General features: G+C 68.0%; 41 protein-coding genes, 2 tRNA genes, 1 other RNA gene and 3 pseudogenes (2 of these 47 only partly in view). 20 read left to right on the plus strand and 27 right to left on the minus strand.

Annotated elements, in window-relative coordinates; translation table 11 throughout:
* Together ACZ6MZ_RS00275 and ACZ6MZ_RS00280 are read left to right on the plus strand one after the other, a co-directional pair.
* Window positions 1-185, plus strand: partial view of a response regulator gene (locus ACZ6MZ_RS00275; protein WP_469348865.1) — the 3' end only. 502 nt of this gene lie to the left of the window's left edge; the window shows 185 of its 687 coding nt (coding positions 503-687); its start codon lies beyond the left edge, outside the window; its stop codon occupies window positions 183-185.
* 22 nt (window positions 186-207) lie between these two features.
* Window positions 208-280: transfer RNA gene (locus ACZ6MZ_RS00280), tRNA-Gly, on the plus strand.
* Window positions 281-343: 63 nt separating this feature from the next.
* Here ACZ6MZ_RS00280 and ACZ6MZ_RS00285 read toward each other — a convergent pair.
* The 6 genes from ACZ6MZ_RS00285 to ffs all read right to left on the minus strand — a co-directional run bounded on the left by ACZ6MZ_RS00285 (window position 344) and on the right by ffs (window position 9,477).
* A complete protein-coding gene (locus ACZ6MZ_RS00285) occupies window positions 344-1,243 on the minus strand; it encodes a phosphoribosylaminoimidazolesuccinocarboxamide synthase (protein ID WP_389785796.1) in 900 nt (299 codons plus the stop codon).
* A gap of 187 nt (window positions 1,244-1,430) precedes the next feature.
* Window positions 1,431-2,888, minus strand: coding sequence for a N,N-dimethylformamidase beta subunit family domain-containing protein (locus ACZ6MZ_RS00290; protein WP_384334898.1), 1,458 nt, complete (start codon window positions 2,886-2,888; stop codon window positions 1,431-1,433).
* Between the two features lie 650 nt (window positions 2,889-3,538).
* Window positions 3,539-5,317: a M48 family metalloprotease gene (locus tag ACZ6MZ_RS00295; protein WP_469348866.1), complete on the minus strand. Its 1,779-nt coding sequence runs from the start codon at window positions 5,315-5,317 to the stop codon at window positions 3,539-3,541.
* A gap of 437 nt (window positions 5,318-5,754) precedes the next feature.
* A complete protein-coding gene (gene purD / locus ACZ6MZ_RS00300) occupies window positions 5,755-7,005 on the minus strand; it encodes a phosphoribosylamine--glycine ligase (RefSeq protein ID WP_384334892.1) in 1,251 nt (416 codons plus the stop codon).
* Window positions 7,006-7,077: 72 nt separating this feature from the next.
* Window positions 7,078-9,327: a DNA polymerase III subunit gamma and tau gene (locus ACZ6MZ_RS00305; protein WP_469348868.1), complete on the minus strand. Its 2,250-nt coding sequence runs from the start codon at window positions 9,325-9,327 to the stop codon at window positions 7,078-7,080.
* Between the two features lie 51 nt (window positions 9,328-9,378).
* Window positions 9,379-9,477: signal recognition particle sRNA small type (gene ffs / locus ACZ6MZ_RS00310), an RNA gene on the minus strand.
* A gap of 71 nt (window positions 9,478-9,548) precedes the next feature.
* Between ffs and ACZ6MZ_RS00315 the strand changes: the two genes are divergently transcribed.
* Window positions 9,549-9,636, plus strand: a tRNA-Ser gene (locus ACZ6MZ_RS00315).
* A gap of 146 nt (window positions 9,637-9,782) precedes the next feature.
* Here ACZ6MZ_RS00315 and ACZ6MZ_RS00320 read toward each other — a convergent pair.
* The 11 genes from ACZ6MZ_RS00320 to ACZ6MZ_RS00370 form a co-directional block, all read right to left on the minus strand.
* Window positions 9,783-11,069, minus strand: coding sequence for a tyrosine-type recombinase/integrase (locus ACZ6MZ_RS00320; RefSeq protein ID WP_469348869.1), 1,287 nt, complete (start codon window positions 11,067-11,069; stop codon window positions 9,783-9,785).
* A gap of 10 nt (window positions 11,070-11,079) precedes the next feature.
* The gene (locus ACZ6MZ_RS00325; RefSeq protein WP_384334882.1) at window positions 11,080-11,319 is read right to left on the minus strand and encodes an excisionase family DNA-binding protein; all 240 of its coding nucleotides are present in this window, start codon (window positions 11,317-11,319) and stop codon (window positions 11,080-11,082) included.
* 262 nt (window positions 11,320-11,581) lie between these two features.
* Window positions 11,582-13,552, minus strand: coding sequence for a YfjI family protein (locus ACZ6MZ_RS00330; protein WP_469348872.1), 1,971 nt, complete (start codon window positions 13,550-13,552; stop codon window positions 11,582-11,584).
* 184 nt (window positions 13,553-13,736) lie between these two features.
* A complete protein-coding gene (locus ACZ6MZ_RS00335; RefSeq protein ID WP_469348873.1) occupies window positions 13,737-14,057 on the minus strand; it encodes a DUF6303 family protein in 321 nt (106 codons plus the stop codon).
* On the minus strand, window positions 14,057-14,719 hold the full coding sequence (locus tag ACZ6MZ_RS00340; protein ID WP_469348875.1) for a hypothetical protein: 663 nt from the start codon (window positions 14,717-14,719) through the stop codon (window positions 14,057-14,059). The genes ACZ6MZ_RS00335 and ACZ6MZ_RS00340 overlap by 1 nt, the downstream gene beginning before the upstream one ends.
* 102 nt (window positions 14,720-14,821) lie before the next feature.
* Complete coding sequence (locus tag ACZ6MZ_RS00345; RefSeq protein ID WP_469348877.1) at window positions 14,822-15,067, minus strand: hypothetical protein; 246 nt, start codon at window positions 15,065-15,067, stop codon at window positions 14,822-14,824.
* Window positions 15,068-15,105: 38 nt separating this feature from the next.
* Complete coding sequence (locus ACZ6MZ_RS00350; protein ID WP_401912988.1) at window positions 15,106-15,300, minus strand: hypothetical protein; 195 nt, start codon at window positions 15,298-15,300, stop codon at window positions 15,106-15,108.
* Window positions 15,301-15,328: 28 nt separating this feature from the next.
* Entirely contained in the window at window positions 15,329-15,559 is a 231-nt protein-coding gene (locus ACZ6MZ_RS00355) for a hypothetical protein (protein WP_469348879.1), read from the minus strand.
* 162 nt (window positions 15,560-15,721) lie between these two features.
* Window positions 15,722-17,854 carry a cell division protein FtsK gene (locus tag ACZ6MZ_RS00360; protein ID WP_469349611.1) on the minus strand — a complete coding sequence of 711 codons (2,133 nt, stop codon included), beginning with the start codon at window positions 17,852-17,854 and terminating at the stop codon, window positions 15,722-15,724.
* Between the two features lie 170 nt (window positions 17,855-18,024).
* Window positions 18,025-18,990, minus strand: a complete 966-nt coding sequence (locus ACZ6MZ_RS00365) for a DUF2637 domain-containing protein (RefSeq protein ID WP_469348881.1) — start codon at window positions 18,988-18,990, stop codon at window positions 18,025-18,027.
* Complete coding sequence (locus ACZ6MZ_RS00370; protein ID WP_469348883.1) at window positions 18,987-19,274, minus strand: hypothetical protein; 288 nt, start codon at window positions 19,272-19,274, stop codon at window positions 18,987-18,989. Before ACZ6MZ_RS00370 ends, ACZ6MZ_RS00365 begins: the two co-directional genes overlap by 4 nt.
* Before the next feature lie 271 nt (window positions 19,275-19,545).
* Between ACZ6MZ_RS00370 and ACZ6MZ_RS00375 the strand changes: the two genes are divergently transcribed.
* Window positions 19,546-20,334 carry a GntR family transcriptional regulator gene (locus ACZ6MZ_RS00375; RefSeq protein ID WP_469348885.1) on the plus strand — a complete coding sequence of 263 codons (789 nt, stop codon included), beginning with the start codon at window positions 19,546-19,548 and terminating at the stop codon, window positions 20,332-20,334.
* A 5-nt stretch (window positions 20,335-20,339) separates the two neighbouring features.
* Window positions 20,340-21,098, plus strand: coding sequence for a glycosyltransferase family 2 protein (locus tag ACZ6MZ_RS00380; RefSeq protein WP_469348886.1), 759 nt, complete (start codon window positions 20,340-20,342; stop codon window positions 21,096-21,098).
* Window positions 21,099-21,113: 15 nt separating this feature from the next.
* Here the strand turns inward: ACZ6MZ_RS00380 and ACZ6MZ_RS00385 are convergent, their stop codons facing one another.
* Both ACZ6MZ_RS00385 and ACZ6MZ_RS00390 read right to left on the minus strand, forming a co-directional pair.
* Entirely contained in the window at window positions 21,114-21,887 is a 774-nt protein-coding gene (locus ACZ6MZ_RS00385) for a hypothetical protein (RefSeq protein ID WP_469348888.1), read from the minus strand.
* Window positions 21,888-21,984: 97 nt separating this feature from the next.
* The gene (locus ACZ6MZ_RS00390) at window positions 21,985-22,740 is read right to left on the minus strand and encodes a GntR family transcriptional regulator (protein WP_469348890.1); all 756 of its coding nucleotides are present in this window, start codon (window positions 22,738-22,740) and stop codon (window positions 21,985-21,987) included.
* Window positions 22,741-23,627: 887 nt separating this feature from the next.
* On the opposite strand from ACZ6MZ_RS00390, the gene ACZ6MZ_RS00395 reads away from it, so the two are divergent.
* Window positions 23,628-24,365: a GntR family transcriptional regulator gene (locus ACZ6MZ_RS00395; protein WP_469348892.1), complete on the plus strand. Its 738-nt coding sequence runs from the start codon at window positions 23,628-23,630 to the stop codon at window positions 24,363-24,365.
* Window positions 24,362-24,814, plus strand: coding sequence for an ATP-binding protein (locus ACZ6MZ_RS00400; RefSeq protein ID WP_469348894.1), 453 nt, complete (start codon window positions 24,362-24,364; stop codon window positions 24,812-24,814). Before ACZ6MZ_RS00395 ends, ACZ6MZ_RS00400 begins: the two co-directional genes overlap by 4 nt.
* 811 nt (window positions 24,815-25,625) lie before the next feature.
* Here the strand turns inward: ACZ6MZ_RS00400 and ACZ6MZ_RS00405 are convergent.
* Window positions 25,626-26,549, minus strand: coding sequence for an FkbM family methyltransferase (locus ACZ6MZ_RS00405; protein WP_469348897.1), 924 nt, complete (start codon window positions 26,547-26,549; stop codon window positions 25,626-25,628).
* Between the two features lie 172 nt (window positions 26,550-26,721).
* Here ACZ6MZ_RS00405 and ACZ6MZ_RS00410 point away from each other — a divergent pair, with 172 nt between their 5' ends.
* Both ACZ6MZ_RS00410 and ACZ6MZ_RS00415 read left to right on the plus strand, forming a co-directional pair.
* Window positions 26,722-27,027 carry a hypothetical protein gene (locus tag ACZ6MZ_RS00410; RefSeq protein WP_469348898.1) on the plus strand — a complete coding sequence of 102 codons (306 nt, stop codon included), beginning with the start codon at window positions 26,722-26,724 and terminating at the stop codon, window positions 27,025-27,027.
* A 194-nt stretch (window positions 27,028-27,221) separates the two neighbouring features.
* Window positions 27,222-27,770, plus strand: a complete 549-nt coding sequence (locus ACZ6MZ_RS00415; protein ID WP_469348901.1) for a hypothetical protein — start codon at window positions 27,222-27,224, stop codon at window positions 27,768-27,770.
* A 423-nt stretch (window positions 27,771-28,193) separates the two neighbouring features.
* On the opposite strand, the gene ACZ6MZ_RS00420 is transcribed toward ACZ6MZ_RS00415, so the two are convergent.
* Window positions 28,194-29,900 carry a tetratricopeptide repeat protein gene (locus ACZ6MZ_RS00420; RefSeq protein ID WP_469348903.1) on the minus strand — a complete coding sequence of 569 codons (1,707 nt, stop codon included), beginning with the start codon at window positions 29,898-29,900 and terminating at the stop codon, window positions 28,194-28,196.
* A gap of 2,259 nt (window positions 29,901-32,159) precedes the next feature.
* On the opposite strand from ACZ6MZ_RS00420, the gene ACZ6MZ_RS00425 reads away from it, so the two are divergent.
* The 3 genes from ACZ6MZ_RS00425 (at window position 32,160) to ACZ6MZ_RS00435 (ending at window position 37,538) form a co-directional block, all read left to right on the plus strand.
* Window positions 32,160-33,737 (plus strand): type I restriction-modification system subunit M, encoded by a 1,578-nt coding sequence (locus tag ACZ6MZ_RS00425; RefSeq protein ID WP_469348905.1) that lies wholly within the window; start codon window positions 32,160-32,162, stop codon window positions 33,735-33,737.
* Complete coding sequence (locus ACZ6MZ_RS00430; protein WP_469348907.1) at window positions 33,734-34,384, plus strand: restriction endonuclease subunit S; 651 nt, start codon at window positions 33,734-33,736, stop codon at window positions 34,382-34,384. The genes ACZ6MZ_RS00425 and ACZ6MZ_RS00430 overlap by 4 nt, the downstream gene beginning before the upstream one ends.
* A gap of 103 nt (window positions 34,385-34,487) precedes the next feature.
* Complete coding sequence (locus tag ACZ6MZ_RS00435) at window positions 34,488-37,538, plus strand: type I restriction endonuclease subunit R (protein WP_469348909.1); 3,051 nt, start codon at window positions 34,488-34,490, stop codon at window positions 37,536-37,538.
* A 765-nt stretch (window positions 37,539-38,303) separates the two neighbouring features.
* Here ACZ6MZ_RS00435 and ACZ6MZ_RS00440 read toward each other — a convergent pair.
* Together ACZ6MZ_RS00440 and ACZ6MZ_RS00445 are read right to left on the minus strand one after the other, a co-directional pair.
* Window positions 38,304-39,530: pseudogene (locus ACZ6MZ_RS00440) on the minus strand (tyrosine-type recombinase/integrase); the annotation flags it as partial.
* Window positions 39,527-39,745 (minus strand): annotated as a pseudogene (locus ACZ6MZ_RS00445) (helix-turn-helix domain-containing protein); the annotation flags it as partial. The pseudogenes ACZ6MZ_RS00445 and ACZ6MZ_RS00440, both read right to left, overlap by 4 nt.
* Window positions 39,746-39,820: 75 nt before the next feature.
* Between ACZ6MZ_RS00445 and ACZ6MZ_RS00450 the strand changes: the two are divergent.
* Window positions 39,821-40,648 (plus strand): annotated as a pseudogene (locus ACZ6MZ_RS00450) (relaxase/mobilization nuclease domain-containing protein); the annotation flags it as partial.
* A 7-nt stretch (window positions 40,649-40,655) separates the two neighbouring features.
* Here the strand turns inward: ACZ6MZ_RS00450 and ACZ6MZ_RS00455 are convergent.
* Window positions 40,656-41,473, minus strand: a protein-coding gene (locus ACZ6MZ_RS00455) for an IS5 family transposase (RefSeq protein WP_469348911.1) whose coding sequence is annotated in 2 segments (ribosomal slippage) — window positions 40,656-41,131 and window positions 41,131-41,473 — 819 coding nt in all. Because the reading frame shifts where the segments join, the coding sequence is not laid out codon by codon here.
* Between the two features lie 125 nt (window positions 41,474-41,598).
* Here ACZ6MZ_RS00455 and ACZ6MZ_RS00460 point away from each other — a divergent pair.
* Window positions 41,599-43,743 carry an AIPR family protein gene (locus ACZ6MZ_RS00460; protein WP_469348914.1) on the plus strand — a complete coding sequence of 715 codons (2,145 nt, stop codon included), beginning with the start codon at window positions 41,599-41,601 and terminating at the stop codon, window positions 43,741-43,743.
* A 397-nt stretch (window positions 43,744-44,140) separates the two neighbouring features.
* On the opposite strand, the gene ACZ6MZ_RS00465 is transcribed toward ACZ6MZ_RS00460, so the two are convergent.
* On the minus strand, window positions 44,141-45,268 hold the full coding sequence (locus ACZ6MZ_RS00465) for an amidohydrolase family protein (protein ID WP_469348916.1): 1,128 nt from the start codon (window positions 45,266-45,268) through the stop codon (window positions 44,141-44,143).
* 88 nt (window positions 45,269-45,356) lie between these two features.
* Here ACZ6MZ_RS00465 and ACZ6MZ_RS00470 point away from each other — a divergent pair, with 88 nt between their 5' ends.
* Window positions 45,357-45,887 (plus strand): MarR family winged helix-turn-helix transcriptional regulator, encoded by a 531-nt coding sequence (locus ACZ6MZ_RS00470; protein WP_469348918.1) that lies wholly within the window; start codon window positions 45,357-45,359, stop codon window positions 45,885-45,887.
* Window positions 45,888-45,938: 51 nt separating this feature from the next.
* On the opposite strand, the gene ACZ6MZ_RS00475 is transcribed toward ACZ6MZ_RS00470, so the two are convergent.
* A complete protein-coding gene (locus tag ACZ6MZ_RS00475) occupies window positions 45,939-50,594 on the minus strand; it encodes a CHAT domain-containing protein (protein WP_469348919.1) in 4,656 nt (1,551 codons plus the stop codon).
* 68 nt (window positions 50,595-50,662) lie between these two features.
* Between ACZ6MZ_RS00475 and ACZ6MZ_RS00480 the strand changes: the two genes are divergently transcribed.
* The 4 genes from ACZ6MZ_RS00480 to ACZ6MZ_RS00495 all read left to right on the plus strand — a co-directional run bounded on the left by ACZ6MZ_RS00480 (window position 50,663) and on the right by ACZ6MZ_RS00495 (window position 55,315).
* Window positions 50,663-51,052, plus strand: coding sequence for a hypothetical protein (locus ACZ6MZ_RS00480; protein ID WP_469348920.1), 390 nt, complete (start codon window positions 50,663-50,665; stop codon window positions 51,050-51,052).
* Between the two features lie 5 nt (window positions 51,053-51,057).
* Entirely contained in the window at window positions 51,058-51,843 is a 786-nt protein-coding gene (locus ACZ6MZ_RS00485; RefSeq protein WP_469348922.1) for a hypothetical protein, read from the plus strand.
* A gap of 190 nt (window positions 51,844-52,033) precedes the next feature.
* Window positions 52,034-52,567: an EF-hand domain-containing protein gene (locus ACZ6MZ_RS00490; protein ID WP_469348923.1), complete on the plus strand. Its 534-nt coding sequence runs from the start codon at window positions 52,034-52,036 to the stop codon at window positions 52,565-52,567.
* A 690-nt stretch (window positions 52,568-53,257) separates the two neighbouring features.
* A complete protein-coding gene (locus tag ACZ6MZ_RS00495; RefSeq protein ID WP_469349613.1) occupies window positions 53,258-55,315 on the plus strand; it encodes a TerD family protein in 2,058 nt (685 codons plus the stop codon).
* Between the two features lie 37 nt (window positions 55,316-55,352).
* Here the strand turns inward: ACZ6MZ_RS00495 and ACZ6MZ_RS00500 are convergent, their stop codons facing one another.
* Window positions 55,353-56,786, minus strand: coding sequence for an oxygenase MpaB family protein (locus tag ACZ6MZ_RS00500; RefSeq protein ID WP_469348925.1), 1,434 nt, complete (start codon window positions 56,784-56,786; stop codon window positions 55,353-55,355).
* A gap of 250 nt (window positions 56,787-57,036) precedes the next feature.
* Here ACZ6MZ_RS00500 and ACZ6MZ_RS00505 point away from each other — a divergent pair, with 250 nt between their 5' ends.
* A protein-coding gene (locus tag ACZ6MZ_RS00505) for an ABC transporter substrate-binding protein (RefSeq protein WP_469348927.1) crosses the window boundary here: on the plus strand, window positions 57,037-57,671 show its 5' portion. 2,239 nt of this gene lie beyond the right edge of the window; only the first 635 of its 2,874 coding nucleotides appear in the window; its start codon is at window positions 57,037-57,039; its stop codon lies off the right edge, out of view.

The following is a 57,671-nucleotide window of genomic DNA, read 5'->3' on the forward strand; positions in this document are numbered from 1 at the left end:
TGACCGTGCGGGAGGCCGAGGTCCTGGAGCTGGCGGCGGACGGTGCGCCGATCGCGGAGATCGCGGAGCGTGCCTCGCTCTCGCAGGGGACCGTACGGAACTATCTGTCGTCGGCCGCGTCCAAACTGGGGGCGGAGAACCGGCATACGGCAGTGCGTCTCGCACGCGAGCGGGGTTGGGTATAGTGGTGCTCGCGCCACGGCGCATGCGGACGTAGCTCAGTTGGTAGAGCGCAACCTTGCCAAGGTTGAGGTCGCCAGTTCGAACCTGGTCGTCCGCTCAGAAGAAGAAGCCCCCGGTCGAATTGACCGGGGGCTTCTTCGTGTCTGCTTCGCCGCGTGGGCTACTGCCAGCTGGTTCCGGTGAGGAGTTCGTACGCCTCCAGATACTTCGCCCGGGTCGCGTCGACGATCTCCTGCGGCAGCGCGGGCGGCGGCCGCTCGCTCTTGCGGTCCCAGCCGGAGGCCGGGGAGGTCAGCCAGTCGCGTACGTACTGCTTGTCGTACGACGGCTGGGCATGACCCGGCTCCCAGGTGGCGGCCGGCCAGAAACGCGAGGAGTCGGGGGTCAGCACCTCGTCGGCGATCACCAGCCGGTCGCCGTCGAAGCCGAATTCGAACTTGGTGTCGGCGAGGATGATTCCGCGGTCGCGGGCGATGTCGCGGGCCCGCCCGTACACATCGAGCGTGGTCCGGCGCAGCAGGGCGGCTTCCTCCGCGCCGACCTGACGGGCCACTTCCTCGTACGGCACGTTCTCGTCGTGGTCGCCGACGGCCGCCTTGGTGGCGGGGGTGAAGATCGGGGCGGGCAGCTCGGAGCCGTCCACCAGCCCCTCGGGCAGCGCGAGTCCGCAGACGGTGCGGAACTGCTCGTACTCGACGAGGCCCGAGCCGGTGAGATAGCCGCGGGCGACGCACTCCACCGGGACCATCCGGAGCGAGGTGCAGATGAGGGTACGGCCGGCCCAGTCGGCGGGGGCGCCGGCGGGGAGGTCGGTGGAGATCACATGGTTCGGTACGAGGTCCTGGAGCAGGTCGAACCACCAGAGCGAGAGCTGGGTGAGGACCCGGCCCTTGTCGGGGATTTCGGTGGGCAGCACCCAGTCGTACGCGGAGATACGGTCGCTGGCGACCATCACGAGGTCGCCCGCCTCGTTCCGGTACAGATCGCGCACCTTGCCGGTGTGGAGATGTACCAGACCCGGGACCTCGAGAGGTTCGGGCTTTTCGACGAATCCGGACACGGTTCCTCCCCGTGGTTCTGTCCGATCTGAAGATCGCCTTGATTCTCCCGTATGCCGGAAGTACCAGCTCGCAGGGGTGCCGCACGCCCTGGTCAGTCCCGCCCGTTCGGTCCCTCTTTCTCTTCGGTCGTGCTCCCTTTTCAGCCGTGCCCGGTCCGGAGGGTCGTGCTCGGTCCCGGGGTCGTGCTCAGTCCCGCTTGCAGATGCGGTCCAGGAGATTGGCGGTCGCGCGCTGGACGCGGGGGTCGACATGGCCGGGGCGGTCCAGCTTCGGGGACCAGGCGAAGGTCCCCGAGGCGAAGACGAGGGCGCCGGACGGCGCGCGGTAGAGCGAGGTCTCCTGGTGGCGCAGGGCGTTCTCGCTGTCCCGGTACGGGGAGTGCGCAAGCAGCATCCGGTCCTGGTGCTCGGGCAGGGCCGTACGGGGGAAGTAGCGGTCGGCCTCGCCCGCGACCAGTCCTTCGATCTCGTCACCCTCGGCCGCGCCGGTGGATTCCCAGAGCCAGTGCTCCGCGTTCCGTACGACCAGCGGGCGCGGCTCGGGGACACGGCCCGCGTACTGGATGCCGAGCAGCTGCTGCTCGGGCCTGTCCACCTCGCGCCAGAGCGCGGAGCGTCCCGGGCCGCGGCGCTTGCGGCAGGTCAGGAGGCGGTCCGGGACGCCGGACGCGGAAGGCCCCAACTCCACCTGCCAGTACATCGTGTTGGCGGAGAGGAAGACAAGGGACGTGCCCTGCTCGCGCGCCAGCTCGACGGTGCGGCGCATGGGGACGGACCAGTACTCGTCGTGGCCGGGGAAGACCAGGCCCCGGTAGCGGGTGGGGTCGACGCGGCCGGCGTGCAGATCGCGGGTGTCGGCGTAGGCGAGGTCGTAGCCGTAGCGCTCGGCCCAGCGGATGAAGTCGTAGGCGTGACCGACATGGAGGGGCAGGCCCGCGCCCGCGTAGGGGCGGTCGAAGGAGACCGTGGTCGCGGCGTCCTCCTCGCCGAGGAGCCGGCCCTGCTCGTCCCAGGCGTGGTAGAGGCTGGCGCCGCTGTGGCCGTCCTCGGGGTAGAGGTTGTACGCCTGCCAGGTGATGTCGGGCAGCAGCAGGAGCAGATCGGCGGGGTGGCTGTCGCGGACGGTGAAGGGGATGTGGGAGCGGTAGCCGTCGACGGTGGTGAGGACGGCGACATAGGCGCCGATGGTCCAGTACGACGGGACCTGGAGCCGCCAGGAGAGCCACCAGTGATGGCAGGAGAGCGTGCGGTCGGCGGCGAGCGGTGGCTGCTGCACGATGCCCGAGAGCCGTGGGCTGGTGGTTATCTTGAAGGCGCCGTCGCCGCCGTAGTGCCCGATCCGGTAGATGTCGACGAAGAACTGCTGCGGCGGGTCGACGGTGACATGGAAGTCGATCGCCTCGCCGGGTGCGACGGCGCCGGTGGACGCGAAGCCCTTGATCTGACGGCGTACGTCGTCGGCGGTACGGGGGCCGCCGGTGCCGCGGCCCTGGGTCGGGTCGGCGTACCAGGCCACGACGTGGCCGGTGTCGTCGAAGTAGTTCTCACTGCCGCGCAGCCAGGGCAGCGGGCCTTGGCCGAAGGGATCACTCACCGCGTGGGCGAGAGCGCCCGATTCCCATCGCCGGATCTGGTCCGCCCCCATGTGCGCCCCTCCTCCGAGCCCGTGACAACAGTTGGCACGGCGATTGATGCAAGCGTCGACGCAGGCGTTGGAACGAGCGTCGGAACGAGTGCTGGTACGGGTGTGCTTACGGGTGTTCTTTCGGGTGTCCGTGCGGCTGTCGACGCGCCGGTGATACGACCGTTGGTCCGGCCGGGGTGTGGTCGGTGGTGCGGCCGACTGTCAGCGCCGGTCTCCAGCACATCACATAACGCACGCGGCCCGTCACCGTTCGTCGCGAATTGTCTTAACGGAACGTGCCAATTCGGGTGCGGGGTGTGGTGAGGGGGGCGCGTGGGGGCGGGGAGAACGGAGGGGGTGGAGGGGCGGCGAGCGGAGGCGGGGATCGGGGCTGCGGCGCGGGGAGGCGGGGCTCGGGGGTCAGGGCTCTGGCTCGGCGCTCAGGCTCGAGGCTGCGGCGGCGGGGTTCGGGGCTCAGGGCCAGGGGTTCGGGGCTCAGGCTCGGCGCTGCGGCGGGCAGGGTCCGGAGCTCAGGCTCGGGGCTCAGGCCCAGGGCTGCGGCAGCAGGGTCCTGGGCTCAGGCTCAGGCTCGGGGCTGCGGCAGCAGGGTCCGGGGCTCAGGCTCGGGGCTCGGGGCTCGGGGCTCGGGGCTCGGGGCTCGGGCTCGGGGCTCACACGAGCCGTACGGGTTTCTCCGCCCGTACGCCCAGCGAGGCCAGCCAGGAGCGCAGCGGCTCGGCGTCGCCCTCCTCGACCAGGCTGAGGACGTGCCCGCCCAGGTCCACCCGGCGCTCGCCGTCGACCAGGAGGGTCGGGCCGTCGAGCCAGTCCAGGCCGGGGGCGGCCCCGGCCGTATCGACGGCGGAGCAGCAGACCATCGCCGTGACATGGTCCGCAAGCAGCTCACGGCCGGTGCGGGGCGGCTGGAGCGGGAAGAGGGGCAGCGGGTCGGTGCCCCAGAGTGCGAGGGCGTCGCCTGCGGCCTCGGCCGGCGTGGGAGGGTTCGCCGCCTCCTCGCGGGCCAGCTCGGCGCTGATACCGGCGGCCAGGGCGTCGCCGATCCCCCCGGACCCGCCGGTCCCGCCGCCCGGGCCGGTCCCGCCGCCCGGGCCGGTCCCGCCGCCCGGGCCGGTCCCCCCGGTCCCGCCGGGTCCGCCGGTCGGCCCGCTGGTTCCGTCGTCGCGTCGGGAGAGGTGGTCCATCACGCGGGCCAGCGTGGGCCCGGGGGCCAGGGTGGCACCCGAGGGGCCGACGGAGCGCCGTACCCCCATACCGTCCAGGACCCGGTGCAGCCTGGCCGCTTCCGTACGCCACTTACGGTCGACGACCTCTTCGGGATACTGCTGCCAGTCCACCGGGGACCAGTCGGGGCCGGCCTCGGCCGGGCCGCCGTGGAAGAGGCGGGCGGCAAGCAGGGAGGCGGCCTCGTCGACCGCGCCGGGCTCTTCGAGCAGATCGCAGGCGGGACGCTCGCCGAGCCGGGAGGTGAACCCTTCGGCGAGGCGGTCGCGGCGCGAGAGTTCGGTGAGGGCGGACACCACGCCCGCGTCCAGGCGGGAGGGCCAGCGGCCCATGCGCCAGGCGGGCAGCGCGACCCGGGTCAGCAGCCGGTCCCAGCCCGCGTAGGCGAGGCCGACCTGCTCCTGGGCGACGATCCGCAGGCCGTAGTCCACCGCCTGTGCGCGCTCGGAACCGGCGGCCGCGACGCCCCGCTCCATCTGGGCGGCATGCTCGGCGCAGCTCCGCAGCAGCAGCCGGGCGATAGCGCCGATGAAGCCGAACGCCGCTCTGCGTATCGGCCCCCGGTCCGGTCTGGACGTGACGGCGACCGCCGCGTCCAGCCCGCGGACGAACCGGCGCGCGGCGGCTATGTCGGGATGCGCGGAGGGCCCCGTACCGGCGACGACCGGAGCGAGCACCGCGCGCAGCTCGGCGACCCGCATCCACCACAGGAAGGGCGAGCCGATCACGAGGACGGGCGCGGCGGGGATCCGTCTGCGGCGGCCGCCGCCGCCGGCGAGGGTGTGCGCCGGATGCGTACGGTCCTCCAGCCAGCTGTCGCAGTCGGGGGTGAGCGCTATGGCGGAGGGGACGGGCACCTCCAGCCGCTCCGCGAGGTCGCGGACCAGCCGGTAGAGATCGGGCGCCGCCCGCTCCGTGACCGGGACGGTGGGGCTGAGGGCGGGCCTGGCACGGGCGATCACGGCCGCGACGGCGCCGCCGAGCAGCAGCACGACCACCGCCACGGCCGTCACGACCCAGCGGGCGGTGTCCCAACCGGCGCCACCGATACGGCCTGTGGCCCCGCCGACGAGCAGGACGACGGCGACGGCCGCGGGCAGCAGAGCCACCGCCAACGCCCTGCCGCGGATACGCAGCACGGCGAGAGCTCGGACACGGGCGCCCTGAGCGCCCAGCTCGTCACCGATACCGGAACCGGAATCGGACATCGTCGGACCTCACCCCCTCTGCCCCCGCGGCGGTGTAGCTCACTCCCCCACTGTGGCACCCGCCACCGACATCGCAATGCCGGTGGGCCAAGTGCCGGACTGCTTGCGCCGCACCCTAGTTGGACCCGGGAGACGCGTCATCCGGATAGCCCATCCGTCACCCGATGGAATGGCTCTGGTCAAAGCTGCTGACGCGGCTGGGTTCCGGGCTCGGTTTTCCGGTGGGAGGCGAGCGGGTCACGGCTCCAGCCCTTGCGGGCGCTGGCGTATGTCATACGCTTCCGGACCCGCGGAGCGCGGATGGAGCGCGGCTGGAGGGGGCAGGGCCGGGGCAGGGCACGGAACGAGGACGACCGGCCGGAGCAGCCCCGGCCGGTCGTCCACGGTCCACAGTCCTCAGTCCTCAGCCCTCAGCCCTCAGCCCTCAGCCCTCGGGATCAGGCTTCCGCGGCCTCGCGGGCGATGTCCGTACGGTGCTGGGAGCCGGACAGGCTGATGCGGCCCAGCGCCGTGTACGCCCGCTCGCGGGCCTGCGTCAGGTTCTTGCCCGTCGCGGTCACCGACAGCACGCGGCCGCCGGCGCTCACGACCGTGCCGCCGTCCAGCCGGGTTCCGGCGTGCAGGACGTACGCGTCGGGGGCGTCCTGCGCCGCGATCTCGTCCAGTCCCTCGATCGGGTCACCCGTACGCGGGGTGTCCGGGTAATTGTGCGAGGCGACGACGACCGTGACCGCGGCGTCGTCGCGCCAGGTCAGCGGGGGCAGGTCCGCGAGCGTTCCCTCGGCGGCCCCGAGCAGGACGCCGGCCAGCGGGGTCTTCAGCCTGGCCAGGACCACCTGGGTCTCCGGGTCGCCGAAGCGGGCGTTGAACTCGATGACCCGTACCCCGCGGCTGGTGATCGCGAGACCGGCGTACAGCAGCCCGGAGAAGGGCGTACCGCGGCGCCGCAGTTCGTCGACCGTGGGCTGGAGGACGGTCTCCATGACCTCGTCCACCAGCTTGGGGTCGGCCCACGGAAGCGGGGAGTACGCGCCCATGCCGCCCGTGTTGGGGCCTTCGTCGTTGTCGAGGGCGCGCTTGAAGTCCTGCGCGGGCTGCAGCGGAAGGACCGTCACACCGTCGGTGATCGCGAAGAGCGAGACCTCGGGGCCGTCGAGGAACTCCTCGATGACGACACGGCCGCAGGCGAGCGCGTGCTCGCGGGCCGCGGCGATGTCGTCGGTCACGACGACACCCTTGCCGGCGGCGAGACCGTCGTCCTTGACGACGTAGGGCGCGCCGAAGGCGTCCAGCGCGTCGTCGATCTGCTCCGGCGTGGTGCAGACATAGCTACGGGCCGTCGGAACGTTCGCCGCGGCCATCACGTCCTTGGCGAAGGCCTTGGAGCCCTCCAGCTCCGCCGCTTCCCGGGACGGGCCGAAGCAGGGGATGCCCGCGTCGCGTACGGCGTCGGCGACCCCCGCCACGAGCGGCGCCTCGGGCCCGACGATGACGAGACCGGCCTCCAGCTCGGCGGCGAGGCGGGCCACGGCCGCGCCGTCCAGGGCGTCCACCGGGTGCAGCTCGGCGACGTCGGCGATGCCGGCGTTGCCGGGCGCGCAGTGCAGAGCGGTCACGTCGGGGTCGAGGGAGAGAGAGCGGCACAGGGCGTGTTCGCGGGCGCCGCCGCCGATGACAAGGACCTTCACGAGAGGCAGCCTAGCCCGGCCAGGGCGCCCTTCCGTGTGCGGGCCTTGTACGGGCCACCCAGAACCGGCCGCCTAGTCGTTCGTATATTCCTCCACAATCGTCGCGCCCAGCTCGCGCACGATCAGGTCATGGCCGGAGAGCGCGGAGTCGACGAGGTCCGGATCGTCCTCCTCCGGGGTGTCGTCCTCCGGAGCTACTGGTGGAGGCGGCGGGGGCGCGGCGGGCCTGCTGTCCGCCCTGGGCGGTTCGGATCGCGCCGGGGTGTAGGCGGGGGCGGCGGGTGCCTGGGATGCGGGCGCCGACGGCGACGTGCCGGTCGGGGCTTGCGGGGAGGGACGTTGCGACGCGGGGGACGGGGCAGGAGCGGGGGCCGCGGGGCGGCCGCCGTACCCACCGGCGTTCCCTCCACCGTTTCCGCCACCGCCGCCGTACCCGCCGCCACCGGCACCGCCGAATCCGCCTCCGCCGCCTGTCTGGGGCGGTGGCGGGGTGCCACCCGACGGGTCGACGATCGCCTCGATCTTCCACTGCACGTGGAACTGCTCGGACAGCGCCTGCTTGAGCACGTCCTCGCTGCCGCTGCTCGTGAAGTTGTCGCGGGCGCCCGCGTTGATGAAGCCGACCTGGAGCGTCGTCCCGTCGAACCCCGCGACCTGCGCGTTCTGACTGAGCAGGATCCAGGTGAAGCGCCGGCGGTTCTTCACGGCCTCCAGGATGTCCGGCCACATGTTCCGTACCTGACCGGCGCCCTGCGTCAGGCCGGGGCCCGGCGCGGCGGCAGCGGGGGCAGCGGGTTCCGGCGCGGCCGGGGAGGGGGCGGCGGGCGGACGGCCCTGCCCCGGTCCCTGCCCCGGCGTCGATGCGGTGGGCCACCCACCGGGACGGCGACCGGCGTCCGGCGCGGCAGCGCCCGGCCACGCACCGGGCCGCTGCGGCTCCGCGGCGGGCTCGGGCGCGGATACGGGTACGGGTGCGGCGGCGGCGGGCTCGGGTACGGGAGGAGGCGCGGCAGGCGGGCCGCCCTGCGCAGCGGCCGGCACGGGAGCGGGAGCGTGTGCCTCGGGTCCGGGCACGTACCCCATCGTCGGGCCGGGCGCGTACCCCATCGCGGGCCCGGGGCCACCGGCCGAGAAGGCGGCGGCCCCGGCCGAGGACGCGGCCGCCGCACCCCGCTCCAGCCGGTCGAGCCGCGCCTGTACCGAACGCTCGTCGTCGAAGGCCGCAGGCAGCAGCACCCGCGCGCAGATCAGCTCCAGCTGCAGCCGGGGCGACGTGGCCCCGCGCATTTCCGTCAGCCCGGTGTTGACCAGATCGGCCGCCCGGCTCAGCTCGGCCGCACCGAAGACCGACGCCTGGGCCTGCATCCGCTCGACGACATCGGCGGGGGCGTCGATCAGCCCCTTCTCCCCGGCATCCGGCACGGCGGACAGGATGACCAGGTCACGCAGCCGCTCCAGCAGATCGGCGACAAAGCGCCGCGGGTCGTTGCCGCCCTCGATGACCTGCTCCACGATCTCGAACGCCGCGGCGCCGTCGCCCGCCGCGAAGGCGTCCATCACCGAATCGAGCAGCGACCCGTCCGTATATCCGAGCAGGGCCGTCGCCATGGCATACGTCACACCGTCCTCGGCCGCGCCCGCGAGCAGCTGGTCCATGACGGACATCGAGTCACGCACGGACCCCCCACCGGCCCGCACGACCAGCGGCAGCACCCCGTCCGCGACCGGGATCCCCTCCTGCCCGCACACCTCACCGAGATAGTCGCGCAGCGTCCCCGGCGGGACCAGCCGGAACGGATAGTGGTGTGTACGCGACCGGATCGTGCCGATGACCTTCTCGGGCTCGGTGGTCGCGAAGATGAACTTGAGATGCTCCGGCGGCTCCTCGACCACCTTCAGCAGGGCATTGAAGCCCGCCGAGGTGACCATGTGCGCCTCGTCGATGATGTAGATCTTGTACCGGCTGCTCGCGGGCCCGAAGAACGCCTTCTCGCGCAGATCACGGGCGTCGTCCACGCCACCGTGCGACGCGGCGTCGATCTCGATGACATCGATCGACCCCGGCCCGTTCCTGGCCAGGTCCTGACAGGACTGGCACGTCCCGCACGGGGTCGGCGTGGGCCCCTGCTCACAGTTCAGACACCGCGCGAGGATGCGCGCACTGGTCGTCTTCCCACAGCCGCGCGGCCCACTGAACAGGTACGCGTGATTGACCCGGTTGTTCCGCAGGGCCTGCTGCAGCGGGTCAGTGACATGCTCCTGCCCGATGACCTCGGCGAATGACTCGGGGCGGTAGCGGCGGTAGAGCGCAAGGGACGACACACCTACGACGATATAGGCCCCCTACGACAACGCCCCCATACCACCACCCCCAACGCAAGCGCCCCCCACGCACCCGCCAGAGCCAACCTACCCTTGCTGCCTTCCGGCCCTGGGGGAGTTCAGTCAGATAGCGCCACGTGAGGGGCTCCGCACACAGTACCCGATGCCGGAGGCGCGAACGAGTTCGCGAGCACTCCCCCGCGTCTTGTATTGTTTGCCGCGGAGGATTCGCCTAGAGGCCTAGGGCGCACGCTTGGAAAGCGTGTTGGGGGCAACCCCTCACGAGTTCGAATCTCGTATCCTCCGCCATTGCTCTCACCGGGCAATACGAAGAAGGCCCTGACCAGTTTCGGCTGGTCAGGGCCTTCTTCGCGTACAGGTCCGAGACCGGGCGGTGAGACATCACACGCGGCGACGCGGCGGGCCCTTCGTGATCTTCCGTCTCAGTTTCCGTCTCAGTTGCGGTCTGAGGGCCCCTCGTTCGAGCCGTCTCCGCTGTCTTCGCTCGCCTCCGGCGCGGGGCCCCAGAGCACTTCACCGACCTGCTGCGCGACGCTCTTCAGCATGGGTCCGGTGACGTGCATGTACCGGGCCCTCATCCGTGCTGAGCCGCCCGGCTCCCATCCCATGATGGCGTCCACGACCACATCGGGAACGCCGAGCAGGAGCAGCACGGTCCCGGCGGTGTGACGCGCATCGTGCAGGCGCCCGTCCCGTACGCCGGCGTCCTCCAGGAGTTGCTTCCAGCGGTGGTAGTCCGTGTTCGGGATGAGCGGTCCGCCGGTCGGCTGCGCGAAGACGTACCCCTTCTCCTCCCACAGCTCACCGGCTTCCTTCTTCTCTCGTGCCTGTTCCTCCATGTGCATGCTGAGCAACTTGATGAGCGGGCTCGGGAGTCCGATGGTCCGACGGCCGGCACGGGACTTGGTCTTCTTGAACTCCCGGCGGATCTGCCTGCGCTCCGGGCAGTAGCCGGGCTTCCGGCCGCACTTGTCACCACAACCATGCTCGTACCGCGGGCGCAGGCGATTCTTCCGGATGCGGATGTACCCGGCGTCGAGGTACACGTCTTCCCACATCAGCCCGAGCGCTTCGCCCTGGCGCAGGCCGAGTGCCAGGGCGATGACCCAGCGGGCGCTGTTGCGGAGCTTCGACGCCTCCAACAGGAGGCTCTGAATCTCCTCGATGGTGTACGGCTCGATCTCCTCCTCATCGAGGCTCGGGGCCTTGGCGATCTCAGCGACGTTCTTGGTGACGTGCCCGCGACGGACGGCTTCGCCCAGTGCGACCCGGATCGTCCGGTGAGCGTGGTGGGCTGTTCCTGCGGCGCTGCCGCTCTTCTGCATCCGCTCGTAAAAGTCTTCGAGGTGCTCCGGCTCCAGCCGCTCCAGCTTGTGTGCCCCGAGACCGGGCACGAGGTGGACTCTGACATCCACTTCGTAACCGTCGAAGCTGTTCTCGCTCACGTATTTCTTCGCGATGTTCTGTACCCAGTGCTCAAGCCACGTCTTGACGGTCCACTGCTGCCCCGCCTTCCGCACCTTGCCGTCCTTGCGCTGACGCTCCAGCTCACGGACAGCCGCCGTGACCTCAGCGCGGGTCTTCCGCTCGATGTGCCGACGGTCCGGCTTACCGTCGGGCCGCACGCCGACCGTCACGCGGCCGTGCCATTTCCCGTCCTTACCGAGGTAGATGGACGACGCGCCGTTGGGCTGGCGAGTGCGCTTCTTCTTGTCTTCCACAGTCGTCCTTTCAGGCGGCGGTTGCTGCACACTGGTTGGCCTCGCGGCGGCGGTCGACGTAGTTGTGCACGGCTTCCACGGGGACACGGCGCAGTCGGCCAATGGGGATCGACTCCAACTCACCGGAACCGATGAGGTGGTAGCAGAGCGTCCGGCCGATACACAGGCGCCGTGCTGCCTCTTCCACGGTCAGCAGGACCAGCGTGGGGTCATAGGTGCTGAGCACCGCGGGGCTTGAGTCATCGTTCATGGCTCGCTCCTCCGGCTCACAGGAGTACGTCGCGTGGGGTTGCCCGGGATTCGGGGTGGCCTGCGGTGTCACGGGCGTGGTGGGGGGTGTCAGCAGCGTCAGCGGAATGCGCTGACCAGCGGTTTCGGCGTGCTGACGGGTGTCAGCGGGTGTCAGCCGTGTCAGCGGCGGGGTGAGGGCGCGCTGACGGTGCTGACTCCTGCTGACCTTGTGTCGGCCGTGGTTTGTGCAGGTCAGTGGATTGTGCTGACGTTGCTGACGGTCAGCGGGCATCGGCGGTGCCCTCCTGGAGGGAGGGGTGGACGCGGTACGTGGCCGTGGCCGGCTGGCCTGCGCGGCCGGTCCTGGCCGGTGCGTCGGCGCGGAGGTATCCGTGGGATTCGAGCAGCGTGAGCGCCGGTTCGACCTGGGTGACCGTGCGGAAGCGGCGGGAGGCGGCTACGGCGTCGCGGCGCTTGATCGTCGTACGCCATGTCCCGTCCGTCCGCGGGCGCCGTAGCCAGCCGAGGATGGTCTGTGCGGCCTCGGTTGCGGGGTCGGAGCCGATCAGGTCGAAGACGGCCAGGGCGTGCTGGGTGTAGTAGTCGGCGATCTCCGCCGCGCGGTTGATCGTTTGGTCGGGGACTGGTTGGCCCCATCGGTCGTCGGCGATCCGGTCGGCGAGGTGGAGCAGCAGCGCGACTCGGGCCGTGTGGCCGACGAGTTTGCCTGCCCAGTCGAGGAGATGGGCGAGGGGCTGTTCCGGGCGCAGGGCGACTTCGAGCCGGTCTTGGAGTGCTTCTACTGCTCGGTCTGCTTGGGCGGTGAGTGGGACCGTGACCGGTTCTGGGAGGGCGTAGAGCGTGTGGAGGAGGCCGGACAGGCGCGCGTGGTAGCGCTGGACGACGGCCTCGGGTACAGGGGTGGTGCGGGTCTTGCGGTAGCCGAGGTTCGAGGCGGGCAGCGCGTACAGGAAGCGTGCGAGCAGTCCTCGGTCACGGGCACCGGGGGCGCCGGCCAGGTCTTGGAGGACTGCGGGTTGGGGCGTGACGCCGATGGTGAGCGCAGGTTTGTCGACGCTGGGTTGTTCGCGGGTGATGCGGTCCGTCTGGAGCCGTTCGCCCTTGTGGGCCTGGAGGAAGACGCCGAGGTTCGGCTTCGCGCTGTAGCGTCCCGCGATGATGTCGAAGAGGTCGCCTTCGGGGGACAGCGCGGCCAGGCATCGGTGGACCGCGAGTTGCTGCGCGAGGGGCTCGGGCGTGATGTCGCCGGAGACGGTCAGGCGCGGCCTCGGTGGTACGGCGATCTCCTCGGCGAGCAGCTTGGCCGCGGATGCTTCGGCTACCAGGGCGTTGCGGTCCATGCCGTCACCGGGCTTACGTGCTCTGGCCATCAGCCCGTCGGCCTCGGCGAGTGCCGCTTCCTTCGCCGTCTCGGCCTCGATGATCCGGGCGCGGGACTCTTCCTGAAGCTGGCGTTCGACGTCGTAGATCGGCTCCGTCATGGCGGCAAACACGTCGGACTTCCGGGAGGCGGGAGGCATCGCGCAGACGAGGTAGAGATTGGACTGCTCACGCCAGCCGGGCCGAATCTCTACATGCACCCGCCCGCCCGCTGCCGTGGAGACGGCGGCGAGCGCCATGGTGGCGCCGAGGTCCGGCGGGGTCTGGGTGAACTCGGCTACGGCGGCCACATGTTCCGCCATCCATGGCGTCAGAGCGGATACCGGAAAGACGGGCAGAGCCGCGTGCGTGCCGAGCGGGATCGGGGCCGGCCATCGGTCTGTTGCCCGGATCGTGGCCAGTTCCTCGGCGGCCTGGGCGGCGATTTGGTCAGTACCCGCCGCGTCTCGGCGGCCGTGCGCGATCAGCCGGGTGCCGGTCTCGATGAGACGGCGCTGCTTGGCGACGTCGGTGACAATCTGGGCGTAGTACGAGCCGTTCGCCGCGGTGGGCGTGGCCTGGACGAGAGTGTGCAGGTAGCTCGCTCCACCGACGCGCTGAAGATCTCCGGCATCGCGCAGATACGCAGCGACGGTGATCGGGTCGACCGGTAGGCCCGAGGTGTGCATGGCCGTGATCGCCGCGTGGATGGTCGCGTGCGCCGGCCGGTAGTAGTCATCGAGGGCGAGGATCGCTGCGACCTCGATGATCGCGTCGCGAGAGAGAAGCATGGAGCCGAGCGCCGCCTGTTCGGCGTCCAGATCGTTCGGCGGTTCCGTCTGTGTGTCGTCGGAGGGGAAGGGGCTGGTCACCTTGCGGCCTTTCGCATGCAAGAGGTGCCAGCGGTCCGGCGGGGGCCGCGTACGTTCACCAGGGCGACTACGCGGGCGCGGCGGATGTGGGGCATTCTGAGGGCACCTCCTGGTTCCGTGGATGGGATGGGAGGAACCGGGGCAGCGGGCGTCTTTGACCCGTCGACCGCTGCCCCGGGCGCAGTTACAAGGGCAGGGAGAGGTCTTCTGCGGGTTGCTCGGACTTCGCTGGGACAACGGCCAAGGTGGCGATCAGCCGGACCGGGGATTCCGTGTCCCGCGGGTTCTCCGTCTCGATCCAGTCCCAGTACGGGCACGTCCTGAACGGGACATAGCCGAGCCGTTTGAGGGCGGCGGTGCGGTCGTTGACGCTGGGGATGCCCCTGTCGGCGAGGAGCAGCTCCTCCGGCCACGGGCTCTCGCCCGGGAGAACGACATAGACAGCCCAGTGAGAGCCGTACCCGGTACGGCCCATTTGCGCGGTGAGCAGGGGGATCTCCTGCATCATCGGGCTCCCCCGGAAGCCGGGTTGGTCGCTGCGGTGAGAAGCACGAAGTGCAGGGCGCTTTCGGCCGCCTCGCCATAGGCGTACGCACTGTCCGCCAGCCCTGCGGCATGCTCGGAGGCATGGGCGAGATCGGCGCTCTCGTACTCCGCCAGGTCCTCATAGAACGCGAAGTCGGAGACGTATGCGAGGGCGTGCTCCTTCTCCAGCACCCGCTGCCGCAAGCTGGCGAGCCGCTCGCTTCCGGTCCACCGGCTGAGCCCGTCCTGCATATCGGGAAGGGGACCGGCAGGCAGCACGTAACGGCTGTCGCGACGTCCCAGCTCGATGTACGGCGGACGCTCGCCGTTGAGTACGGACTGCACGGCCGCGGCGGTGCCGTACGCGTACGCCTGCGCCGTGTTCTCGTACAACTTCTTCGTCGTGTCGCGCAGGCTGCCGTACAGCTCACCGAGCCGCCATACGGCATCGTCCTGAGGACGCACGAAGTCCCTCTCGGGAACGCTCAGCTTGCCGTTGATGGGGAGCACTCGGGTGGGATCGACGTTCCATGAGGCGGTGCCCGCCGTCTGGTGGGCGGTTCGGTATTCGCGGGCGGCGGCACCGAGGGCATGCACACTCGCGGTCAGGGTGTCGAACCACGTGGGGGTCGGTTTGGGCATGGAGATCCTCCGTGTCGGGCGCGGGCCGGCCGGTCTGTCCGGTCCTCTGCACGGCTCCACCTCCTGCCGGGATGAGGGGAGTTGGAGCCGCACAGGGGACCGTCAGCCGATGAACTGCTGCGCCGTGGTGGTGCCGCCGGCGGACGCCAGCAGAAGTGTCCGGAGGTCGCTGCCCACGACGACGGCGAGACGCTGCTCGATCGTCTGCCAGGAGACGGAGTCGATGGCCATCAGCGAGGCGACGGCGGCGGGGCCGCGGCCCTCGCCGATGGCCTCAAGAGCGTCCCGGAGTTCACCGGCGGCCATCAGCGAGATCTGGGGCAGGGCGGTGGCGTACTGCTCGGACATGGGCGGGATTCCTCTCAGCGGGATGGGTGAGATCTGGGTCAGTTGCCGAGATCGCGCACGGCATCGGCGAGCGCGGTCATGATCTGGTCGATCGACTCGGCGGCTCCGGTGCGGGAGAGGTAGAAGCCGAAGAGCACGGCGACGACGGCGGCCCCGATACCGACGGCCTTGAAGCGCAGGAGCAGCGCCAGCAGGAGCCCGAGCAGCGCGAGAGCGGAGATGGTCAGGAACATGGGCGTGGCCTCCAGAAGCTGTTTGTGATCAGCGGGTGCCGTCGTGGTGGAGGCGAGCGGCGCTGTTGTAGAGGCGTCGGCCGATCCGGAGGCGCCTGCCGTAGCCGTAGCAGCGCCTGCACTGGCGACCGCGCTTGAGCCGTCCGCTGCGCGTCTGATGGATCCTGTGGCCCCAGCCCTTGCACTTGCGGCAGGCGCCGTACGGACTCGCGGCACACATCAGCCCGTAGCAGAGCGTGAAGAATATGAGGATGGGCATAGCGGAGAGCAGAGAAGGCATGGCAACCCCTCCCAGGGCAGGAATCAGGGCCTGAGTCAGGCAGGCTGCTAGGGGCTAGTTGCCAGCTCAGAGTTGGTCTTTGCTGCTAGCGGGGGTGCTAGACCTAGCGGGGCTCCCCGCTAGGTCCAGCGGCGCGAACGGCTAAGCCGCTTCCGCCTTCCCGTCACGTTTCGTGATCGCCGTGAGGATGTCGGCGCGCTTGATGCCACGGCGGTTAGCGCCCTTGCCGTCCTCGGTGGTGCCCCATACCTGCGCGGTGCGGATGCCGTACGGCTTCAGCGCGCTGGTCAGCTGCTCCGGGGTCCACTCGCCGTAGACCTCCGGCCGGAGTTCGGCGAGGCGCGGGACAACGGCCTCGTTCCAGAGCTTCGGCTTGTCGGAGGGAACCGCGGCGCAGAGATCGGCCAGTAGGTCGTACGAAGCGGCGGCATTCGACGCGGGCTGTTCGCCGAGCGCGTGCCCGGCGAGGGTGCCGGCGCGCTCTCGTAGTGCGCGTGCGCGGAGCGCGATCCGGTCGGCCTGTACGGCGTCGATGAACGCCGAGCGGACGATACGGGCGTCCGAGCCTTCGCCGAGGAAGTAGCAGATGCCCTTGTCGCCCCAGGCGAACATGCTCGCGCGCACGCCGCGCTTGTACGCGCCGGTACCGAGGACCATGTCGTTCTCGATCTGGCCCATGACCTTCAGGCACCAGCGGGCCGAGGCGTTGGCGCTGATGGCCGTCGGGATGCTGTCCTTGTCCGGTCGCTGCGTGGCCAGCAGCAGAACGATTCCGGTGGCCGGTCCGCGCTTGACCAGGTCGGTGCAGATGTCCTTGAACTCCCCACCATGCGTGGGGTGTTCGAACCAGACCTGACACTCATCCACCCCGATCACGATCGGGTGGAGGCCGAGGGAGCGCTTGGAGGCCAGTTCGGTGGTCACCTTCGACTCGGGGCAGATGTCCCGGGGCAGTGAGCGGATCACCTTGGCCCGCCTCCGCAGCTCACCCTGAAGTTCTCGCAGGTCCGCGATGGCGTACTCGATGTCCGGGTCTTCTTCACCGGCCCGGTGTCGGTACGCGACACGGTCACCGACCGAGTCCAGGTCGCCGGTGCCCTTCAGGTCGTACGTGTGGAGTTCGGCCCGAGGGTCGAGCGCGGCGATGAGCAGCAGCAGCCGGAGCAGGAACGTCTTGCCCATCCTCGGGATGGCACCGATGACACCGGCGATGAACATGAGCGTGACGCCGACCCACCGTCCGCGCTGGTCAGTTCCCCAGGACACGGGCTTGAAGAGATCCGTGCTGCCGGACTTCGCGAGCGTCCACGGCGCCTGGTCGGCCTGGGACATGTCCTGATCCCCGACCCAGAGCCGGAGTCGGCCGGTGTGTTCGTCCGGGACGGCCTCCGGCCACACGCATCCCAGCGGGCGCCGGAGTCCCGAGGCCAGCTTGTCGCGCCGGTCGGCGACGTCCGTCACGGTGACGCCGTACGGCAGGTCCCCCACGGCCAGCCACCCCGGACCGTCCCGGGTGATGGGCGCGGTGAAGGTGAAGCCCGGATCGCCCTTGGACTGGGCTTGGTTGATGGCAGGGATGCTGATCGATCCCAGTGCGCGCAACACGATGTCGCTCGTCAGCTTGGTGGCCTTGGGGATTTCCACAGCCCTGTTGATGACCGGAGCGTCGGCGGCTTGACCCAGCCAGCCCAGCGCGAGAGTGGCGGCCGTGCAGGTGAGGGCGAGCAGCCAGGCCGGGGCCAGAACGTACAAGGTCAGCGCCGTGGTCGGCCCGACGATCGAGGCGAGGACGGCGACGACCGTACGCCACCGCACCCGACGATCCCGCTGCCGGCAGAGCTTCAGATAGTCGTCGATGTCGTCGTTCGTGGCCGCCGACTGGCGGAGCGGTCCGCCCTCGGCGTCCGCCATCCACCGCAGCGAGCCGCCGACGAACCGGGACATGCCCCGTGGCGCCTGTAGTACGAGACGCAGGGAGTACCACGGTGTACGGATCGCGTGGTACGCGGTGACGTGCCACGCGTACGCGGCCACGCCCTTGCTCGCGCTGGTGAACTCGGTCCGGGACTTGGCCCAGGCCGGGACGACCGCGCGCCGCTTCGCGCCGCGTACCCGATCCATCAGCCTGGGGCCCGACGATCCGCCGGGGCGGTCGACCATGACTGTCGCGTCAGGGTCATCGTGTTCGCCGTGTTCGGTCGTGTGGGAGTCGGCCGACTTGGTCGGGGCCCCGGCCGGGGCTGACTGCTCCGACCCGGGCTTGCCGACGCTCATCTCCTTCTCCAACCGCGCGAAGAGTTCGCGCTCCTGGTCGTCGTGATCCTCGTGCTTCACTGGCACTTCCTTCCGGATAGGGAGGGAGGCTGAGGCCCGGCCCTACCCGCCAAAGCAGCGGCCGGACCTCAGTTCGAATCAGGTACATGTGCGCGTTGGGTCGGTCTGTGTCAGACCACAGCCGCGGCCGGTTCCGGTTCGGCTTCCGCCGCGCGGCGCTCGGACCTGAGTACGTCGCGCAGTTGGCGCGAGCGGTCCTGGCCACAGCCGACGGCCTTGCGGATGGGCTCGGCGTCCAGGCGGTCGTAGGGCCAAGTCGCCGTTTCCTCACGGGCTTTCTTGATCGCCTCGTCCCACGTCATGCGCGGGCGGTACTTCTGTGCCTTCGCCTTCCAACGCGCCCGGACTTTCGGCTCCGAGGCCGACTCACGGTCCACCGCCGCCATCGGGTCGGGCTGGTCTTCGTCGTCGTCGGTCGGGAGGTAGCCCTCCGGTGCCAGTTCGCCCAGCTTGAGCAGCACCAGATCGCGGTACGGAGCCCTGCGTCGCCAGGCCCGACCGTAGCTCTCGCGCAACTCGGCTCGAACGAGAAGCCGTTGCTTCTCCAGAGCCAGAGCCTCGCGATAGTCGGTCGTCTCCCAGAGCGCCATCCGACGCCACAGCATCAGCGTCGTACGGGGCGCGAACAGCCACCGCGAGCGTCGGATGCGTTCCATCCGAGCCCCGGTCGCCACCCCGATGCGGACGGCGTAGACGTGCGCCGCGACCTCGCTGAGCACGACCCACAGCAGCGGCATCGATCCGTGGGCGACCTTCGCCGAGACCGAGGTCCCGGCCGCGACGTTCAGCCAGCAAGTGACCAGCGTGAGCGCCCAGGGCACGAACCGAACCCATGCCAACGGCATGCCGAGCCGGATCAACAGCAGATTGGCCGCAGTGAAGACCGGGATGGCCAGGTCGATACCCACCGGGAGCATCCACGCCTCGCTGAATCCCCAGCGCTCCGCGGCCGAGGAGACGGAGCCGAACGAGGCCACAAGGCCGAGCCCGCCGACCGCTCCGCCGGTCGGGATCACGATGCCGAGCAGTGCCTTGTCCACCGTGCTGAGTGCGAGAGGCACGGGCGGTCGGCTCATGCGGCGGCCCTCGTCCACGCCGCCGGCAGCACCCCAGCCATGTTCCTCAGCGCCGCGACACCGCTGAGCTGAGCCGCGTACAGCGCGTTGAGCAGGGCGATCTCATCGTTCTCGCTCTGCTCAAGCAGCTCGACCAGCACATCGCGGGCCGCCGCCCTCCTGACCTCCCGCTGCTCGGCGGTCTCGCCGCACTCGCCGAGGAACAGGTCGCGGAAGTCCTCGGAATCCGGCGTCTCCAGCTCCTCTAATCCGTGGGCTGCCCGGCCGCGGAGGTATGAACGCATGGGGGCCTCACCTTTCTCTCCTGGTCCTGGATGGGATGGGCGAAGCCAGCCCGGCGGGCATCGTCTGACCCGTCGACCGCCGTCGCCGGCCACGTCAAAGCAACTCATCAAGAGGTCTTCTCCTCAAGACCTCTTTAGGAGTAGCTAGGACTATGAGGCATCTCTCCCCCAGTCGTCAAGACCTCTTTAGGAGTCGTATGCTGGCGCCAAGCCGCCCTGTCGCCCCATATGGCAAGCAGGGCTTGGTTGCACGACAGGACGGTGAGCACCCATGGCCAAGGCATACGAGCGGATCGCGGACGAGCTTCGAGAGTCCATCCGCGCAGGTGAGCTGAAGCCCGGCGACCGCCTGCCCTCGGAGACGAAGCTCGCCGAGGACCACAGGCGGAGCGTCCCGACGATCCGTGACGCGCTCAGGCTCCTTCGGGACGAGGGGCTGATCGAGAAGCTGCACGGCCGCGGGAACTTCGTCCGCAAGGCCCGTACGAGAGTGCTGCGCACGAATGACCGCCACCAGTGGGAGAAAGACCGGGCGCGGGAGCCGGAAGCCAAGCGACTGGAGACGGGCTCTACGGAGCACGACACCGGCCTTGAGGTGGACGACCTCGTGTTCCACGCGGCGTACCGCGAGACCAAAGCGGACAAAGAGATCGCCGAGGCGCTCGGAGTTCCTGAGGGCAGCGCCCTCGTGGAGCGCAACTATCGGACGCGATACGCCGCCGAGACCGCACCGTTCGCCTTGGTCACCTCGTACCTCATCCGTGCGCTGGTCGAGTCGAACCCCGACCTTCTGGACGCGGCCAATGAACCGTGGCCGGGGGGTACGCAGAACCAGCTGCTCTCGGTCGGCATCGAGCTGGACCGCATCGAAGAGCGCGTAACGGCCCGGCCGCCGACTCCCGAAGAGGCGGAGGAGCTTGAGCTCCCGCCCGGGACATCGGTCCTCCTGCTCCGGAAGACCTCGTTCGACCTCAATGGCCGCGTCGTGGAGATGTCCGACGTCACGCTGCCCGGTGACCGTACGGAAATGCTCTTCACCACTCCCCTGGAAAGGTGGTGAGTGCCGTGAGTCGGCGCATCATCGTCATTACCGCCGTGCACGCGCCGTCCGCCCACTTCCTGCCGGACGCGTACAAGTCCCTGTGCGAGCAGGAGCTGCCCGATGGGTGGGAGTGGCACTGGCTGATCCAGGAGGACGGCCGGAGCGATGAGGTCGCACCATACGTACCCGACGATCCGCGCGTGACCTTCAGGCAGGGGCGTCCCGGCGGTCCTGGCACTGCCCGTACGTTGGCGCTCGCGCACGCGGACGGCGAGTACGTGAAGGTCCTGGACGCCGACGATCAGTTGTCGGCGGGGGCACTGGTCCGTGACCTGGCGGCGCTCGAAGCCGACCCCACGCTCGGCTGGGCGACATCGCGGGTGCTGGATCTGCTGCCGGACGGCTCGACCGTCGGCTTCGAGGGGGATCCCGACGCGGGTCCGATCGAGCGTGGCGCGGTGGCCGAGTACTGGTCGGCGAACAACTACCGGGCACAGGTCCACCCGGCGACGCTCTTCGCGCGCCGGGACCTGGTGCTGGCTCTCGGTGGGTGGATGGCCCTGCCGGCCTCGGAGGACACGGGGCTGCTGCTCGCGCTGGACTCGGTCAGCCGCGGCTGGTTCTCACCGGAGGTGGGGCTCCTGTACCGCAAGTGGCCTGGCCAGGCGACGGGCCAGGCCGCACACACCGACCCGGCGGAACGGGATGCCCGCATGGCAGTGGTGGAGGCGCGGGCGCGGGCGCTCTCGTACCTGCGGTGGAACTATCCGGTCACCGGCTGAGCCCCGCTCGGAGGCTCACGAACTTGCCCGTATCGCCTCTTCCACCTTTGCGATCTGGGCGGCGATCAAGGCATCGTCGGGCTTGGGGATGAAGCGGGCCACTTGATTGGGTTTGATGGAATCGCCCAACGTCACGTCGCTTCTGAACCTTGTCACGACATTTCCAGTGCGCACCACAGTGGTCAGGCGGTGGATCTGTCCGTTGTTCACCGTGGCGGTCTTCACCTGCCCGGCTGTCCGGAAGCGGATTGCCTCATCGCCGAGTTCTGGCGCCTCCAACTCGACTGTTTTTTCCGACGACTGCCCGTACTGGTTCTTGGTCTCGAATTCCCCACAGGCGGCCAGCGACTTACGGAGCGACGTCATCCGGGCCCGCGCCGCGTCTGCGGGATAGGTGGCAAGCAACGTCTCGCGGGCGTCGATTGAGTTCGAAGCAGGGTAGAGGATCGAATTGGCGGCAGCCGTCTCTCCGAATCCCTTTTTTTCAGCATTCCAGAGGACCTTGCACGCCGCAGGCTTGACCGTGGTGGGGTCGTCCCACTCACCGCCGGCTCCTTTGACCGTCTCGGTAAGCGTGATGTCGAAGCCCGTCGCCTCTTCCTCCGTCAGCAGCGCGCCCTTCAACTCCGCTGCTGTGAGTGAATGCTCCTCTGCCGGTGCGGTAGCGGACCGCGGACTGTCGGCCGATGTGGGGTCGATGCCCTCGGATCCGGAACAGGCGGCAGACAGGGGCAGAAGCGCCAGTGAGGCCGCAGCGACGTACAGAGATCTCAGACGAACATGGCGCATGGATATATCCCCCCAGGGACAACGAATGTGGGCAGATCGCGAGGCGTGCGTGGTTGGATGCCTCGGCCTCCGAACTTATAGGCCGAGGCGAGCCGGTTCAGCCACGAACGGACACTTCATAAACGATCTCGCAGGTAGCGGCCGGGATGACGATGTCCGCCGTCTCTACCGGGCGTGAATCGTCGCTGTAGTACGTCCGCCGGATGCGCGTGACGAGGGCGCCCCGCTGTACGCCGAGGAGCGTCGCCTCCTCGGCGCTGGCCTGTCCGGGCTCCGGCTGCTCCACGACGTGGCTGACCGTGATGCCGATCTCGGCCATGCGGTCGACTACTCCCGCGCCGCCGTACGGTCCGCCCTCGGGTAGCACGATCAGCGTGCCGGATGTGATCTCGTACGGTTCCCAACTGGTCGACACCTGAGCCGGTTTGCCGTCGACCAGGAACTCGTACGCCGTACGGACGCAGAGATCTCCCTCGGGGATGCCGAGGCGCGCGGCGATGTCCGCCGGGGCCGGGACCTTCGCGTCAGTACGGCTCTCCCACGTACCGCGCTTGCCGAGCGACGCCATGTCGGCGCGGAACGGTGATCCTCCGCGCTGCTCGCGGTACTGCGAGCGGACCATCCGGAGGCGTTCGCGCGGTTCGGCGACGTACGTGCCCGATCCCGTACGGCCTTCCAGGACTCCCAGGGAGATCAGCAGCTCCTGCGCGCGGCGAATGACGTTCTCGCCGACCCCGCATTCCTGTGCGAGTTGAGCACGGGACGGGAGCCGGTCTCCCGGTGTCCACTCCTGGTCAGCGATGCGCTGCCGCAGCACGTCGGCGATCCGGAGGTAGGGCGGTTGCTCACGCATATGGAAAATCTAGTCCACTAGGTCTAATCTAGTTAACTACCTTCACTTAAGGTGATCCTGCGGCGACGGGGGGCTCGTGTCCTTACCCCAAGGACGTGCTGACCAGCTGGCCACACGCCTCTCCGCTGCCGGGTTCACCCCGCGCACGACGAATCACGACGACCACACGCGCATCGAGATGGAGGTCGCGGGCTCGGTTTCGGCTGGGTCCTGGCAGGAGCTCTTAGCGGTGCTGGAAGCAGCCGATTGGTTCGGGCTGGTCGTCAGCAGCGCGGGCGGTCGCCTTGCATGGGCCGCCATCCGCAGAAATGCCCCCGTGACAGATGACGCCGTCCGGGGGCACACCCATCAGCTATAGGGAGCTGATCAGCGTGTTCGACTTTATCCGCCGTGCTGCCGCATGGACCAGACGACGGCTCGTTCCACCTTCACCGCCTCCCCGTTCACCTCGCCGGGCCGGCTCGCACTGCGTGATCGCGGACCGGACCGAACGACGCACTTCACCTGCGGCGTCGGTGCTGCTGCGCCAGCCGCGCGGGCCGAGGCATGCCGCGCCGCTTCGCGCGGAAGACAGCGCTCTCGTACGGCCGTACGTACTGACGGCTGAAGAGCGAGCCCGGCTGTGGCGCCGACCGGGCACCCGGGCGCTCCCGGTCCACCCGTACTTCAACGCTGCGGAGGTCCACTGATGTCGATCCGTCACCAGCAACCGACCAGCGTCGCCATGGCCGTGCCGTACTACTCGATGGCCTGCCGTGTCGGTACGCACGTCAAGTGCGAGGAGGCTGAACTCAAAGCCTCCCCGGCCGCAGTGCCGATCGTCTACGAGAACTGCGTGTGCTCGTGCCACCTGAGTGAGGCCCAGGCCCCTGGCGAAGGCGGGACGCATGGCTAACCGGTACCAGCACGTAGCGGACGACCTCAGGCGCCTGATCACGGCAGGTGCCTTGTCCGTGGGGGAGCGGCTGCCCGCGGAGCAGGAACTCGCCTCGCGTTACAAGGTCAGCACACCGACGCTGCGGAACGCGCTGGAGGTTCTTCAGAGCGAGGGGCTGGTGGAGAAGCGACACGGCAGCGGGAACTTCATCCGACGGCCGGGACAGCGGATCACATACGCCAACGACAGGCATGAGGCCGGACAGAGCCCCGTACCCAACGTCGCCGTCAGCGTCAGCCTCGAAACCGCGCTGGTGGAGGCAGATGCTCAACTGTCGCTGCTCCTGGCCGTGCGGACGGGCAGCCCCCTGGCCGAGTACGCCTTCATCAGCCGCCAAGGGACGTCACCGCGCAGCTTGACCCGCGTCTACGTGCCTCGTGCCGTGGCTCGACTCGGTGTGCCGGACGTGAACGAGTCGCCGTGGGGCGACAGCGTGCGGCAGCTGCTGTCCGGGGCGGGGGTACGGGTGACGGCGACCGCCGAGCGGATCACCGCGCGCTTCCCGACTGCGTGGGAGGCGCACACCCTGCACATCAGCACCAGGACCCCCGTCCTGGCCGTGGAACGTACGTCGACCGACGCTAGTGACCGTGTGGTGGAGGCGGCGCTCCTGGTGCTGCCCGGCGACCGCACCGATGCCCTTTTCACCAAGCGTTCTGTGACCCAGGAACTGGAGGCAGCAGGATGACTACGTCACACGCCATCACCACCTCAGAAGCCTCGTTCGAGGTCCAACTCCCGATGACTGCTCGATCTGTTCCCCTCGCCCGCAATGCGCTCGAAGAGGCCATGGGCAACTGGGACGTGGACTCGGGAACGAGGGAAGACGTGCTGCTCGTGGTCGGTGAGTTGAGCGCGAACTCGGTCACGCACGCACGGAAGTTCCCTGGTCGCCAGTGGCGGTTGGTCGTCGTGCCGAACCCCGAAGTGATTCGTGTCGAGGTGTCCGACGCCGACGCGGATCGCCACCCCGAACTGTCCCCTCCCAGCGATGGAGAACAGGACGACGCGGAGCGCGGACGGGGCTTGGAATTGGTGGACACCCTGACTGGCGGCGCTTGGGGAGTCGCGGAGCGCGTAGTCGGCAAGACGGTATGGGCGCAGATCAAACGGCCGGCCCCTCCGGGGGCACCGTGAGCTTCTGGACTCGGGCGGGGTTCTGGTGCGAGTTCACTGTCACCTCGGCGCAGGCCGATGCACCCGGTACGCAGAGAGCGCGCGAGGTTCGGAGTGCCGGGGGAGCGCTGTCCTGGCTACGTGTGGACTTGCGCCCACTGACCGGGGGCCTCGATGCGGTGGAGGCCCGGAAGGCATTCGAATGGCTTGAGCGTAATCAGTGGACAGCCGCTGACCAGCTGAAGCAAGGCGAACCGGTGGCTCTCTCCCTGCTGCACCATGGCGCGGCGCTGAGATGGACGATCAGCCCGGGGCTCTTCCTGCCGCTTCTGGTTTCTCCATGCACATGCGCGGAGTGGGGGTCGATCTCATGACTCACTTCATCGCTTGGGTTCTTGGCCCTGATCGACCGACGCGAGTCAAGGCGTAACCGTGCCCCTGAGGACCTGAACGAGCGTGTGGAGTGGAACGCTCAGCGGATCCTCAATCCGCCGGAGCCTTCCCTCCTGAGCCGGTTCGGTGGGTGCCTGCTTGCAGCCGAGGAGTGGTGGGAGCGCAAGGTCTCGTTCCGAGATTTCCACCGGCGCATGGCCGCGGTACGGGAGGCGTATGAGCGCACATCCCCGCCCGACTGGAAGACGGAGGAAGGGGCGCGCCGTGCATTGAGACGCCTCGCCCACGCGGGAAGACCAAGCCGACGAGGGTAGAACCTGACGCGAGTCGGCATGAGCAGGCGAGACAGCCCGCGGTCTCGCGGCGCTTTGCCTCGTGGCCACACAGGCCCCCGGTCTCGCCGGACCGGGGGCCTGTCCTGTGTCCGTGACTCAAGGGATCAGGTGAGCGTCTCCGCGTCGATCCGGGAGAAGATCAAGTCACTCTCCTCAACGACCGCCCCGCGCCACCTCACCGGAACAACCGGCTTGCCGCGAAGCGCCGAGGGATAGCTTTCAGGCGCGTAGTCGTTGGCGAGCCGGTAGACGTTGAACCCGTGATCGCGCATCGTCGTCAGCAACTCCTCGGCGGAGTCACCGAGCTGGGCCATCCGGTCGGGTGTCACTTCAACCGTGATTTCGGCGTCCGGCCGCAGCCTGTCGAGTATCGGCACTATCCCTCGCACGACCGGCCCCTCCGCCCCCTCGACGTCAATCTTGATCACGCGCGCGCGGGCGATCTCGTCGGACTCAAGCAGTTCCGGCAGGGGCCGCGCCTCAATCTCAAACGACGACTCCGCCGGCCCGGCATACGGGACGATGCTGTTCGCGCCCATGTTCGCCGAACTGGCCAGCACGAAGGTCAGCGTCCTGTGACTGTCGGAGACGGCGGCGTTGACTGCCCGGACGTTGCCGTACTCGTTGAGCTGCACCTGCTGCAACAGCTTCCGATGGAAGTCCGGCGAGGCTTCGATCGCCACCACCTGGCCCTCGTCCCCAACGAGCCCGGACGCAAGGACGCTGTAGTAGCCGATGTTCGCGCCGACGTCGACGAACGTGTCACCGGGCTGAAGCCGGCTCCGGAGCCACTGGGTCATGTGCGGCTCCCACACCCCGAACAGGTAGATGTATCGCTGAATGAGGTCCTGAGTATCCACGGCGAACCGAGCCCCGAACCACGACCGGACAACCCGCCGCCGTGGACTGTCCCGCAACTGCGGGTTCACGTATTTCGCTGCCAGTGAGGTCTTACCCAGTGCCCCGGGGGCATAGCGAACGTAGGCGCGGCCAAGGATGACCAGGGTCTGTGAGCTAAGACTGATCATCTGCTTGGCCCTTCCGCCGGTTGGAGCGCGAACCGTGTCGCCGCTCGCGGGGCCTCCGGCACGATCTTCGTCCACTGGTTGCCGGTATGGGGCAAGCATAAGTACCTGAGCGTGGAGGGGGTGAGTACGCTCCCCGATGTCCTGGGCGGCCGGCGTTGGTGGGATGGGAACCATGGTCAAGGACGAATCGCAGCTCTATTCCGCTCACGACACGTGGTGGAAGGCTCCCATGGTCGCCACCCTGCCGGGCCTGCCGCTCCTTGTTGGCGAGTACGGCTTGTTTTTCAGAGACGGTTACACCAGCGGCATAGAGCTCCTGATCGTTGGAGCCATGGCCCTGCTTGCGGTCGCCTGGCTCTTGCCGCACCGCCGCTCCATGCGAGTACTGCGCATGCTGGCCGCCGGAACCGCGCTCGGTATTGCGATTCTTCCGCAGGCTTACGTGCTGCTGTTGGTTATGGCCATGGCCTATGGCTGACAGCCCTCAGCTCCCCCTCGCGAGAGGCCCCGGTGGTTGCGAGTCTCCCCGTACTTGCCATGGCTCCCACCTTTGAGTCCAGCTGCACTGTTCCGGCTCTTCCCCTGCCCCCTGGTCGGAGTACTCCTAAGATCCTCTAGAGATCTAGATGACTCGGTTGGTTGGGGGATGGGTTGGGGACCGGCGAGCAACTTGTGACTGTCGCGGCCGTGTTGCTCGGTGCGTTGACGACGCATCTGACCAACTACGTGACGGAACGGAGCCGGCATCGGCGGGAGTTGCTGACGCGTTGGGACGACCGGAAGCTTGACGCCTATGGCGGCTACGTCGATCGCGTGAGAGCTGCGATCTTCCTAGCTGTGCAGCTCTACGAGCATCGTGAAGGGCTTCGACGGAGCGAGCACTCCGAGGCGGAGATGGTAGTGGAGATGGGCGAGGCCGAGCGGTATCGCGGGCGGGCGTTCGAGCAAGTCATGTTGCTCGGCGGCGACGACGTGGTGGAGGCCGCGCACGATCTGGCCGCCGCGGCGCTCGCCGTCGAGTGGCTGGCCACTGGGAAGACGACGGGCACCCTGGAGGAGTGGCGGGAGCTGAACCGGGCCACGTTCCGGGGGATCAATGCCTTCCACGAGGCCGCTCGGGTGGATCTCGGGGTTCAGGGGCAAGTCACCGGCGAGAAGCATCCCGAGCGGGACCTAGTGCTGCCGACCGCTCGCCGGGATGGGGATGGGACGACGGGCTGAGGCCGTCCTTCGACCGCCCGTCGTCCTGGTGCCTCCCTGGGAGCGATCTGGTTGGCCCGCGAGGTGGTGTTCGTACTGGTCAGTGGCGTGCCGTTGCTGACCGCTGGATCCTCGCGGCCCGGCTCCCCGGGCCGCCGCTCCTGGTCTCCGGCCCGCTCCGGCCCGGTCCACCTGGCCCTGCGACACATGCAAAAAGCCCAACTGACCTCAGAGAAGGGGTACGTCGTGGCCGGGGACGGTCGCCTCTACGGCTTTAGCCACCTCCCCGATTCGTTCCCGCATCGAGCAAGACCAAGGGGCCACTCATTCAAATTCCGGGCAGGATCACAGCCTGCCCGAGTTGCCGGCCGGCGTACGGCCCCCTGATGATGCCCGACCCCAAACCGGGCAGGACACCCGCCAAACCCGCTCCGCTGGCGTGGACTATTCGCTCCCGTTTCTATCGGCGATGGCCTTTTGCAGGCGAGCGAGGTTGCCGAGACGGAGTGCGGTGTCGGCGATCACCAGCGCCCGCTCCTTCAGGGGCAGCGCGTCAGCATGGCGGCCCAGCCCGCCAAAGGTGGCAGCGAGGTTGCCGAGACGGACTGCGGTGGTGGGGTGGTCGGGGCCAAGGGCAGCCTCGGCGATCACCAACGCCCGCTCCTCCAGGGACAACGCGTCAGCATGGCGGCCCAGCCCGCCGAACGTGGCAGCGAGGTTGCCGAGACAGTTTGCGGTGTCGGGATGGTCGGGGCCGAGGGCGGCTTCGGTGATCGCCAGCGCCCGCTCAGCGAAAGGCAGGGCTTGCCTGGCCTGTCCCCGTGACACCAAGAAAATGCCCGTAACCGCAAATAGTTGCGCTGGTTCGGCGTCAGGTTGAGGGGCCGAATGCCTCTCTGCGACAGCTTGAACATGCGGCAGGAGCTCCTGCCAATACGGCCAGCTTCCGGCCTCGCTGGGATCCTTATGCTTGGCTGCTCGCAGCAGGACGGTCACAGCGATGTCGTTCGCGTGTGGAAGCGGGCGCGGCTTTGAGCGCCGCCAGAAGGGCATTAAGCGGCGTGGCTTTTCTGCTGGTGGGGCTGCCGGCGTAGTAGTGCGCAAGACGGTTTGCAGGAGGCGGTGGATGGTGACGGTGGTGTCCGTGAGCGTGACCATGCTGTACGCGGCGAGGAGCCCCAGGGCCTGGTCGACGTCCTCGCGGCTGGACAGTGCGGTATCCAGGACGTTGCGCGGCAGCGGAGCGGGGGCGAGGTAGGCCAGGATACGGAGCAGCGGGACCGCGTTGGGGTCGGTGTTCTGCAGGGTAGTGAGGGTCAAGGACCAGAGGCGGGCGATGGTGCGCTGGTGGGGGTCGCCGGGTGGGGTAGTGGCCAGAATGGTGGCGGGGTCTTCTCGGAGCCGGGTGAGGTAGGCCTGGGGACTGGTACGGGTCTGGGCCAGGTATGCGCCGGCCTGTTGCAGTGCGAGAGGGAGGTGGCCGAGTTCGGTGGCCAGGTCGTGGAGGTGTTGGGTGTCGGTGTCCGTGTGACGGTCGGTGAGGCCTCGGAGGACAGCCAGGGATGCCTGAGGATGCAGGGTGTCCAGGGCCAGCACGGTGCCCATGCCGCGATTCCGGAGATCGCGGCGGGTGGTGATGAGTACCTGTCCTGTGGAGAGGCGTCCCAGCAGAGGCTGTAGGTGGGTGGGGTCTTCGACGTTGTCCAGCACCACCAACCACCCGGACCGGCCCTGCAGCCATGCCACTGCCCAGCCTGCGGCTTCGTCCAGCGGCATTGCCACATGGACCGGGTTCAGTGCCACCGCCAGCTCCGCCAGCCCCGCGGCGACTCCCTCGGGTGACTCGGCGGGTATCCACCACACCGGTCCCTGCCCGGCCGCGACATGCCGTCCGGCGTGGTGCTGAACGAGCGTGCTCTTGCCTACTCCGCCCATGCCGCGCACGCTCTGCGCCACGATCCCCGTACCCGTCGAGGGGAGGTCTGCCAGCGCCTTCAGCGCGTCATCCCGGCCCTCGAACACCGTGCTGTCAAAGTTCGGCAGATTATGCAGGCCCGCCAGTGCGTCCTCGGCCAGGGCCGGTTTCAAGGCATCGGGAGGCAGGACGAGCGTGCGTTGCTCGATCCGAGGGCTGTCACCGGTGGCGAGCACGCCGCTATTGCCACCGACCGCAGCCGACCGTCCCCCGCCAGCCGTGGGGCCACCAGGCAGGCTCATCGCTGAACAGTGCCCCCGTCCCCGGTCACGATCACGCCCGAGTTATCGCCAGTGGCCACCGCACGCTCCCCCGACGCGGTCGATTGCTGACCAGCTCCAGGGGACGGAGACGACGCCGAACCGAGCACCGAAGCTGCCCAGGCACCCAACAGGCCAGCAATGACGGCACCCGCACCCGCACCAGTCGCGATGCGCTCCGGCCGGTCCCACGGCAGCAGAAGGTCACCAAGCCAGACGCAGAAACCGAAGAGCACCAAGGCCCCCAGCGTCACCAACAGCCACCGTGCGGTCCGTGTCACGTCACGCCTCCCCGTAGAAAGCCAGCACCACCATCGTCCACCAACCACTCACCACGAGGAAGCGGAAGTCGGAGATCGCCCAAAGCGAACCACTCTCTTTCTCAGCCTCGCTCAGCAAGCGTAGATGTGCTCGCGTACCAAGGGGCCATTCTCCAAAATGAAGCCAGAGACCGGCCAGAACTCGCTTAGTCGAGGGTGTTGGAGGGCCAATTCTCGGTCGAGCCTTGTGCCGAACAGGGGCCGTCGGGGTGGGCGAGCCCAGCAGCGACCAGGGTTGAGGCAGGTTCTGACTGTCACGCCACCGGGCCTATTCGGCATGCGAAGGTCACGTGATCATTCCACTGGTCAGGGTCGGCGTTCCACGTCCCGAAGATGACGTCTATCCAGGCGTCGTGGTCTCGGTCCTGATGGTGGGTAGCAGTTCGCGAAGTAGACCGCGTACGGAGCACCGTCCGCGCAGACGTGGTTCCACACACGCTCGATTGGGGCGTCACAGCATTCGCACTGGAACTCGCGGGTCTGGCGGTCAGGGCCGAAGGTGAGCAGCATGTCGAACATCATGGCCCAGCCAAGCGCAGGCCTCCCTACTGGAGCGGTACTCGCGTAGCCGTACAGCAGCGAACTACAGAAACCGCAGCAACCGCCCATGGCCGGCAGTGTCTCCCGGAGGTTTCGACGCGACCGCTATGACCGTCGCTGACCGATCCAGATAGAGCTACGGATTAGAAGGCGAATAGCTCGCAGCCCCCCGTGACATACGCTCAACGTCATGGGGTTGCTCTCATGGGAGACGTGACTCTCGACTCTCGCCGGACGGCCCTACTACGTCGTGCGCGTCACGGACGTGGCTACCGGCTGCTGGAGCGTGGAGTTCGAAGGGATGGGCTCGGAAGGCCTATTCATCGCTGTGTCGAGGCCCTTCGGTGCGCCAGACAGCCATCTGGAGGTGACCTCCACCGGCCACCTGACCGATGAACTACGAGCAGCGGCCATCGAGCATGCACGGCACTGGCTGTACGACGAAGACTGAGCCGGGACCGTCTCAGTTTCCGTCTCATTCATCTACGTCCGCGGTCGTTCAGGCGGGTCTCAGAGGAACTAGCGTCACGATGGCCGGCTCGGCCATGAACGCAGGTGAACGGCCCCGAACGACACCCAGCAAGCCCCCAACAGACTTGGAAAGCGTGTTGGGGGCAACCCCTCACGAGTTCGAATCTCGTATCCTCCGCCATTGCTCTCACCGGGCAATACGTCGTAGGGCCCCACCGCTTGCGGTGGGGCCCTACGACGTTGGTGGTCTCAGTTTTGGTCTCAGTTGCGACTATCGCCCGTAGCCCCGCATCAGCTGGCCGCAGCCAGCGCACAGCCCGAGCCTCCACGGCGGGCATCCCAGTACTACGGAGGCAGCAGCGTGCTCTACAGCCGTGATTCGCATCGGGTCGAAGGAGCACCAGACCGGCCTGCGGAGCAGGGTGAAGCCGGTCAGCTGACTGAGATCAGGAAGGGACCGGCCGTCACTACCGCCCAGCCATCTCCTCCCGCCCGGCAGGCGTAGTTGATCTTCTGCTCAGCGAAGGAGATCACGTTCGTCCTCGCCTTCGTCCGGAGCTACAAGGAGACGGGCTGTACTCCACGGCGTTGACCTAGCTCCGGTGCACGCTGCCGGCGCTGAGGTGGTGGTACTGGATCTCCCGGCCAACGGTGATGCCACCGGGCCCGGTGGAGGCAGTGCCCGAGACGCTCCGCCGATTGGCCACGGGAACCGCAACCTCGGCATCCAGGCAGTACCGCGTAGCGGTCTCGACAATCCCTTCCTTAGTGGAGTCGTGCTGCACAGCTCCACCAACGTCGCTTTCCCGAGCAAAGTGTCAGTGCCACCTGGAAGGATGTGCACGTGACGCGCGACAACAAGGAAGCCCAGCGGGCTGAACTGCACCGGACCATCTGGCGGATTGCCAACGACCTGCGCGGCAGCGTCGACGGCTGGGACTTCAAGACCTACGTCCTGGGGATCCTGTTCTACCGATACGTCTCCGAGAACCTGACGGCCTACATCAACGAGCAGGAACGCCAGGCCACCGGAGATCCTGGCTTCGACTACGCCGACCTGGATGACTTCGAGGCCGAGTTCGGCCGTGACGGGACGGTCGAGGAGAAGGGCTTCTACATCCTGCCCTCGGACCTGTTCGCCAACGTGCGCGCGCGTGCCGCCAAGGACGAGAACCTCAACAAAACCCTGTACGAGGTCTTCAAGGACATCGAGGGTTCGGCCCAGGGCACCGCCAGCGAAGACGACCTCAAGGGCTTGTTCGCCGACCTGGACGTAAACAGTCCCAAGCTTGGCCCGACCGTGGCGAAGCGCAACGAGCAGCTCCGCAAGCTCCTGAACGCCATTGGCGATCTGAATCTCGGCTCGTTCGCCGACAACACCATCGACGCGTTCGGCGACGCCTATGAGTACCTCATGATGATGTACGCCTCCAACGCGGGTAAGTCCGGCGGTGAGTTCTTCACTCCGCAGGAGGTCTCCGAGTTGATGGCACGCATCACTGTGGTCGGCAAGAGTGAGGTCAACAAGGTCTACGACCCTGCCTGCGGATCCGGGTCGCTGCTGCTGAAGTTTGCCAAGGTTCTCGGCAAGGACAACGTCCGCCAGGGGTTCTACGGCCAGGAAATCAATCTGGCGACCTACAACTTGTGCCGGATCAACATGTTCCTGCACGACATTAACTACGAGAAGTTCGATATCGCCCACGGCGACACCCTCATCGACCCCGCCCACATGGACGACGAGCCCTTCGAAGCTATCGTGTCCAACCCGCCCTACTCCACCAAGTGGGCGGGCGATTCCAACCCACTGCTAATCAATGACGAGCGATACAAACCAGCTGGCGTGCTGGCCCCCAAGTCGAAGGCTGACCTAGCCTTCACGATGCATATCCTGTCGTGGCTGGCCGAGAACGGCACCGCAGCGATCGTCGAGTTCCCCGGAGTTCTCTACCGCGGCGGCGCAGAGAAGAAGATCCGCAAGTACCTCATCGACAACAACTTCGTCGAAACGATCATTCAGATGCCACCAGATCTCTTCTTCGGCACCACCATCAGCACCTGCATCATCGTGCTCAAGAAGGCCAAGACCGACAACAAGACGCTGTTCATCGACGCCTCCGCCGAGTTCGTGCGCCAGGGCAACAAGAACAAACTGTCCGAGGCCAACGGCAACAAGATCCTGAAGGCTTACGTCACCCGTCAGAACGTCGAGCACTTCGCCCGACTGGTCGACAATTCCAAGATTGCCGACCAGCACGACTACAACATCTCAGTGTCCTCATACGTCGAGGAGAAAGACACCCGCGAGGCCGTCGACGTCACAGCACTGAACGCCGAGATCCAGCAGATCGCGACCCGCCAGTCCGCCCTGCGCTCACAGATCGACACCATCGTCGCCGACCTCGAGGAAACAGCCAAGTGAGCCGCATCGACGAGCTGTTCAAGCAGCACTGCCCCAGCGGAGTTGAGTACAGGCCGCTGGGTGAGGCCGGCGAGTTCATTCGTGGACGCCGGTTCACCAAGAACGACTACGTCGAGTCGGGACTTGGGTGCATCCACTACGGGCAAATCTACACCGACTACGACACTGCAGCGGATTCGACAGTAGCGTTCCTCAATCCCAATCTTCGAGGTTCGCTCCGACTCGCCCGCAAGAATGACCTTGTAATTGCAGCAACTGGCGAGAATATCGAAGACGTCTGCAAGGCTGTGGCATGGCTCGGCGAGGAAGAGGTCGCGGTTCATGATGACTGCTACATCTACCGTCATTCTTTCGACCCGATGTTCGCCTCCTACCTGTTCCAGTCCTCCACTTTCCAGGAACAGAAAGCGCGGTATGTAAGCGAATCCAAGGTGGTTCGAGTTTCTGGCGTCAACATGTCGAAGATCAGGGTTCCTGTTCCACCACTGGAAGTTCAGCAGGAAATCGTTAAGGTTCTCACCCTGATGGCGTCACTGAAGGCCGAACTGGAGGCTGAACTGAGGGCTGAACTGGAAGCCCGACAGCGCCAATATGTGCACTACCGCGACGCCTTGTTGACCTTCCCCAAGACGGAGCGGGTCAAGTAGGCGACCTGGATGAACTCGGCGAGGTTCTTCCAGCCGATATCGCCGCGCGTCGCCAGCACCTCCTTCCGTGACCACCTCCTGACCTAGAGGAGAAGACCACAGCATGGCCACTCGCCCTGGTACCGATTGCAATATTGACCCGATCGCAATAAGCGATGAATCAACCGTCGTCGCCGAGCATGAGTCTGACCCCGAAACCTCAGAGCGGTACCAGAGCGAGGCTCAGCTTGAGAGAAAATTAATCGCGCAGCTGCGCGGGCAGGGGTATGAGTTTCTGACCATCACCAGCGAGGCCGGCCTCGTGGCCAACCTACGAGCTCAGCTGGAGGCGCTGAACGGGATCACGTTCACCGACGCGGAGTGGAAGACATTCTTCTCCGAGCAAATTACCAGCGCCAACGACAGCATCGTCGAGAAGACAGCGCGCATCCAGGAGAATCACGTCCGGATCCTTAGTCGGGAGGATGGGTCCTTCGAGAACGTTGCACTGATCAACAAAGCTAATATCCACAACAACCGGCTGCAGGTCATCAACCAATACGAGTCCGAAGGCACCCGGGCTACCCGATACGACGTGACGATCCTGGTCAACGGCCTACCCATGGTCCACGTCGAACTCAAGCGGCGTGGCGTGGACATCCGCGAGGCGTTCAACCAGATCAACCGGTACCAACGAGATTCGTTCTGGGCCAGCTCGGGCCTATTCGAGTACGTACAGTTGTTTGTCGTCAGCAACGGCACCTTGACGAAGTACTACTCGAACACCACTCGTGACCGGCACGTGGGCAAGGCAGCAGGTAAGCGCCACCGTAAGCAGACATCGAACTCGTTCGAGTTCACCAGCTGGTGGGCCGACGCCAACAACAATCGGATCGCAGATCTACGTGGGTTCACCCGAACGTTTCTGTCCAAGCGCACCCTGCTGAACATCCTGACCCGGTACTGCGTGCTCGACGTCGACCGCAACCTGCTGGTCATGCGGCCCTACCAGATCGTGGCTACCGAGCGGATTCTGCAGCGGATCGAAACGTCCACGAACTACCGGCGCACCGGCACCATCGACGCCGGCGGGTACGTGTGGCACACCACCGGGTCGGGCAAGACCCTGACCAGCTTCAAGACCGCACAGCTGGCGACCCGCATGGACGGTGTCGACAAGGTCCTGTTCGTCGTGGACCGCAAGGACCTCGACTACCAGACCATGCGCGAGTACGAGCGCTTCGAGAAGGGCGCGGCCAACTCAAACGCATCCACCGCCGTGCTAAAGAAGCAGCTGGAGGACCCCGACTCCCGGATCATCATCACCACGATCCAGAAGCTGTCGATCTTCGTGAAGCGCAACGGACAGCACCCGGTCTTCGGCAAGCACGTGGTGATCGTGTTCGACGAGTGCCACCGTTCTCAGTTCGGCGACATGCACACCACGATCACCAAAGCGTTCAAGCACTACCACTTGTTCGGGTTCACCGGGACGCCGATCTTCGCCGACAACGCCGGCACCAGCGGCAACCCGAAGCGTCGCACCACCAGCCAAACCTTCGGGGACAAGCTGCACACGTACACGATCGTGGACGCCATCGGCGACAAGAACGTCCTGCCGTTCCGCATCGACTACGTCAACACCATCAAGGTCGCCCCACAGGCTCCCGACAAGCAAGTGACCGCGATCGACACCGAGTCCGCACTGCTACACCCCGACCGGGTACGCATAGTGGCCGGGTACATCATGGAACATTTCGACCAGAAGACCCGACGTGGCAAGGGGTATGTCCTCAAGGACAAGCGCGTGCGCGGGTTCAATTCGATGTTCGCCACGGCTTCCATCGACGCTGCCAAGCGGTACTACAACGTCATCGAGAAGCTGCAGCGTGAGCGGGAGCAGGCCGCCCAGGCCGCGAGCAAGCGGTACGAGCGCCTCAAGGTCGCGCTGATCTACTCCTTCGCCCCAAACGAGGACGCGCCCGACGGTCTGCTGGGCGAGGAAGACTTCGAGCCCGACGGCCTGGACAAGGACTCGCGCGACTTCCTGGAGGACGCGATCCAGGACTACAACGACATGTTCGGCACCTCGTACGACACCTCGTCAGTGAAGTTCGAGAACTACTACAAGGACCTGTCCGGTCGGCTCAGGAACCGCGAGGTCGACCTCGTCATTGTGGTCAACATGTTCCTGACGGGCTTCGACGCCACCACCCTCAACACCCTGTGGGTGGACAAGAGCCTCAAGCACCACGGCCTGATCCAGGCGTTCTCCCGCACCAACCGCATCCTCAACTCGGTCAAGAGCTACGGCAACATCGTCTGCTTCCGCGACCTTGAGGATGAGGTCGACGACGCCCTGGCGCTGTTTGGGAACAAGGACGCGGCGAGCATCGTCAAGATCGCCCCCTACGGGGAACACCACACCAAGTACCAACAGAAGATCGCCGACCTGCTCGACCGGTTCCCTCTGGGCAAGGAGATCGTTGGAGATCAGGCACAGAAGGGCTTCATTACGCTGTTCGGCGCAATCTTGAGCCTGCGTAACATCCTGGTCGTCTTTGACGAGTTCACCGGCCACGAGATCCTCACCCCACGGCAGCTGCAGGACTACCAGTCGGTCTATCTGGACCTGTACGAAGACTTCCGCCGAACTGCTGAGGGGGACAAGGAGTCCATAAGTGAGGACGTTGTCTTCGAGATCGAGCTGGTCAAGCAGGTCGAGGTTGGCGTTGACTACATCCTGATGCTGGTACGCGAGTACCAGCGGCAGAAGGGCAACGGCGTTGACAAGGCGCTCGAGGCCCGCGAGAACATCGCTCGCGCCCTCGACGCAAGCGCGTCGCTGCGCAACAAGAAGGACTTGGTCATGGAGTTCGTCGACTCCATCTCCGCCGGCACCGACACCGACGACGCCTGGCAGGCCTACATCGCCCAGAAGAAGCACGACGAGCTCGAACAGATCATCACCGAGGAGAACCTGAAGCCTGAGCCCGCCCGCGCCTTCGTCGAGGGCGCCTTCCGCAACGGCGAGATCCCCACCAGCGGCACCGCGATCACCAAGATCCTGCCCCCGGTCTCCCGGTTCGCCCGCGCCAACAACCACGGTGCCAAGAAGGCCGTCGTACTTGAGAAACTCAAGGCCTTCTTCGACCGGTTCTCCAGCCTGTCCTGACTCTGCATTCCAGACCCATCCTGACGAGGACAGCCGAAGACCACGCCCTCAGCTGTTGGAGAATGCTTCAGGACAGTCCCCCACGGAGCCAGCCTCGCAGTGATGTAGGTGGCAGACCCGCGAAGCAGGTCCAACTGGGGTCCGTGCAGGCGTTGGCATGGGACGTCGTCCTATACCAACGCCTGCACCCCTGCCCTCAGGGGAAGGGCGTCCGTGGCGCTACCACTCGTCGACGTCGCCGTACTTCCCCAGGTTCTGCGCGCGGTCCACAGCTTGTGCACGTGCCTCGGTGAAGGCGGCCTCCACCGCCGCCTTGTCCTTACCACGCGCGTTGGCCTCGACCTCCTGGCCCGCACCGGGGAGCCGGACCGTGCGCCAGACCGATAGGCGGCTGGTGTAGGCATCGGTCTCGAACTCCCAGGCCGGCACCGACCACTGTTCGGGGAGCGCTGTCGACTCGCGCTCTCCGCTGGGGAGGAACAGCGCTCGGGCATGGAAGACCACGGTCCGCTCGGGCATCCGATCGCGGACCGCGCGCACGCTATCGGGGCCGTTACGCTCCCAGCTCCCGCGGTCCCACTCCTCCACCTCAGCCGTGCGGTCCGGCCAGTCCTCGCTCCACTGGGCAACGACCTCGGCAGCATGCTCCCGGTGGAGGAAGGGCACGCGCCGCCCGCCGAGACGAGCGACGTGGACCACCAGCTCGGCGGGGACAGGGCTCCGGTCGGCGCCAGGCACGACGCCTCCGGATGCTTGGGCCGGGTCGCTGCCCCAGAGGAGGCCACCGATCTTGTCCGCGGTGTCCTTGAGGACGCGGCTGGTCAGGTGCTGGTAGCGGCGACGCATCCGCGCGGACTTGCCGGGTTCCCAGCCCATGATTCCGTCCACGACCGCGTCGGAGACGCCGAGGATCAGCAGAACGGTCGCCGCGGTGTGGCGGGCGTCGTGGAGGCGGCCGTCGCGGACTTCCGCTGCCTTCAACAGGTCCTTCCACTTGTGGAAGTCCGTGTTCGGGTTCAGGGGCTCGCCGATGGGCGAGGTGAAGACGTACCCCTTCTCCGTCCAAAGATCGCGGGCAAGGGCACGCTCTCGGGCCTGCTCCTCCTTGTGCCGACGGCGTAGATCCATCAGCTCGTCCGGGCCGCCAATGGGCCGCTGCCCGGCTCGCGACTTCACGTTCTTGGTCTCGCGCCGGATGTTGATCTTCTGCGGGCAGAAGCCGGGCTTGCGCCCGCAGCGGTCGCCGCAGCCGTGCTCGTAGCGGGGCCGCAAACGGCCTCGGCGGACACGGATCGCGCCGAGCTCGAAGTCGACGTCGGTCCATTGCATGCCGAGAACCTCGCCTTGCCGGAGACCGAGCGCCAGGGCGATCACCCAGCGGGCCGCATTGCGGTGCTTGCCCGCTTCTGCCAGGAGGCGCTGGACTTCCTCTACCGAGTACGGCTCGACCTCATCCTCTTCGAGGCGCGGGGCCTTTGCGATCGTGGCCGGGTTACGAGTGAGGTGGCCACGGCGCACCGCCTCGTTGAGGGCGGTGCGAATGGTGCGGTGGGTCTGGTGCGCGGTGCCAGCAGCGCTACCGGTCTCCTGCATCCTCTTGTAGAAGCGCTCCAGGTGCTCCGGCTCCAGCTTCTCCAGGCGGTGGGCACCGAGGCCGGGGATGAGGTGGTGGTTCACCGCGACGCGGTAGCCGTCGATGGTGTTCTCGGAGACGTTCGGCGCTGCGATGTCCTCGACCCAGTGGGTAAGCCAGGTCTCGAGCGTCCAGCTCTGGCCGGCCTTGCGCACCGCGTCCTTGTCCCGCTGCCGCTCCACCTCCCTGACGGTTTTGGTGACCTCCGCGCGGGTCTTGCGGCTGACGTGGCGCCGGTCCGGCATGCCGTCATCCTTGACACCGACGGTGACTCGGCCGTGCCAGCGGCCGTCCTTACCGAGGTAGATGGACGAGGCGCCGTTGGGCTGACGGCTTTTCGCCGTCCCGCCCCGGGTCATGCTGCGGCCCCGAAGTCGTCAACCGTGAGGCGCCGCGCCAGGAAGTCGTTCACCGCCTCTGCTGGGATACGGCGCAAGCTGCCGATCTTCACAGAGGCGATCTCGCCGGAGGTGACGTACTCGTAGAGCTTCGTGCGGCCGATGCCGATGCGTCGCGCGGCTTCGGCGACGGTGAGGGCGACGAGGGTGGTATCGCCTTCGGGCCGAAACCTCGCCGAGCTGCATCACCTGCTGGAGCTCATAGCCGAGGCTCTGTGCGAGCCCGCCGACCTGCGGGAGGTCTGACCACCGTGATCGCTGCCATCAAACCGTCCGGGTCAAACACCCGTGGCCTGCTCGCCTACCTCTACGGCCCTGGCCGCCACGACGAACACCTCGACCCGCACATCGTCGCCGGATTCGCGATGCTCGGCATGCCCGACCCCGGCCGCGACGAGAACGCGACCCTGACCGCACTCGGCCGCCACCTCGACGCGCCGGTCCGCCTGCGCAACAGCGAGTTCGGCAAACCGGTCACCGACCACGTCTGGCACTGCCCGGTTCGCGCCGCCCCCGAAGACCGCCACCTCTCCGACACCGAGTGGGGCGAGATCGCCCAGCGCATCGTGGAAGCCGCCGGAATCGCCCCCGCCGGGGACGATCTGGGATGCCGCTGGATCGCCGTACGCCACGCCGACGACCACATCCACATCCTCGCCACCACTGTTGGTGAGGACGGCCGCCGTCCCAAGCTGCACGACAGCGGTCTCCGCGTCGGCAACGCCTGCCGGCAGATCGAGAAGGACTACGGCCTTCGGCAACTGAAGAATGGCGACCGCACCGGCACCCGCCGCCCCACCCAGGCCGAGATGCACAAGGCCGAACGCCTCGGCTGGGAACAGACCAGCAGGCAATGGCTCCAGGACCGCATCCGCGCCGCCATCCCCCACGCCACCACAGCCGAGGAACTCCTCGCCTACCTCGAAGCCGACGACATCCCGGTCAAGCCACGGCGCGGCCCGTCCGGAGACCTCCTCGGCTACGCGGCCGGACGCCCCGGCGACCTCGACAAAAACGGCGAACAGATCTTCCACCCCGGCGGGAAGATCGCCCCCGACCTGTCCCTGCCCCAACTAAGACCGTGTCCTATGTGGTGAGGCGGATGAGTCGTTGGTAGCAGCAGAGGGTGGCGGCGAGGCCGAGGAAGGCCAGGTAGTTGCGGGGTTGGCGTTCGTAGCGGTGGTTGAGTCTGCGGTAGCCGGTCAGCCACGACATGGTGCGCTCGATAACCCACCTGTGGCGCCCTAATCGCTCGCTGGATTCGATTCCTTTGCGGGCGATGCGGACGCCGATGCGTTTGCCGCGGAGCCATTTCCGCAGGTCAGGCACGTCGTATGCTTTGTCTGCGTGGAGTTTGCGGGGCTTGTAGTTCCAGCCGTTCTGAGGGTCGTGTCTCGATTGGAGGCCGGCCACCATGGGCTTCAGCCCGAGGCTGTCGTGGGTGTTGGCCGCGGAGACACCGACGACCAGGGGCAGTCCGGCCGCGTCCGACAGGACGTGCATCTTCGAACCCGGCTTGCCCCGGTCCACGGGACTCGGGCCTGTGAGTTCGCCCCCTTTTTGGCCCGCACATGAGCGGAGTCGAGGACCACGCGGGAAAGGTCGAGAAGCCCGCACTCGTCGATACGGCCGATGACGGCCTCGTGCAGGCGCCCCCAGACACCCGCCCTGGACCAGATCACGAAACGCCGGTGAGCGGTGGACTTCGAGATCCCGAAGCACGGCGGCAGAGCCCGCCAGGCACACCCGCTCACCAGCACATAAATGATCGCGGCGAACAGCGTCTCATCAGGCGTGTCCTGCGTCCCGCCGCCTTGCGGCCGCACCTTCGACGGTGGGATCAACGGTTTCGCGATCTCCCACAGCCCATCCGGAACAATCCAACTCCACGTACCCCGCCCCATGCACAGCCCAACGAGCCACCCCCACATAGGACACGGACTAAGCGCCACAAGCTTCACCACCACGCTCTGCATTACCTGGGTACGCTGGGTGGTCAGAGCGAGACCAGGGGAGTGGTGGGGCGGGGATGAGGAAGAGCACGCAGGGGATGCCGCTGGAGGTTCGGCAGGTTCGTGAGGCCCTGCTGAGGGAGTTCACTGACCGGATTTCAATGGACGACTTCGAGAAGAAGGATCCTATGGAGCGGGAGACCGCTCTCTTATCCCGGGCTGTGTCGGCGAGGGCAGCTCGCATTCTGACCGACTGCACCTCAGACGAGGCGGCCGCTGGGGTGATCGATGGCAGAGCCGACTTCGGCATCGACTCCGTGGCATTCTCCGCTTCCGGGACGGAACTCTGGCTGATCCAGGCTAAATGGAAGAACTCGGGGACAGCAGGCTTCGACACTGAGGCGGCACTCAAGCTCATCCACGGCCTCAAGAAGCTCGATAACCGGGATTTCGACCACTTCAATGAACGCCTTCGGCTGCTCGGGGACCGGGTGCACGGCGTTCTCAAACTGCCCACCTGCAAAGTGCACCTAGTCGTCGCCCTGATGGGGGACGGCCGGCTTTCACCCGAGACACGCAACATTCTGGATGAGGCAGCCCGTGAATTCGGGGGACTCGGCCGCACCGTCGAATACCGAGTGGTGGACCAGGCTGACTTCCACCGGGCCATTCGGGAAGAGCTGGAGCCAGAGCCCATCAGTGTGACCGCGAAGATGACCGAGGGCTGGCACGACCGCGAGACCCCTTACAAGGCCATCGTTGGTGAGGTGAGCGCCGCAGAGCTTGCCCGGTGGTACGCAGACAACGGCGAGCGCCTCTACGACCGTAACGTCCGCAAGTCGCTCGGGCTCACGGGAGTCAACAAGACTTTGGTCGACAGCATGTTGGAGGACCCTGACGGCTTCCTCTACCGCCACAACGGCATCACGGTGCAGTGCGACACCATCGAGCGGGAATTCTTCGCGAAGCGGGCGACCGGAGCGCCTATCTCCCTGACTCTCCGCAACGCGAGCGTCGTGAACGGGGCACAAACCGTCACCTCAGCCAACCGGGCCTTCGAGAAGGACCCTGACGCGGTGGCCGAAGCCTACGTCTCTGTGCGGATCGTCTCTGTAGAGGGGACGCCTGAGGGGTTCGCACAAAGCGTCACCAAAGCCACCAACACCCAGAACCACATGGAGCGCCGGGACTTCATCGCTATTGACCCGGTTCAGAGCGAGATCCAGAAGGACTTCAAGCTCTCACTGGACAAGGAGTACGTCTTCCGGCGCGGAGAAATGGACCCGGCTCCCGAGTCTGGCTGCTCGGTCACCGAGGCGGCCACCGCTCTGGCCTGTGCGTATCGGGATCCAACCTTCGCGGTCCGGGTCAAGGGATCGACCGAGGCCCTGTGGAAGGAAGGCGCTGACGGCGCCTATACCCGCTTATTCGGGCAGCAGGCAAGCGCCTACCAGATCTGGCGTTCGGTGCAGGTTCTGCGAGAAATCCGGGACGAGCTCACAAAGCTCCGGTCTACGCTATCGGGGAGGGCGGCGTCCATCGCGGACACTGGGGCGCTACTGGCCGCGCATGTGGTGTTCCAGCAAATCGGCAGCGAGGTAATTGAAGAACCCGACAGCGATTGGGACACGATTCTGCAGGGCGTGCCTGACCAGGTGCAGCGTATCCTGGCCGGCCTGATCGGCATGGTCGACAAACTCTTCACCAACAAGAGCTACATCACGAGTACTTTCGCCAGCGAGGAGAAGTCCAGACAGCTTGTGCAGGCGGTCTTGCTGACGCTCGACGCAGGGAGCGATACCCCTGACTTCTCGGCGTTCGTGGCGGCAGCCAGCAAGAAGCGTGCGAAGCGGCCCCCGACGATTCACCTCCTCGTGGACCACGACCTCATCCCCGACGGCACGCCGCTGACCTACGCGCCCAGTGACACCGAAGAGCGGGCCATCGGCGCCTGGCTCGATCAGGACCCGCGCCGACGCCGGGGCACCTGGCTCAACGACCGCAAAGCGCCGATCCTCTGGGAGGCTGATGGCCGACGCTACTCGCCGAGTGGGCTAGTGAATCGCATCTGGCAGCAGGCCGAATGGCGGGAACAGTGGAGCGCTGTCCAAGGACCCAAGCAGTGGCGGGTACCCGGGGAGGGGACGCTGGTCGAGATTGCGGAACGGTTGTGGCGGCGGCTGGACACGGAGCAGGAGCCGATAGAAGACGACCAGCCCTAAGTTCAAGCACCCCCGGGTCGAGACCGTGTGGGCCGAGAGCGCTCGGCCCAGACGGTCTTGCCCGTGGGGTGGCATGCACTTCAGCGGCGTGGCCCGCGGCCTCCAACACACTCGTGTCCCGGTCTCAGTTCTGGTCTCATTCACCGCCGTCCACCAGGGTTCACACCCCAGCGCAGGTCTGGCTATGCCGCAGGTCAGGACGTTCCCACCCACCCCCGAACACCCAAGCGAACATTTGGAAAGCGTGTTGGGGGCAACCCCTCACGAGTTCGAATCTCGTATCCTCCGCCATTGCTCTCACCGGGCAATACGTCGAAGGCCCCCGCTGCTCGCAGCGGGGGCCTTCGACGTATTCCGTCCTAGTTGGTCTGCAGGGCAGGAGGTGCTGGCGGCCTCGTCAGGGGGACTGGCTGATGCCGCGCCGCCAGACGTTGGTGATGGCGCGGGTGGCGGTGATGTCCCGGGTGGGGTCGCCGTCGACCAGTAGCAGGTCGGCGCGCAGGCCGGGGGCGATGCGGCCACGGTCGGCCAGACCGAAATGGCGGGCGGGGACGCTGGTGCCGGCGGCCAGTGCCTCCCGTGGGGAGAGGCCGGCCTGCGTCAGCAGTTCCAACTCTCGGTGCAGGCCGTCGCCGTGGAGAGGGGCGAACGGGTTGGCGTCGGTTCCGGCCAGCAGCGGCACCCCTGCCCGGCGCAGCGCTCCGGCCACGTGCCTCGCGTTGGCGACCTGGTCCGGGCTGCCGCCGCCGCTCACCTCGTAGTTGACGATCGCGCTGACCACGAACACGCCCTGGGCCGCGGCCCGTTCGGCCAGCTCGTCGGCGGCTGGATCGCCCGGAGCGGTGTCGGCCCAGATATGGGCCAGGCCGTCCACTCCCGCATCCAGCGCGATTGCGGTCTCCTTGGCGGTCACCGCGTGCGCGATGGTGCGCAACCCGGCGGCTCGCGCCGCATCGGCCAGGGCTTTGACGGTGTCAGGGCCGAGGGTGGGAACCGGGGCCCGGCCCGTCGCGCCCTCGTCGATCACGACCTTCAGGTAGTCACTGCCCTCGGCGAGCCGGGCCGCGACAAACGCCATGGCGCCTTCGGGGTGCGTGATCGTCTCGAACGGCCCGTCGGCATCCTCGGGACGCTCCAGCATGGGCGCAATCGCCGCTATGACTGCCGACGGGTGGCCGCCCGGTGCGGTGGCGAGGACTCCCGCGCTGCGCAGATCGGCGATGTCGTCGCGAGCGGCGGCCAGCGCGCGTTGCCGCGCCAGGTTCGGCGGCAGGCAGAACATGTCCAGTTCGGTGGTCACCCCGAACATCAGCGCCTGCGCGAGGCTGCCGTCGAAGGTGTGGGTGTGCGCGTCGATCAGCCCGGGGAGCAGCGTTCTGCCCGTGCCGTCGACCTCGATATCCGCCGGACGGCCATCCGGCTCGGCTATGTGGTCGCCGACGACGAGAACGTCAGCGCATGCGACTGCCTGTGCGCCGTCGAAGACGCGGACGTCACGTATGAGAGTTCGCAGGGCGGTTCGCATGGGGGCCTCCAGGATCACTTCGCCAGAGTATAGTTCGCTAGAATACGGTACTCCAGCTAACTATATTCGAGCAAATAGAATGCCCGCCATGACCGACCACGGCGCGAACCTGACGGACCGAATCACCGAGGACTGGCTACGTGAACGGCCGGACCTGGACCTGTCCGCGCTGGCGATCGTCGGCCGGCTGTCGTTCGTCGCCGAGAACGTCATCAGTCCGGTCGGCGAACGAGCTGTCGAACGCCACGGCATCGGGAAGGGCGACTTCGACGTACTCGCGACGCTGCGCCGCACCGGAGCCCCGTACACCCTGAGCCCGTCGGCGCTGTCCGCCGCGCTGATGATGTCGCGAGCAGGCATGACGAAGCGGCTCGACCGCCTCGACAAGGCCGGGCTGGTGGAGCGCACACTCGACGCGGCCGACCGCCGCAGCTTCCGGATCACCCTGACCGGCGAGGGCCGCCGGGTCGTCGACGCCGCACTCACCGACCTCGCAGCCACCCTCACGCGCCTGACCGCCGGCCTCACCGCCGAGGAACTCGACGGCCTCGAAAGAGGGTTGAACGCCTTGTCGCGCGCCGCCGGACGCACCACCCACCCGCCCGCCGCGGGGGCTTGACGCGGTACTGCCTGGTCTCAGTCGCTTTTTGTCTCGGTTGGCCGGGCGCGTTCAGGTTCCTGCGTGGACGTAGGCCGCCCAGACGTGGGGGCGGTCGGGGATGCGGCGGCGTAGTTCTCGGACGGTGCGGTGCAGGGCGTATGCGGAGGTGCCGGCGCCGGTGGCCGTCATGCTGCGGTAGAAGTCCCGGGTGACGTGGTCCGCGTGGGTGCTGTCGATCTCCCAGAGCGTGCCGACCGCGGTGGGGAAGCCGGCGAGAAGGAAGGCGCTGGTGATGTGGATGGCCTCGTCCGAGAGCCGCTCGGACGTGCGCGCGGTGCCGCAGGCGGCGAGGAAGGCGAGCCGTGCTGATCGCGGCTGCGTCCGGCAGATCTCGAGGACGGACAGCGGCTCGCCGCTCGGCAGGTGGAGCAGAGAGCCGGAGGGTTCCGTCGGGTCGGTGGCCGCGTGGCAGCCGAAGTGCACCCACGGCGTGCTGCCGAGCGCGGCGAGCACTGCCTCGCGGGTCGCGGCGGCGCCGACCAGCGGCTCGCGCGCGCCGAGCAGTCCGGCCGCGTAGCCGGCCGCCGCCGCGACGCCGGGCAACTCGTCCTCGGGCGAGGCGACCAGCAGGGCGCTGCCGTTGTCGGCGGTGTCCCGGTGCTCGGCCCGGGTGCGGGCGTACGCCAGGGTCCGGAACCCGGGGACGTACGACGACACCACGGCGTCGAGCGCGGCGCCGCAGCCGTCGAGTTCGCAGTCGGGCAGCGTGCACTCGGCCGCGTGCAGCGGCAGGGCGTTGAAGGAACCCGTGGGCACCCACCAGATCCGCGGCCACCCGCCTTCGTCCGGAACACCAGAAACACCAGATACACCACGAGCGTCAGAAGCCTCAGGAACGGGGTCGCGCGACCCTACGAGTTCCAGGACCGGGCACACGATCTTGTGCCAGGTCCACGCCAGCGTCTCGCGGAGCGTGGCCCCGGCGGCGATGAGCTGTGCCGGGGACGGTCTCGACGCACCGTGCGCGTTGATGGCGTCGACAGCGTCACGCAGCCGCCGCGCCGCATCCGTGACCTCGTCCGACTCGGCTTCGAGGCGAAGGGCGGTGATCGACCGGGCCGTCACGACGAGGGCGTGGCAGTGGCGTCGCGCGTGGTTGAGCACGACGATCGGGCCGTCGGCCGCGAGTGCGCGTAACTGCTCGACGGAGAGCGGGCGCAGGAAGCCGTCGAACCCCGGCCGGGTGCGGATGCGCTCCACCAGCTCGTCAAGTTCCCGCGACGCGCGGAGCCTGGCGAGTCGGGACCACTCGGCGTGCCCGCTGGGGGCCGGGTCGGGCAGGTCGGGCTCAGCGGTGAGCTGGTCGGTCAGCCGCTCGAACTCGTCAGCCAGTGCGGGGTGCTCCGACCGCAGTCCGCTGAGATCGGTACGGGCCTCGATCCGCCGGGACAGCAGCAGCCCGCGGCCACGCTCGAGCAGCTCGGTGGCGCGGTCGACGTCGGGCCCCGCGACGATGCGGAAGAGGCTCTCCGGCGTCAGCAGGGCGGCCGGCGGGCGCTGTTCCCGCAGGGCCGCCGCGAGTTCGTCCCTGAGGTCGCGCGCCCAGGCGGCGGCCTCGCGGCCGAGGGCCCGCAGGAGGACCAGCTCGATGATCGAGCGGATGTCCCCCTCGAACGACGTCAGGCCGTGCTCAGCGGACTGCTGGTCGCTGCCGCGGTCAGTGATGTCTGCCATGGCTTCGACCGCCGCTTCGAGGTGGGACAGGGCCAGATCGACTGGTTGGCCCCTCCCTAACGCGCCTGCTGCGGCCCCGAGTTCGCCGTGCGCACGCATCCACACCGGGATCATGGGGCCGGTCCAAGCGGCGTCGTCGGCGGCGCCGGACGGCTGGGTCCGGAGAACTGCGAGCATGGCCTCCATGGCGTTCACCGGGGCCTGGAGTGGGGCCCCGGGCTGCTGGTCCAACGGGGAAAGCGGGGCCTCGTCCGGCCGTTCCGGCGGGAGGATCGGAGGCAGACGTCCCTGAGCGATGGCACCGATGAAGGTGCGCATCGTGTCGGCCCAGCTCGCAGGTGCCTCCTCCTCGACGGCGCGGAGCACCTCGTCGGCCTCGGCCACGAGACGTGCCCCGTGCTCCGGGTCGGCGCCGCGCACCACGACGGCGCGCTGGGTGAGCATCCGCAGGAGCGTGGAGGCGGTGAAGATCCGCATCGGGTGGTCGGCGGGACATGCCTCGAACGTTCTACGGCACTGGTCGACCTGGTCGTCGGTGAGGTCGGGCTTCGGACCGCCGCCGGGCCCGATGCTCTCGACCAGGTCGAGCAGGGCGTCGCCCATCACGTCGAGCCCCGGCAGACGTTCCCCGGCCTCGGCGGAGGGTTCGGCGGTGAGCTCCTTGAGCCGCCACGCGATCTCGCGGGCGCGCACGAGCTGGCCCGGTTCGTGGCCGAACAGATAGTTCTGCACGGCGTTGAAGAATTCGGTACGAGCCGACAACACCGCCAGGTTGATGTCGGCGGGTGCCCCTTCGGTGGCCGCCGAGGCGAGCAGCGCCGACGCCTCTCGCGCCGTTTCCGCGTCGAAGCTCCCGATCGACTGGAACGTGAGGGCGAAGGCGAGGACCTGATCGAGCTCTCCGGGGAAATCGGACGTGTGCGAGCGTGCGTAGCGCAGCAGCGGGACGGCCTCGTCGAGGACCTCGCCCAAGGTCGCGGGATCGCCCTGTCCGGCGCCGAGGGCCGAGAGGGCACTGCCGAGCGTTCCTGCCACCGGCGCCCGCACGGAAGGGTCGTCCTCCCCGATCTCCGCGAGCAGTTCCCGCAGGACCGCGATGTCGGAGGCGAGGTGTTCCGGGTCATCGAGGCGGATGTCGTCGAGGCGGGACAAGAGGTAGCCCAGCTTGGCCAGTTCCCCGTCCGCCGTGTCAGAGATGCCGTCGACGATGTCCGCCAGCGCGCCCATCAGAGGATGTCCGGGCGCCATGGTGCGCAGGTCCGCCGCGCGCGCGTCCGCCGCACCGTCCGGTAGGTCGGTGCCGATCGTCGACAGGGCGACGGGCAGCGCGACGTCGAAACGACCGCGGCGCAGCAGGCCGAGCGGCAGGAAGTCGGCCGGGGCCCCCGCCGCCGCCTCGTCGGTCAGCGACCGTGCCTCCGCGGCGAGTTGAGCCGCCCTGGCGGGTTCGGTCTCCCGCACAGCCTGCGCCCGCGCTCCCGTGAGAGCGGCCAGCACGGCGACATAGCCGTGACGGTGCGGCTTGTCGGCGGGCAGGGCGGCCAGTGCGGCGCGGTACCGGGAGATCCGCAGATCGGAGATCGCGTCGGGGTTTCCGATCGCGGTGGCTATGTAGAGAATTTCGATCTCGATGTCCGGAACGGGTGAGGGCTCACCGTTCCGCGTGGTGCGCTCCTTGAGCTGCTCGATCACACGGGCGAGCGACAGCCCGGCGTTCTGGACGTGGCGCGGATCGTCGCCCGGCTGCAGCTCCTTCATCTTCCTTACGGCGGCGATGAGTTCGGCGAGGAGTTCCTCGCCGGTGTCGCTCATCGTGCCCGTCACGTCGACCGTGGCGAGGAGTTCGGGCGCCTCGCGTGCCGCCTCCCGTGCCGACTCGTCGTCGCCACGCTCCCGGGCGAAGGCGTCGAGCGCCCTGCCCAGGGCGGCAGTGACGAGGGGACGGGCCGGATGGCCGGCGGGGGTGTGGGCGAGCGCCGCGCGCAGCCGCCGTACGCCGCAGGCGATCCGGCTCGCGTCGTGCTCGCTCACCCCCGCGTCGGCGATGAGCGAGCCGACGCGCAGGTCCTGTTCCCCCGGCCAGGAGAAGGGTTCGGCGTGCAGCGTGCGCAGGAAGCTCAGCCCCTCGGCGGCCTCCGGGGTGAGCGCCTCGTCCGGGGCCGCCGCGACCAGCCGCTCGACCTCGTCGAGCGCGGGCTCACCGAGCAGCCGCGCCGCGTCCAGCACGGTCCTGAGGGCGAGCGCTGCCGCCTCGGCGCCTGCCGGGCCGAGGGAACTCAGCCCGACGGAGGGCAGCCGCTCGCACACCGCTCCCGCGTGCCGGGCCGCGGCGGCGAGCGCGTCCGGATCCGCCGCGAGCTGGAAACGCATCATGTTGAGCCCGAGGGTGTGGAGCGCCAGCTCGACGAACCCCTCGTGGTCCTCCGGCAGGTATTGGTGTGCGGTGGCCGACCAGGCGAGCGCGCGGTCCAGCGCGGTCAGCCGGTCGGGTTCCCCGAGCTCCGGTACGTCGACCAGCGAGTTGTCCGGTGCGCCAGCTGGAGCGTTGACCAGCACGTCGTCCGGAGCACCAGCCGGCGCGCTGTCCGGGCCGCCATCCGGCGAGTTGAGGACGGCTTCGCCGTACGCCGAGCTCACCAGGTACGCGAACCGCGCGTCGTGCGCCGGATCAGCGGGGTCGAAGGCGTCCCGCAAGGGCCCGGGAAGCTGTGCGGCCGCGGACAGGCGCGGGCACAGGAATCCGAGGGTGCTCACCATGATCGTCACGTTGCGCTGCGCGTCCGGATCCTCCGGGCCCTGGTGGCGGAGCCAGAAGGTCCAGCAGACAGCGCTGACCGAGCCGAGATCGATCGCTCCCTCGGGCGACGGCGCGGCCTCGCGCAGCAGGGCCAGCGCGTCGCCCACCGCGTCCTCCCCGCGCAGCGGCGCGGGATCCCGGGCGTTCTGAGCGGCTACGAGGCGTGCGACAACTCGTTCATGAAGCTCAGTCATCGTCCAATTAACGTAGTCTGATTGCACGTCAAGTAGCAGTGCTTTTCCGGGCTTTCAGGGAGTCTGCGGTGGGGGACGGGGCGAAAGCGCGCAGGGTTTACGAGGATGCCGTCGAGTACCTGTGCCGCAACGTCGACGCGGTACGCGAACTGATCGGCCCGGACCGCTGGGACGCTTCCTTCGCGGTCGTCCGGGACACCGACCCTTCCGCCGACGCATGGCGGGACGCGGTGCGTGCGTTGCACAACGCGGCCGAGAGCGCCGGGATCCCCGGCGGGCTCGGCCTGCGCTCCACGATGGGCGTGGGCGACTGGCCGTCCGCGCCCACGCCGCAGTCGGTCGGCTGGGTCTGCCCCACGGGCCGCTGTGCCCGGGTGGACCTGCACGAGGGCGGGACGGCCACGGAAACGCCGACGTGTGCCCTGACCGTACGGCCGATGCGCCTGGTGGGCGGCTGAGGACAGTGGGACTGCTCGCCGAACTCCAGAAGCGCATCCCCGACGGGTGGTTCCTGCGGCGGTTGCTGCCCGCCGCGTTGTTCGTCGTGGTCGCGACCGTGGGCGGCGGGCAGCTCGGCCAGCGCCACTGGGACGACCTCGGGCTCGCCCGCGAGCGGATCGCCGCCGCGCTGCGGCTGAGCGGCGGCATGTCCACCGACGGCGCCGCGTCGCTCGTGCTCCTCGCGGTGGCGGTGGTGGGCGCCGCGTTCGCGGTGCCCTTCGCCGCGGGTGCGATCGGCGCGCTGTCGTCGGGGGCCTGGCCCTGGTGGCTGATGCCGCTGGGCCGGCGGCTGACCGCGTTGCGGGTACGGCGCTGGGCGCATCCCGACGAGATCGGAAGGGAAGCCGTCCGGGCACGCGCCGCCGGAAGGGAGCTCCGCGCCGACCGGCTCGACGCGCGCCGGGCCCGTACCGGATCGGCCAGGCCCGGCTCCCCCACCTGGTCGGGCGATCAGTTCCGCGCCGCCGAGGCGCACGTCGAAGCGGAGACGGGTGTCGACATCGCGAGCGAGTGGACCGCGTTGCTGCTCGCGGTACCGGACACCTCCCGCGTCGCGCTGAGTGACGCTCGCGACGCCTACGACGCGGCGTGTGAAGCCCTCGCCTGGAGCGCCGCGTTCACGGTCCTCGGCGCGTGGTGGTGGCCCGCCGCGCCCATCGGGGTCGTACTCTGGCTGGCTTCCTGGCAGTCGCTGCGCCGCGCGGTACAAGCGCTGTGCCGCACTACCGAAGCGGTCTTCGCCATGTAGCGCACCCATCACCTTTCGCAGCGCTGCGCCTCGGGAGCAACTCACACCACGGAACAGCAGTGTTCACTCTTCCTGATGAACACTCATAATTTTTCCGGATGCCCCGTCCACCGCCCCGCATAGTGAAACGCGCTGTTTCCCGGATTCTGAGACAGCAAGAAGAAATCCGTTGATCGAAAGGTGACTCACCATGCGGACGGCAGCACTCGACCGGGTTGAACTCGTCTTCACTCTCTTCGACGTCAACGGCAACGGATACCTTGAGGCCGAGGATTTCGAGGCCATGGCGAAGCGCGTGATCCAGGCGGTACCCAACGCCGACGACAGCGCGAAGAGCACCATGCTGGCCGCCTTTCAGACGTACTGGACGACCTTGGTCAGCGAGCTGGACGCCGACCACGACGGCAGGGTCAGCTTCGACGAGTACACGGCCTGTGTCCTTTCTCCGGAGCGCTTCGACGAGGCGATCTCCGAGTTCGCCGAGGCGCTCTCCGCCTTGGGCGACCTGGATGGCGACGGGGTCGTCCAGCGGCCCGCCTTCGTCGCGCTCATGACGGCCATCGGCTTCCAACTCGCCAACATCCACATCCTGTTCGACGCTTTCGGTCCCACGGATTCGGATCGGATCACGCGGGCGGTCTGGGCCACCGGAATCAAGGAGTACTACAGCCCCGACAAAGCCGGCATCCCCGGAGACCACCTGGTCGGAGACGTAGCGGCCTGACACCGCGTGCCGTACCGCCGCCGAGCGGTTGCCGTCAGCCGGCCGCGACAGGCCGGGTGCGGGAAGTCCATGACCGAGAAGGACGACGACTCCTCCAAGGACGAGCCGGTCACGGTCACCGGGCGTCTCGAAAAGCAGACGGCCGACGGCTGGGAGCCCCTGGCCGGGGTCTCCGGCGGGATCCTCTTCGGGCCGACCAGCGAGTACAACACCTTGGTGGACGGCGGCCGCCTACGGCAGCTTCAGCACCGAGTACATCCCCTGGGAGACCGGATTCTTCCAGGTCGCCCACCAGAGCGACGATCCCTTCGTGGCAGAGACCAGGGCTCACAGCTCCACCGTCGTGGTGCTTCAGCCATCCAGTACTCGGCGGACGGCACCACCTGGACCACGCTGACCACCCTTGAAGCACGCTGGGACGGCATGGGCTACGGCTTCGCCGCCGACCTCGTGAAAAAGAAGCCGGGATACTTCCGGGCCCCCGTTCGGTCCTCACCGGCCGGTCCCACCGGGGACGCTGTCCGGGTCTTCTCATCTTCAACCGCACCAATCTTCACAACTCCTCCTCACCTGGTTGCCGGGAGCGCTACCGTTCGACGGGTGCGCAACACGTATCCGTTGCGTCACAGAAAGGCATGTTCGCGGCTGCGTGGGCCCGCTCCCGTAGCCGCGCGTCTGGGAGGGGGCCGTATGTATCAGATGGCCAAGGGTTCCAATGTCGGCCTGGCATCGCTGAGCGATGCCGCGGATTCCGTGATCGTCAGCCTGTGCTGGAGCAGCGCGGCCGGAGACGGGGACGCGGATGTGTCCGTGTTGCTGCTGGACGGCAACGGCAAGGTGCGCAGCGACGCCGACTTCTTCTTCTACAACCACCCCGCGGCGGCCGACGGCAGTGTGCAGCTGTTGGGGAAGAATCCGACCGGCAGTGGAAGCGAAGACCGCATCAGTCTTGATCTGACCGCCGTCCCCCAGGATGTCGAGCGCGTCGTGGTCGCGGCCAGCCGGGACAGCGGCTCTCCCTTCGGCGAGTTGGACGACCTGCTGGTCACACTCAGTGACCGAGTGGGCGAGACACTGCTCGGGTTCTCCATCGCGGACGCGAGCGTGGAGACCGCGTTCATCTTCGGCGAGCTGTACCGCCGGGGCGAGGAATGGAAATTCCGGGCGATCGGGCAGGGCTACGACTCCGGACTGGCCGGCCTGGCCACGGACTTCGGCATCGACGTGGACGACGAGAGCGATGATGCCGCCGCAACGGAGGCGGTAGCGGTAGCGGTAGCGCAATCGGCGCTCGCAGCCGAAGTCGCGCCTCCATCGGTGGAGCCGGCGGTGGCCCTACCCACACAGGGCGCACGCGGCCCGCAGCCGGTCGAAGCTGAAACGCCGCCGGCGCGCGCCCGCCGCCCCCGTACCGCCAAGAAGAAGGTCACGCTGGCCGCCGTGGCGAAGAAGTCCCTGGCCGAGAACGACGGTTGGAAGCCTGCGCGGCTCTTCCCCGTACCGTCACTCAAGAGCGACAAGGAACGGGAGGTGCGCGCCACCTCCGTACTGCTCTCGGTGATGGCGGAGGTACCGGAATTCGGGCGCCGGCTCACCGCCCCCTTCGGCGCACCGGCCGGACGCATGCAGACCTTCACCGAAGTCCCCCTGCCCCACGGAGAAAACCCGAAGCGACCGGACGGTGTGATCCGTGTGGAGCGGGCGGGCAAACTGTGGACTGCCCTGGTCGAGACAAAGACCAATGGCAATCCGCTCAAGCCCGATCAGGTCCAGAGCTACATGGACATCGCAGCTCGGCGCGGGTACGAGACGGTCATCACCCTCTCCAACGACGTGGCTCTCGAGGGCAGTCCCCTGGTGGCCGTCAAGACGGACGGCCGGCGCAAGCACAAGGTCGCCCTGTGGCACTTGTCCTGGGCCGAGGTCGCACACCAGGCACAGATGCTGATCCGCCACGAGGGTGTGGGCAATACCGCCCATGCCTGGCTCCTGCAGGAACTGCTGCACTATCTCCAGCACGAGAACTCCGGCTGTCACGGCTTTCAGAACATGGGTCCTGCCTGGGTGCCCGTGCGCAACGGTATCGACACGGAGACTCTCTGCAAGGGCGACCAGCGCGCCACCGAGGTTGTCGAGAGCTGGGAGCGGCTGATCCGCCAGGTCTGCCTTCGGCTGGGCGGTGAACTCGGACAGAAGGTCCTGCCTGTCCAACGCGCCAGACGCGGCACGGACCCGCACTCCCGGCGAGCCCTGCTCACGGACCGACTGTGCGAGGAAGGCCGCCTGAGCACCGAGCTGCGCATCGACGGGACGCCCGGCGTCCTCGCGATCGTCGCGGATTTGCGGACCAGCAGAATCCGTGTCTCCATCGAGGTCCCGGCCCCCGAAGGCAGTTACCCCCTCGCCTCGGCCAAACGCCTGGCCCGGCTCCTGGCCCAGGCACCGGCAGATCTACACGTCGAAACCCTTGTCGAGGGAGGCAATGGCCCGCGCGGCACACTCGAGAAACTGCGCCCCGAGCCGGCGGACATGCTTCCCAAAGACGGCGCACAGATCACGGGCTTCCGGATGTCGTTGTTCAAAGGCATGGGATCGACCCGCGGCAGCGCCGAATCCGGATTCATCCGCAGCATCGACGATGCCGTGGACCGGTTCCACGGAAACGTCGTCGCTCACCTGTCCCCCTTCGAGCGGCTCACGGCACGCCGTACGCCGTCGTCCGCTCCCTCACCACAAGTGAAGGTGTGAATCCGGAGTCGCAATTACGGGTGACTCGGGGGTGGGCTCAGGGGTGGCCGAGTAGTTGGCTGCCTGCGGCCAGGTCGGTGCGCGCGGTGAAGAACTCGGTGAATCCTCGGACGAACTCCTCCTCCGTGATGCCGCCGTCGCCGTCCTGGTCGAGCTGCCGGAAGCCGTGCGACAGCTCGGCCGGGTGCAGACGGGGGCCGAAGACGGCGCGGTACTCGTCCGCGTCCAGGACGCCGCTCCCGTCGGTGTCGGCCGCGTGGAAGACCGCGCGTACGGCTATGTGCAGGCCCCGCGCCAGGTAATCCGGATCGCGGTCGCAGTGGGCCATGGTGGCCGCCACGAACTCCGCCTTGCTGATCCGCCCGTCGCCGTCCGTCTCCATGGCCCGGCGGAGCTGTTCCCACCAGACGTCGAAGGCCGCGTAGACCTCGGCCTCCCCGCTCTCGTTCAGTTCGAGTTGCCAGCAGACGTTGTGGGCCATCGCCCGCAGGTCCTGGGCGCCGACGAAGCCGTCGCCGGTCTGGTCGAGAACCTGGCTGAAGAACCGTCCCAGCTTGGGCCCGCGTGCGTCGCGCCGCCACCGACCGGGCCGGGCCGCGTGACGTGGAGCCGGAATGTCAGCGCGCTCCGCGGGCGGAGCCGACGAAACCGGAGCTGAACGGTCCGGAGCCGGCCGCGATCGGTAGCGCCAGCGGTCCGGCAGCCGGGTCGCCAGGCGGCGCAGCCCGTGGTGCAGCGCCCAGGAGAGCCATGCGTGGCGGCGTTTTCCGGAGAGCCCGAACCGCTCGCGGTAGGCGGGCGGCAGATCCGCGAGGGTCAACGACGTCACCACCACGGCGATCAGCAGCCGCAGCAGCGGCCACACCGGACCGAGATAGCGCGGCCGCCGGGGCCGCGGGGCCTCGCGGAGCATGTCGTACAGCAGGTAGCGCGTCTGCTCACCGAACTCCAGCCGCTCCCGTACGACCGAGTCGATGTACGCGGGAACCTCGGCCGCGGTGCTCGGCAGAAAGCCCTCCGGCAGCCCGAACGCCTCGCAGATCGGCCGGTACTCCGCGTAGAGCTCCGCCAGCTCCCGGGGGGTGTACGGATCGCCCGACAGCTCCCTCATGGCCACGATCGCCTCGTACAGGGTGATCAGGACCCAGGCCTGCGTGGCCGGATCCCGGGCCGAGTACGCGCGGCCGTGTTCATCGGTGCCGGTGATGCGCTTGTGCGCGCGGTTCAGCCGGGCGACCTCGCGGCGCAGCGTGTCCCGGTCGGCGCAGACCAGCCGCTGTCCGCTGCCCATCGTGTGTTCGATCCTGCGCCAGGGGTGGGCGCGGTACGTGGAGTGCTCCGCCGTCCCGGCCGCGACCACCGGGTGGGAGACCTGCAGAACCAGCAGCCGCCACGCCACGAGGGCCATGCGCCACTCGCTCAGGCCGCGCCGGAGCGGAGAGAGGGGGTCGGGATGAGCAGTGCTGTCCACGGATGAACTCCTCGGTCCGCGCGGATATTCTCGCCGATCCCGATCTGCTCATCCGCGACGGACCGGAAACTCATCCCAAATAAGTCATACCGCAAGCCTGGGGGCGTGAGACCCGGCGAACAGGCAGGCGCACGGGGCGCGTTCCGGCACTGTCACAGTTCCGCCAATGTCTTCTGTCTCACGTGGTGGTACGGCAGACTCAACCCCTCACGTTCTTAGTCCTGAACTCGGCCAGGGGGAGGCTTGTTCGGTGACGAACGCAGATTCCGGCGGCCGACGGCAGTACGCGACCACACCGCACCTGATCGAGATGCTCGACGCGCTCTTCCAGGGGTTCCGCAGACGAAGTCCCATGGCGCTGCCCGAGTTCGTTCTGCACGCCGAGTCCGGCACGGACAGCGCGGACGACCATGTCGAGGGCATCCTCTCCGAACTCGGTGAGGAGCTCGAAGCACGAGGCGTGCCGGTCGCTCTGGTGAAACCCTCGCCTCAGGACAGCGGTCTCGGGCCCCGGGTCCGTGCGCTGCGCATCGTGCAGGAACTCGGTGGCAAGGTCCCCGGGAGCGGGCAGGGGTCGTGCCTCGAAGACGAGCCGTGGAAGGGCGGCAGCCGCCAGTACGGCAGCTACACGTTTCCGCGCAGCAAGCTCCTCTCGACCATCGAGGATGTGGTCAAGGAGCAGGACGGCCGGGCCGATGCGGCGGCGTTGCTGAAGGAGCTGAACAGCAGGGGCTGGCGGCCCAGTGGCACCCACTGGGCCGAGCGGCTGGCCGAGGCGGCCAAGGACGCGTCCAAGACGCTGCCCGCGCTGCTGATCGCGGTCGTCGCCGTGCTGATCGCCAACCGGCCCTGGTACATCACCCTGGCGTTCGCCGCGGCCCTGCT

The organism is Streptomyces sp. NPDC042201, assembly GCF_055582185.1.

Coding starts and splice junctions, on each gene's coding strand:
- ACZ6MZ_RS00290 (WP_384334898.1), bottom strand. CDS start 2,888: ATGGGGGCGGACCAGATCCGGCGATGGGAATCGGGCGCTCTCGCCCAC.
- ACZ6MZ_RS00295 (WP_469348866.1), bottom strand. CDS start 5,317: ATGTCCGATTCCGGTTCCGGTATCGGTGACGAGCTGGGCGCTCAGGGC.
- ACZ6MZ_RS00325 (WP_384334882.1), bottom strand. CDS start 11,319: ATGAACGATGACTCAAGCCCCGCGGTGCTCAGCACCTATGACCCCACG.
- ACZ6MZ_RS00335 (WP_469348873.1), bottom strand. CDS start 14,057: ATGCAGGAGATCCCCCTGCTCACCGCGCAAATGGGCCGTACCGGGTAC.
- ACZ6MZ_RS00340 (WP_469348875.1), bottom strand. CDS start 14,719: ATGCCCAAACCGACCCCCACGTGGTTCGACACCCTGACCGCGAGTGTG.
- ACZ6MZ_RS00345 (WP_469348877.1), bottom strand. CDS start 15,067: ATGTCCGAGCAGTACGCCACCGCCCTGCCCCAGATCTCGCTGATGGCC.
- ACZ6MZ_RS00350 (WP_401912988.1), bottom strand. CDS start 15,300: ATGTTCCTGACCATCTCCGCTCTCGCGCTGCTCGGGCTCCTGCTGGCG.
- ACZ6MZ_RS00355 (WP_469348879.1), bottom strand. CDS start 15,559: ATGCCCATCCTCATATTCTTCACGCTCTGCTACGGGCTGATGTGTGCC.
- ACZ6MZ_RS00360 (WP_469349611.1), bottom strand. CDS start 17,854: ATGAGCGTCGGCAAGCCCGGGTCGGAGCAGTCAGCCCCGGCCGGGGCC.
- ACZ6MZ_RS00365 (WP_469348881.1), bottom strand. CDS start 18,990: ATGAGCCGACCGCCCGTGCCTCTCGCACTCAGCACGGTGGACAAGGCA.
- ACZ6MZ_RS00370 (WP_469348883.1), bottom strand. CDS start 19,274: ATGCGTTCATACCTCCGCGGCCGGGCAGCCCACGGATTAGAGGAGCTG.
- ACZ6MZ_RS00375 (WP_469348885.1), top strand. CDS start 19,546: ATGGCCAAGGCATACGAGCGGATCGCGGACGAGCTTCGAGAGTCCATC.
- ACZ6MZ_RS00385 (WP_469348888.1), bottom strand. CDS start 21,887: ATGCGCCATGTTCGTCTGAGATCTCTGTACGTCGCTGCGGCCTCACTG.
- ACZ6MZ_RS00390 (WP_469348890.1), bottom strand. CDS start 22,740: ATGCGTGAGCAACCGCCCTACCTCCGGATCGCCGACGTGCTGCGGCAG.
- ACZ6MZ_RS00395 (WP_469348892.1), top strand. CDS start 23,628: ATGGCTAACCGGTACCAGCACGTAGCGGACGACCTCAGGCGCCTGATC.
- ACZ6MZ_RS00400 (WP_469348894.1), top strand. CDS start 24,362: ATGACTACGTCACACGCCATCACCACCTCAGAAGCCTCGTTCGAGGTC.
- ACZ6MZ_RS00405 (WP_469348897.1), bottom strand. CDS start 26,549: ATGATCAGTCTTAGCTCACAGACCCTGGTCATCCTTGGCCGCGCCTAC.
- ACZ6MZ_RS00410 (WP_469348898.1), top strand. CDS start 26,722: ATGGTCAAGGACGAATCGCAGCTCTATTCCGCTCACGACACGTGGTGG.
- ACZ6MZ_RS00435 (WP_469348909.1), top strand. CDS start 34,488: ATGGCCACTCGCCCTGGTACCGATTGCAATATTGACCCGATCGCAATA.
- ACZ6MZ_RS00460 (WP_469348914.1), top strand. CDS start 41,599: ATGAGGAAGAGCACGCAGGGGATGCCGCTGGAGGTTCGGCAGGTTCGT.
- ACZ6MZ_RS00465 (WP_469348916.1), bottom strand. CDS start 45,268: ATGCGAACCGCCCTGCGAACTCTCATACGTGACGTCCGCGTCTTCGAC.
- ACZ6MZ_RS00470 (WP_469348918.1), top strand. CDS start 45,357: ATGACCGACCACGGCGCGAACCTGACGGACCGAATCACCGAGGACTGG.
- ACZ6MZ_RS00475 (WP_469348919.1), bottom strand. CDS start 50,594: ATGACTGAGCTTCATGAACGAGTTGTCGCACGCCTCGTAGCCGCTCAG.
- ACZ6MZ_RS00490 (WP_469348923.1), top strand. CDS start 52,034: ATGCGGACGGCAGCACTCGACCGGGTTGAACTCGTCTTCACTCTCTTC.
- ACZ6MZ_RS00495 (WP_469349613.1), top strand. CDS start 53,258: ATGTATCAGATGGCCAAGGGTTCCAATGTCGGCCTGGCATCGCTGAGC.